Below are 54,528 nucleotides of genomic sequence, written 5' to 3' on the forward strand. Positions count from 1 at the left end.
ATGGCGATGATCGCCGGTGTTGAGCAGGCCGCTGCTATCCGTGGCGATAAAGGGATGTTTATCACCATCACCACCCCATCCAAATATCACCCGACGCGCGCCGTCGGCAAGAACAGTCCGAAGGTGCATTTTAATCACAAATGGGATGAAGAGGCGTACACACCAAAAGACGGCCAGCGCTATCTTGTGAAGCTGTTTAGCAAGATCCGCACAGCGTTTAAAGATGCGGGCCTGCAGGTCTACGGCGTGCGCGTTGTCGAACCGCACCATGATGCGACGCCGCACTGGCATATGATGCTGTTTACCTCCAAAGAGCAGCGCCAGCAGGTGATCGACATCATGCGCCGTTATGCCATGGCTGAAGATGGGGACGAGCGCGGCGCCGCCAAAAACCGGTTTGACTGCAAGCACCTGAACAAAGGCGGTGCGGCGGGCTATATCGCCAAATACATTGCAAAAAACATCGACGGCTACGCGCTGGATGGCGAACGCGATCATGAAACCGGCGAGCTGTTGACTGATACGGCGGCCGCCGTCACCGCGTGGGCGTCAACATGGCGTATCCCTCAATTCCACTTTATCGGCCTGCCGTCGCGCGGCGCATGGCGTGAGTGCCGCAAGATCCGCTCTGTCAGTCTGGCCGATGAGTTTGACGAAACCGTTGAGGCTGTGCGCGCTGCTGCTGATGCCGGTGACTTTGCCGCTTACATTCTGGCGCAGGGTGGCCCTAACGTTGCCCGCGACGATCAGACTGTGCGTGTAGCCCGCCGGGTTGCCGACGAGCGCAACGCCTATGACGAAGAAGTACAGAAAATTGCGGGGATTTTTGCCCCGCATATCGGCGCCGATCGCGTTTATGAAACCCGCACCACGCAATGGCGCATCGTCGCTAAAGCCGTTGCCGTTGAGCCTTTGACTTTGAAAAGCGCCTCCGGCGCGCCTCGGAGTCCTGTCAATAACTGTGGGTTGGTCGGCAGCGGTGGCGCCGAAAATGCGCAGGATGGGGGGCCTGTAGAGGCCGTGGCGGTGATGGAACATGCACCGGAAACCCAGATTGACTGGGATGACATGACCGTTGCACGGTCTGTTATGACGCGTTTACGGGCAAATGCCCCGCAGATAAACAGGCAGCAAAGAGGAATTGACCCATATAAGCGTATAGAGCCTGCTGCATCGGCCAGATTGACCACTGCCGAGCGCGATCGCGTATCCAAAATTTACTCAGAGCTGGCACTACACGGCATCGAGCCGACGCGCTGGGAACTTGAGGCACTGGCGCGCGGCGCTAAAGTCAAATTTGGTGATATTTCAATGCACTATCCGGCGGTTAGCGATTGGGCGGGCTTCCAATAATTTCTTGCGCAATTAAATCCGATAGGCATATACTGTATATGCATACAGTAATTAAGCATCGGAGGGAAAGGGTGCAAGCAGTGGATGAAGTGGTTGTTTTAGAAAGAATTGAACTCATCGCCCGTCTGGGGGTTTGTTATGAGAGCCAAGCGAAAGACAAAGACATTGCACTGATATGGATTTCAGAACTGGCGGGGGAGATGAAAACCAGCATTGCCCCTGAAAAAGCAGAAGTGATCAGGCAGCTTGCCGCGATCTCTTAATCCATAGGTGACGTATGAGACGAGATTTAAACTTAGCCGGGGCGTTTATGGAGGCGCTGAACTTCAACGAGAACGGCAAGGGCCGCCGCATAAAGACCGTTGATTTCATTCACGCCGCAAACCGGCTCGGCACACACCTAACGCCTGAAGAGGCGAATTACTACATCAAGCACCAGTCCGGCCACGTTTTCAGGCTGATTGACGAGGGGCGTTATCAGCACAATACATACCTTTTTCTCTGCTGATAGCCCATGCATGCATAGAGTGCATGAAATCGCATGATGATCCGGTGTTATTTTTACCCCCGCAGCACCAGCACTGGCGCGGATCGCGCCGGATCATGCAACCGCATTAAAAGCGACACATAAAGCGCGCAGGCGAGGCGGGGATAGCATTGCGCGCAAGCACCATAAAGCCCATCTGCACAAGTGAGGACAGAGAAAGATGATTAACCTATAGCTGAGATATTTAGTTAATGCTATGATAAATACAGGAATGTCAATAGGCGTTCGTGATTATGTAATTAGTCGTCAGTTTAGTCTTAGGGAAATATCATGGCCAGTGCAAATCAATTAAAATTATTAGTTAAAAATTTTATAGCACGAGATGATAGAAAGTTTTTGTCAATCGTATTACAGATTGCTGCCCATGAAGCAAAAATTGGCCATGTGAAACTTGCTGAAGAGTTAAGGTTGCTAGTCGAGAAAGCGAAAGTAACGAATTTAAATAATCAAAATGATTCATTTCCAAAAATAGTCTCATCTAGTACTGCTGTCATTAATCACTCTTCATCTGAGCTGTTTTCAATATCTCATCCGACGATATCTTTGAAAGAAATAATTCTTCCGGTTGAGGTTTATCAAAAGATAAAAAGATTCCTGGATGAAAACAAAAACTCGATTAAGATAAGGCAATACGGGTTAATACCAAGAAGACATTTGTTGCTATACGGACCACCCGGAACTGGCAAGACTTTAACTGCTAGTGTAATAGCTCATGAACTCCATTTCCCATTATTTACAGTGCGAATGGATTCGTTGATTACGAAGTTCATGGGTGAGACCTCTGCTAAGTTAAGAAGCATATTTGATTACATAGCTCAAAACAGAGGGGTTTACCTATTTGATGAGTTCGACACAATTGGTTCAAAAAGAAGTATGGAAAATGATGTTGGAGAAATCCGTAGGGTTCTCAATACGTTCCTGCAATTGCTTGATGAACATCACTCTGACAGTTTGATTATTAGTGCGACGAACCATAAAGATATCCTAGATGGGGCTCTTTATCGTCGATTTGATGATGTAATCGAATATGTTCTCCCTGAAAAGGGAAATTTAGAAAAGCTGATTAAGTCGAAGTTTGTATCATTCAAGCTTAAGATAAATGATTGGAGTGAGCTTTTAGATGTGGCAGATGGGTTGAGTTTTTCAGAGGTAGCAAAAAGCTGTGATGACACTATAAAGTATGGAATTATTAATAATAAGAATGAGTTAGATCAGAGCGTACTTCAAAATGTGTTTTTAGAGAGAAAAGCTTATAAATAATGTAAAAGGATAATTATATGAAGGCTCATATTAAATTAAAGTTACCTCAAAGCTTAATGGATTATAGAGCGATAACTAGCGCCCCTCCCAAGAAAAGGTCACCAGTAAATAGAAATGCGCATTTTGCAAAATTACGTAGCGGCCTTGATGAAGCAATTATAAAGCATGTTAAATCAGTGGATTTATCTGAGGAGATTTTTGGAGATGGTTCTGCTCCTCAAAGAATGGTATTGACTTTCAAGGATAACCCTGAAGTTAGTGATAGGCTTTCTCTTAAAAGCCTTGATTCAAATGGAATGAAATTACTATCGGTTAATACGGTAGATAGCCAAGTTGTAGCAAATGTAGCTATACCTATAGATAAGATAGAAAAATTGAAAACTATTCTATCTGAATATGCGACTAAAGAAACAGCTAAAAAGAGACCTAAGAACCAACCTCTTGTAGAGTCCATTTCTGAAATAGATTACGGAGGGGTTGAGTCATTATGGTTTAGCACTAAACCATTACCTCAAGATGTCGATAAACTTGAAAGCTACGAGGTTTGGTTAGATACATCAACTGATACTAGTGATAAGGTTTCAGCTCACCTGGATTTGGTTTGCGAGAGATTAGGGGTTGTTGTAAAACAAGGAGAAATAAACTTTAAAGAAAGGCTGGTGAAAATAATTGTAGCTTCTGTTCGTCAATTAAATGCATTGCAAAGAATTACTCAGTTTATTGCAGAGTTGAGACCCGCAAATACTGTAACGACAGACTTTCTTGAGCTCTCCACTGCTGAAAATTTTCAATGGGCTGATGGGTTGGAATATCACTTTATCGAACGCCCGGTACCTATATGTATACTTGATACTGGCATAAACTCGGCACACCCATTGCTTAAAGAGTTTGTGAAAAAGGAAGTTGTAATTTCTGCTGAGCCCCAGTGGAATGCTAGTGATATTCAAGGGCATGGCACGGGAATGGCAGGATTATCATTATATGGTGACTTAAAAACAGCGATTCAGAATAAAAAAATCACAATAAATGGTATTGTAGAGTCTGTTAAGATATTGCCTGATACTGGTGCCAATGATCCTAAGTTGTACGGGAACATTACTTCAGATGCCGTATATAATGTTGAAACTATAGCGCCATCTGAAAGAAGAGTTTTTACTATGGCTGTCTCATCTCCTTACTATTTAAAAGGCGCTCCTTCTAGTTGGTCAGCTATGATTGACTCATTGGCTAGTGGGAGCCCTGATGATCCAGCTAAGCGGTTATTTATACTTTCAGCAGGTAATATGAGACCGCAAGACTTACCAGAGTACCCGGATAAAAATATCTTGTCATCCATTGAAGATCCTGCAAATTCATACAATTCCTTAACGATCGGATATTGGGCTAGTGAAGATAATATCACTACTGAGGGATATCGTCTCTTAGCTGAACTTACAGATCTGGGGCCTAGCTCTACAACATCTATATCATGGGGAAAAAACTCTCCCTTTAAGCCTGATGTTATTTTTGAAGGTGGGAACCATGGTTTTGACGATACTCTCAGATTTGCGGCAGATTTAGAAGAGTTAAGTCTTATGACTACAAGCCACAGGGTGGCCTCAGGTAATTACTTCTCATCTTTTGCTGAAACAAGTGCAGCAACTGCAATGGCATCATTGTTCGTTTCGAAGTTGTGGGCGCAGTATCCTAATTACTGGCCGGAAACAATACGAGCATTAGTGGTTCATAGTGCCACATGGCCAGCAAAAATTATGGAGCGTAACAAGTCATTACGAACTAAAAGAGAGATTGAGGTGTTACTAAGGATGGCTGGTTATGGCTACCCAAATCTTAACAAGGCCATATCGAGTGGAAATAAGTCAGTAAATCTTATAATTGAAGATCAGATTCAGCCATATAAAATTACTGGTACGTTTAACAAAATGGTTTTATATACATTGCCTTGGCCATCTTCTGAGTTGGAAAAGCTTGGTGCAGAGGAGGTTAAGCTTAGAGTGACTTTGTCTTATTTTATAGAACCCAACCCAGGCGAAAGAGGGTGGGAGAATAAATATAAATACAGCTCATTTGGTCTCAGGTTTGACTTTAATAGTCCCGGCGAAAGTGCGGATGAGTTTGTTACTAGAATAAATAAAAAGTACAGAGATGAAAATCCAGATATTGACGTAGGGGATGGCGATTCAAGTAAGTGGTTGCTTGGGCCAACGTTAAGGAATAGAGGGTCAATTCATTGCGATGTTTGGACCGGCACTGCGATTTCCCTTGCTGATAAAAAGCATATTGCGATCTTCCCCGTAAGCGGATGGTGGAAAGACTTAAAGCGAGAGAATCGACAAGCAAGCATGGCTCGATTCAGTCTTATAGTTTCCATTGAAACTAAAGAAAACAATATTGAATTGCATAATGAAATATCTCAAATCCTTAAAGTGGAAACTGAGGTGGAAAATATAGTTCCTATTCAATGATTTTTCATGCCTCCACCTCGCTATGGGGAGGCATGCGTTTATATGTTAGCTTAAATCATAATTTTTGAATTTAATTACCTCTGCATCAAGCCATAAGTTGATTTCCTTCATTCTTTCCTGAAGTGGTGTTAACTCATTCCGCACAAAAACCTGGCTAGCCTTTTCCACATCCCCAAACCCCCCGGTATTATTTGGAATGATCCCCATCATCTGCGGCGGTACGCGGTGTGCGCTTAGCAGATCGTCGCGGCTGGCGTTCTTGATGTTGAAAAAGTCGTCTTTGGTGGCGACCTCGGACAGCGGCAAAATTTTGATGCCGTCCGGCTTGCCGTTCGGCGCGTACATGAACAGATTGCGGAAATTCCCTAAGCCCTTGGTGTCGCGCATGGCTTGGCGCATTCTGTCAACGTCGCTGGTACTCTGCGCCGCGTCGGTCATATACAGGATGTAACCGGCGTGCGCCCCGTTCTGGTAATACTTACGGCGGAACAGCGTCGCTGCTTCGTTCAGCCAAGCGGAGTTTAGCGCGCTGAGGTACTCCGGCAGCCCGTACAGCTCTTGGTTAATATCCGGCTCAATCAAATGAAACACGCTACCCGGAGTGAACTGGTGTGGCTCTTTCCAGTCATGCACAAACCAATACGTATCAGGTTCAACACCCCGGCGGGTGTATTTTGCCGGTGAACACTGCAGGCGCAGTGGTTCTCCGAGTCGATTTTTCCTGACCTCTAAAAAGGCGTTACCAAATACCAGATAATCCAGCACGTAACGGCTAAACTCCTGCTGACTTAACAGCCGGTGCGGGATGAATGTTGACGCTAAAATATTGCGCTTAACGTACATTGGCGAGCTGTGATGCACGGCGGCGCGCACACTGCGTGCCAGCCCATCGAAGCTAATCGGCGGCTCGTACCACTTGCCATTGGTCGTGCACTCGATGTAATCCAGAATTTCCCGCTTATCCAGCACAGCCGAGGGCTCGCCAAAGGTGAACGCCTCAACATGCTGCTTCTGCTCTGCAGCCGGGGCTGGTGCCGGGGTGGTAAATGCCTTGCGGCCTTTGCGTTTGCTCATCAGTAAAACTCCAAAATGTTCGGGCTGCTGTGGCCGCTGCCTGCGGTCAGCGGTTCGTTCAAGAGGGCGTGCATGATTGCCCACGCGACATCGGCGTGGCTGGCTTCTTCGCTGCGGCTGGCGGTGTAGGTGGAACGCGCGCCGCTGGCGGTCATGGTTTTGCGGATCGCCATAAAGGCGGCGGTGATGTCGGTGTGGCTGGTGTCGTATTCCAGACAGCCGCGCCCGATGGTGTCTTTTGCCTTCAGCACCATGGCGGTTTTGATTTCTGGGGTGTATTTGATCTCCCGCGCGGCCGGGAAGAACTCGCGCACCAACTGGAAAACACCTTGGCCGACGGTGGTCGCATCAATGCCGATGTACTCCACACAATATTTTTCGGTCAGGTCTTTAATCTTCTGGGCCTGAGCGGCAAAGTTCATGCCCTGCCACTGGTGGCGCTCGAGCACGCGGAACTTGCCCCCGGCCACCATTGGCGGCGCGATCACCGCACACCCGGCGCTGTCGCCGCCGTTGGCTTCGGATGGGTCGTAGCCGATCCACACCGGGCGATAGCCGAACGGCCGCACGGCGTAAGGGTTGAAGTCTTCCCACTCTTCCAGCGTATCGACCATGCAGCCTTGTAGCTCGGCGAACGGGAATACCGACGCGGTATCGTCCACAAATTCACACATCAGCAGGTTCTGATACTCTGCCGGGCTGTATTCGAGCGACAGCTGATCGAGGTCGAACAGGTTACAGCCGCCGGTCAGCGCATCCTCAACCGTGACAATCTGGCGCCATTGCCCATCGCCGCACAGCACGCCTTTTGACAGGTGGCTGTGGCTGAGGTCGAGCTGAACGTGATCGGCTTTGCTGCGGCGGCCTTTGTTGAACAGTTCCCCCGACCAGAACGGATAAGCGGAGTGCGCCAGACTCGACGGCGTGGAAAAGTAGGTAGTGCGCCACCGCTTGTGCAGCGACATCCCGCTGGCGACTTTGCGCAGCTCCTGAAACTTCGGTATCCAGAAATACTCATCCAGATATAGATTGCCGGTGTAGCTCTGCGCGGTGCGCACGTTGGTGCCGAGGAACATCAGGCGGGCGCCGTTCGGCAGTACCATCGGATCGCCTTTCAGGTCAACCTCGACCATCCGCGCAAAATCAATGATGTAATTGCGGAATACGTGCGCCTGCGCCTTACTGGCTGACAGGAAAATCTGATTGCGGCCGGTGGTCAGCGCATCGAGTAATGCTTCGCGGGCAAAGAAGAACGTGGCGCCGATCTGGCGCGATTTCAGGATGTTGCGGATACGGTGTTGCAGCCCGGCGCGATACCATCCCATCTGATACTCGAAGGTGGTTTCTGCGAAGATGCTTTGCAGCTTCTCCACGGCGGCCTCACTGAACACGTTGCGCTCGGCGGGCTTGCGCTCGCCTTTGTTGCGGTTGGCGACGTTCGGGTTTAAGTCCGCCTCGTTGCCGGTCGCCGAATAGCGATTGACCCGCGCCAGCCGTTCAATCTGACGGCCTAACAGGTCGATTTCTTTGAAGTCTTTCCCCTCCTTGACGTCTTTCATGATGAGCTGAATCAACCGCGCTTCCATGCTTTGCTCAACGCGGGAAATGGGCGCGATGTCGTCCCATTTATCGCGCAGTTTCCAGCTCTGCACGGTCGGCCCCTTGAGGTTCAGCGTTTCCGCAATTTGGCGCACAGAGAAGCCCTGCCAGTAGAGCAAGGCAGCTTGGCGGCGCGGATCGCTGATGATGGTTGTTGCCTGTGTCGTATTCATGCCGCCAAGGCTACGAAAGCGCCGGGCGACTCGCATTAAGCCCTTGTTGTGCCTCAGATCTTCCAACCGCAACGCGTTGAGACGCGGCGCCATTCCCCCGAAACTAGCCCCGAACCCAATCACCACAACCGGAGCCGTTTACATGGCAAAGAAAGTTACTAAGTTTTTCCGCATCGGCGTTGAAGGCGACACCGTTGACGGTCGCGAGATCGGCGCTGCGGATATTCAGCAGATGGCCGCGACCTACAGCCCGAAGGTGTACGGCGCCCGCATCAATATGGAGCACATCAAGGGGATTTTGCCTGACGGATATTTTCGTCGTTACGGCGGCGTGGTTGAGCTGAAGGCCGAGAAAATCGACGAGCCGGACGAACCGCTGTTGCACGGCAAGTGGGCGTTGTACGCCAGTCTGGCCCCGACCGCCGATCTGGTGTCGATGGTTGGCGCGGGCCAAAAGGTTTTCACCTCGATGGAGATCCGTCGCGATTTCGCCAAGACCGGCAAGTCGTATCTGGTCGGGTTGGCCGTCACCGATGACCCGGCGAGCCTCGGCACTGACATGCTGGAGTTCAGCCGCCGCCACGAGAACGTCGAGTTCTCCGCGCCGCTCGAAGTTTGTTTCGATTTTGAGCCGGTCGCTGACCCGGAAACCTCATTCTCTGCCCGCATCAAAGCGATGTTTAGCCGCAAGCAGGCCACCGACGATGTGCGATTTGGTGAGATGGAAGGCGCCGTGATGACCGTGGCCGAGCAGTTGCAGGACGCGGACACCCGCTTTACCGAGAAATTCGCTGCACTGAGCGAGCAGGTAGCCGACCTCAAGCAACAGGTAAAAACCGGCAGCGATGCGTTCAGCGCGCTGCAAGCCCAGCTTTCCATCTCGGAAGATTTCAGCCAGCAGGCCCGCCCGGAAGCCACCGGCGGCAACAGCGCGCAAGACGTGCTGACCGACTGCTAAGGCAGTCATACCCGATAAAACCGAATAAAAATAGGAAGAAAAATGCGCAAGCAAACTCGTTTTAAATTTAATGCTTTTTTGTCCCGCCTTGCCGAACTGAATGGCGTCGCTACCGGCGATCTAGATAAAAAATTCAGCGTTGAGCCGTCCGTTACGCAAACCATCATGACCCGCGTACAGGATTCCTCCACGTTCCTGACCCGCATCAATATCCTGCCGGTGAAGGAAATGAAGGGAGAGAAAGTTGGTTTAGGTGTGAGCGGCACCATCGCCAGCACCACCGACACCGCCGGCGGCGATGAACGCGAAACGGCCGACTTTGCCACGCTGGACACCGATGACTATTTCTGTCAGCAGGTGAACTACGATTTCCACATCCGCTACAACACTCTCGACCTGTGGGCGCGTTATCAGGATTTCCAGACCCGCTTACGCGATGCGATTGTGAAACGACAGGCGCTCGACCGCATCATGATCGGCTTTAACGGTACGCACCGCGCCAAAACCTCCAACCGCGTCAAGTTCCCGCTGCTGCAGGACATTGCGCCGGGCTGGTTGCAGAAGTACCGCGAGAACGCGCCGGGCCGCGTGATGAATAAAATCGTGGGTATGGACGGCAGCGTGGTGTCTGAAAACATCCGCGTGGGTGCCGGTGGCGATTACGCCAACCTCGACTCGCTGGTGATGGATGCCACTAATACCCTGATTGCACCGTGGTATCAGGAAGATCCGGAACTGGTAGTGATCTGCGGTCGTCAGCTGCTGGCCGACAAGTATTTTCCGCTGGTCAATCAGGAACAGCCCAACACTGAAGCGCTGGCCGCCGATCTGATTATCAGCCAGAAGCGCATCGGCAATCTGCCCGCCGTGCGTGTGCCGTACTTCCCGGCGGATGCGCTGTTGATCACCCGCATGGATAACCTGTCGATCTACTGGCAGGAAGACACACACCGCCGCCATATGGTGGAGAACGCCAAGCGCGACCGCATCGAAAACTATGAGTCCATCAACGAGGACTATGTGGTGGAGGATTACGCCTGCGGCTGTCTGGTGGAGAACATCGAGCTGTTGGCCGTCAAGCCGACCGAGCCAAACACCAAGGCCGCACTGCCGACCTCCGGCGATGACATTAAGGCGCTGGCCGGTGCCATTGTTGAAGCGGTGAAGGTTGCCACCGCTCCAGCGGAGCCAGTCGCCGAAGTGAAAGACCCGGAGGAAGCACCGGCAGACGACAAAGCGAAAGGCGGTAAATAACCATGACCAGCCCTGCCCGCCGTCACCTTATGCGCCAGTCAGCGGTCGAGGCCGCGCAGCGGGAGAATGACCCGCTGCGCCACGCCAACGGCTATGAACGGATGATGCTTAAACTCAATGAAGATAAGCGAAAGCTCAAAAAGGTGCGCTCAAACGAGCGTAAAGCCGAACTCAAGCGCCAACTGCTGCCGGACTATGCCCCCTGGGTTGCCGGTGTGCTGGCCGAAGGTCGCGGCGCGCAGGACGCCATTCTGATGACGGTCATGATCTGGCGTCTGGATGCCGGGGACATTCCCGGCGCGCTGGACATCGCCCGCTATGCGCTGCGCTACCAGTTGGCGCCGCCGGGCAATTTCGCACGCTCCACGCCATACCTCATCGCAGAAGACGTCGCCGAGTCTGCCACCCGCGCCTTTGAGGCCGGGGAGCCGGTCAACATTGACCACCTCACGCAGACGATGGAACTCACCGACGCAGAAGACATGCCCGACCAAGTGCGCGCCAAGTTGCACAAAATCACCGGGTACGTCTTGCGCGCGGCGGGCAGGGCTGAACTGGCATTGAACCACCTTAAGCGTGCGCTGCAGTTGCATAACGGCTGCGGCGTGAAAAAGGACATTGAACGGCTGGAGCGGGCGATACGCACTGCCGCCAGCCGCTGACAGAACGCGCCCCGCGCCGGGCGGCACGACGGCCGCGACAGGTTTCACCTCGTTAACGCCGTCGTCCACCGCCCCCTAACTTTCTGAGGTCATATGAGCACCGTTGTGATTAAGCGGCCACGCCCGGACGCGCCAGCACCGCGCCCGGAGGATGAGCCGATCGTTAAAAACGTCTTTTTCTGGCCGGACATTGACCCGGCGGACGTGCGCGACGTGATGCGCATTGAAGGCACCATCACCGCCCCGCGCCTGCGGCTGGCAATTAAAAGCGCGATCGCGGAGGTAAACGCCGAGCTGTTCATTTTCCGCCGCGACCAGATGGCCGACGGCTATCAGCGGCTTGAGGATGTGCCGGGTGAACAGCTCGACGGCGAAAGCGTGCGGGTGAGCGAATACCGCAATGCCGTCAGCGCGATGACCATGGCGACGCTCTCGGAGCAATACCGAAGTTTCGACACCACCGCCACCGGCGGCCGCAAGGCTGATGTGATTGAAGCCTCGATCGGCGAGCTGTGGCGCAACGCCCGCAACGCTATCAGTAACGTGGCCGAGCGTAGCCACTGCATCATCGGGCTGCTCTGATGAGAGTCTACGCCCTGCAGGGCGACACCGTTGACGCGATTTGCTGGCGCTACTACGGGCGCACGCAGGGCGTGGTTGAGCAGGTCTATTCGCTAAATGAAGGGCTGGCCGCTGCCGGGGCAATATTGCCCCACGGCCACCCGGTCGAGCTGCCGGACGTGACCGCCGCGCCGCAGCGTGAAACCGTCAATTTATGGGATTAGCAATGGAGAAAATTACGTCGTGGGTGGCCTATACCGTAGCGGCCTTTCTCGCTTGGATTGGCCGATACAGTCCTCAGGATATCGCCTTTATGGTCGGCGCCGCCGTTGGCGTTGGGACGTTCCTCGTTAACTGGTACTACCGCCGCAAAAGCTACCAGCTGTTGAACAAGTTGGGCGTCAGCCGGAGGGTTTACGATGAACTCAATCGCTAAACGCTGCAGCGTGGCCGCCGTGCTGGCGCTGGCGGTGCTGCTGCCGCAATTCAGCGCGCTGCAGATCTCTGAGACCGGGTTGCGCCTGCTTGCCGATTTTGAAGGTTGCCGCTTATCGCCTTACCAATGCCAAGCGGGTGTCTGGACAAGCGGCATTGGCCACACGGCCGGGGTAAAGCCCGGCGCGGTTATCAGCGAGCGCCAAGCTGCCGTTAACCTCGTTGCCGACGTATATCGTGTGGAGCGCGGCATAGGTCGCTGTATGCCTGTCACGATGCCGCCGCCGGTTTATGACGCGGTGGTGTCCTTTGCCTTTAACGTCGGCGTTACGGCCGCCTGCGGCTCTACGCTGGCCGGTTTCATCAAGCGGCAGGACTGGCGCAGCGCCTGCCAACAGTTGCCGCGCTGGGTGTTCGTCAACGGCGTTAAATCGCCGGGACTGGAACGGCGCCGGGCGGCGGAGCTGGCCCACTGCCTGATCGGGGCCGCGCCATGAGCCGCGTGATCGGGTGGTTTCTGGTGCTGGCGCTGGTCGTCGCCGGTTGGATGAAATGGCAGGTTGTCACGTTGGGGGAACGGCTGGAAAGCGCCCGGCAGGAGAACGGCCGGATTGCGGCGGCGCTGACCGATACCCGCGCGGCGATCGACACGTTGCAGGCGGCGGTAGGTGTGCTGGCGCAGGAAGAGGAAAAGTTAAGGGGCGACCTAAACGCCGCGCACCGGCTGGCGCTGACGCGCGAGCAGAAAATACAGAGGTTACTCAATGAAAATCAGCAATTACGGGACTGGTTTAACACTGCTTTGCCTGCTGACGTTGCCCGGCTGCACCAGCGCCCCGGCTTCACCGGCGCCGCGGATTATCTACGTTGGCTGTCCGAAAGTGAGTCTGTGCCAAATCCCGGCCAGCCGCCCGGCGACTAACGGCGATCTGAGCGCCGATATTCGCCAGCTTGAAAACGCCTTGGCGGCCTGCGCGGTGCAGGTCGAAACGATAAAACACTGTCAGGAACAACACGATGTTAAAACCGCAACAGCTCCGCGCTGAGCTGACAAGCTGCCTGCCGTGGCTACAGCGCAACCCTGAAAATCTGCAAGTGCGGGTAGAGCGCGGCAATGTGGTCGCCACGCTTGCCGCCTCGCTGTCCCATGAGTACCGCTATACGCTTAACCTGCTGTTTTTGGACTACACCGGCGATCTGGATTTAATCATGGTGCCGATTCAGGCATGGCTACGGGAGAACCAGCCGGACATCATGGCAACTGAGGAAAAGCGCCGCACCGGGATCACCTTCGCGAGTGACTTCAACAACAACGGCTCTTACGATTTCAGCGTATCGCTGCAGCTGACCGAGCGTGTAGTGGTCAGCGAACAGAACGGCGCACTACACGTTAAGCACCTGCCGGAGCCGCCGTTACCGGAGGACATCACGCGGCCGATGCAGCTCTTTGTTCACGGTGAATTAGTGAGTGAATGGCATGAGCGAGCTTAATCCCTTTGACACCCGGCTGGCCGGGCTCATTGCCAAGCTGTCGCCGCAGTCGCGTAAGTCGCTGGCCGTTGCCGTTTCAAAGCGCCTGCGCGCCGGTCAACAGCAACACATCAAACGCCAGCAGGCGCCGGACGGCACACCCTACGCGTCGCGCAAAACTCGGCTTCGAAACAAAAAGCGCCTGCGCGATCGGGCAATGTTCTCCAAGCTGCGCACGGCCCGTTACCTGAAAGCCCAGGGCAACAGCGATGCGGCCGTGGTTGAGTTTGTCGGGCGGGTTCAGCGTATGGTCAATGTGCATCATTTTGGCCTGCGCGATCGGCCGACGCCGCACAGCGAGGCGGTAAAATATGAGGCCCGTCCGTTGCTGGGATTTGGCCCGGATGACGTCAAAATCATAGAAACGGCCGTGATAGAACACCTCGCAGAATAACCCCCTGTTGTGCCTCCGATCTTCCAACCTCATCGCGTTGTCGCCGCCCGCGCCGGGCGGCATCCTTCCAGCATGAACAATCAACACGACATTTTGCGCCTGCTGCGCAACCTGATCCGCATCGGCACCGTGAGCACCGTTGACCTTGATAACGGCCTGTGCCGCGTCGAAACCGGCGGCAATCTTACCGACTGGCTCAACTGGCTAACCTGTCGCGCCGGGCGTACTCGCAGCTGGTCGGCGCCCTCGGTCGGTGAGCAGGTGCTGATCTTTGCGCTGGGTGGCGAACTCGATACCGCGTTTGTGCTGTGTGGCATTTTCTCTGACGACTTCCCGGCCCCGTCTGCGTCGGCGGATGCGCTGCATATCGCATTCCCTGATGGCGCGGTTATCGAGTACGAACCGGAAACCGGCGCGCTGAGTGTGTCAGGCATTAAAACCGCTGACGTGCAGGCGTCGGAGTCCATCACCGCCAGCACTAAGGTGGTGATCGTTACGGCTGACAAAATCACGCTCGATGCGCCAGAAGTGGTCTGCACCAACAAACTCACCACCGGCACGCTGGAAGTGCAAAAAGGCGGAGAGATGCGCGGGAACATCGAGCACAGCGGCGGCTCGTTCTCGTCGAATGGCGTCGTTGTTGATTCGCACACACACGGCGGTGTCCAGACCGGCGGCGGGAAAACGGGGAAACCAACATGAACAGCGCCAAATATATCGGCATGAACCGAGGCACCGGCCGCACGCTGACTGACATCGAGCATATTCGCCAGTCCGTGGCGGACATCTTGGTCACGCCGCAGGGTTCGCGCCCGATGCGCCGGGCTTATGGCTCGTTGCTCTCTGAGCTGCTCGACCAGCCGCAGAACGACGCGCTGCGCCTGCAGATTATGGCCGCCTGCTACAGCGCGATTTTGGCGTGGGAGCCGCGCGTCAAGCTGACCGGCATCGCTTTTAATACCACCTATGACGGCAAGATGGTGATCGACATCACCGGCACCCGCACCGATGCCCCCGGCGCGCTGTCGCTGTCTGTTCCTGTGAGCTGAAACCATGGCAACGATTGACCTTTCACAGCTGCCCGCGCCGATCGTCGTTGAGGTGCTGGATTATGAAGACATTTTGGCAGAGCGTAAGGCGACGCTGATTTCGCTTTACCCGGAGGAACAACGGGAGGCCGTCGCGCGCACGCTGGCGCTGGAGTCGGAGCCGATCGTTAAGCTGTTGCAGGAAAACGCCTACCGCGAGGTGATTCTACGCCAGCGCGTCAACGATGCCGCGAAAGCGGTGATGCTGGCGTATTCCACCGGCGAAGACCTCGACCAGCTCGGGGCCAACTTCAACACGCCGCGACTGGTGATCGCTCCGGCGGATGAGAGCACCATTCCGCCGACACTGGCAATCATGGAAGCGGATGAAGATTACCGCCTGCGCCTGCAGGATGCTTTCGAAGGGATGAGTACGGCGGGATCGGCTGGTTCCTATCGTTATCACGCCCGCTCGGCCGATGGCCGGGTAGCTGATGTGACGGCAATCAGCCCATCACCGGCTAACGTGACCGTCACCGTGTTGTCACGGGACGGCGACGGCACCGCCAGCGCTGAGCTGTTGCAGGTTGTCCGCGACGCGCTGAATGATGAGGATGTGCGCCCGGTTGCCGATCGCGTCATCGTGCAATCAGCCAAAATTGCCCCGTATGTTATCGAGGCCGTTTTATACCTGTATCCCGGCCCGGAAGTGGCGCCCATCCTCGACACCGCAAACAAACGGCTACGCGCCTATGTGCAAAATATGCGGCGCCTCGGGCGCAGTATCCGGCGCTCAAGCATGAATGCGGCATTGACCGTTGAAGGTGTCGAACATGTGGAAATCATCAAGCCTGCTGCTGACATCGTGCTGGATAAAACGCAGGCGGGTTACTGCACCGGCGTGAACATTACCCCAGGGCGAGCCGATGACTAACCGTCTATTGCCTGTCGGCTCCTCACCGCTGGAAGTTGCCGCCGCCGCCGCGTGTGCCGAGCTGGAGCGCGTGCCGGTTCCCCTGCGTGATTTGTGGAACCCGAAAACCTGCCCGGTGCATCTGCTGCCCTATCTGGCGTGGGCGTTCTCTGTCGATCGCTGGGATGAGGCGTGGCCGGAGGACGTGAAGCGGGGCGTGGTTTCGGCTGCGTTCTACATTCACCGGCACAAGGGCACCATCGGCGCTGTGCGCCGCGTGGTGGAGCCGCTCGGCTACCTGATCAACGTTATCGAGTGGTTCCATACCGACGGCGCCGATCCGCCCGGTACTTTCCGGCTGGATATTGGCGTGCTGGAAACCGGCATCACCGAGGAAATGTATCAGGAAATGGAGCGCCTGATCGCCGACGCCAAGCCGCTGAGCCGCCACCTGATCGGCCTCAACATTTTGCAGGACATCCCCGGCCGGATTTACACCGGCGCGGCTGCCATTGATGGCGATGTCATTACCGTTTACCCCGGATAAGAGAAAATCATGAGCAAATACAAAGCGATTATTACCACCGCCGGGGCGGCCAAGATTGCCGCCGCCAGCGCGGGCGGCACGCAGTTGAAAATCGTCTCTATGGCCGTCGGCGACGGGAACGGCACGCTGCCGACGCCCAATCCGGCGCAAACAAAACTCGTCAACGAGAAGTACCGCGCGGCGCTAAACGGGCTGACCATCGATAAGGCATTGAAAAATCACATTCTGGCCGAGATGATTATTCCGGCGAACGTCGGCGGGTGGTGGTTGCGTGAAATGGGCCTCTATGACGAGGCCGGGACGCTGATTGCCGTCAGCAACATGGCGGAGAGCTACAAGCCGAAGCTGGAAGAGGGCAGCGGCCGCACGCAGACGCTGCGCATGATCCTGATTGTCAGCAGCACCGAGGCGATTCAGGTGATCGCCGGTGGCGACACCGTGCTGGCGACCAAGGATTTTGTGGCCGACGCGATCGCCGCGCATGAGAAAACCCGAAACCACCCGGACGCCAGCACCACGGCGAAAGGGCTGGTACAGCTGAGCAGCGCAACGACCAGCACCGACGAAACGAAAGCCAGCACGCCCAAAGCGTTAAAAGCGGTCAACGATGCCAGCATGAAAAAGGCCGCCAATCTGTCCGACTTGCCCGACAAGGCCGCCGCGCGTGGCAATCTGGCGCTGGGTGATGCCGCGACGCGCAACGTCGGGGTAGAAGGCGGACAACTGATGGCCGTCGGCGCGTTTGGTCTGGGGGCGGGCGCGCGGGCTTTCGATAACGCTTATTGCAACACTGCGCAAATTTACCGGCTGAATGCGACCTCTGAGAACAAGCCGCCGATCGCTGGAAATATTGCCGCCGGGGTGCTGAGCCTGCCTTGCGATGCCGCACCCTCAACGGGCTATGTCAGCGTGTCGGGGCTGGGGCATGGTTTTATTGGCCGTTCTAACCGTCCTGAAAATGGGGTGGTATGGTCACGGATTTACACCACCGATTACAAACCAACGGCCGCCGATGTCGGTGCATGGAGTAAAACCGAAGCTGACGGTCGTTTTCTGATGCTGTCCGGCGGCACGGTTAAAAAACTGGCTATTAAGCCCGGTAGCGCTGAAACGGATGGGGATTCACTGAGTATTGAGGGAAACCAGCATACGCCGTTGGTCATGAGCCGCCCTTCAGCACAGAGTAATTTATCAATCGGTTTCCAAGTCGCCGGGAAGGCACTGATGCGTCTTGGTATGGGGATCGATGACGAGCTGCATTGGGGCGCTGAAGCTAATCAGGGAGCAAACCCGCGTATTTATACGACGGCGAAACCGCCTACCGCGCAAGAAACCGGTGCGCTGACGGATGCGCAGGCTATGCAGAAATATGCGCTGCGATCCATCAAGGTGAACGGCAAACCGTTGAGCGGGGATGTCAATCTGTTGGCGGGGGATGTCAACGCATGGAACAAAACCGAAGCGGATGGCCGCTATGTAAAACAGACCGGCGACACGATGAAAGGGGCGTTAACTCTGCCGCGTATCGTATTCCCGAACGAAAATACCGCCAATGCTGACGATGACTTAAATCGCGAAAATGGCTTTACCGTTGAGTCATTGGTTGCCACTACCAATAAGGGCTATCCCGTGCCGGGCGGCATGGGGGTGTTGTTTACCGGCAAAGTGAACGAATTCCGCAATGTGCAATTTGCCGTAGGCTCCGGCGATATGGCGTTTTATTTGCGCTCGATGCGAAAAGACAATTCGGCTTCGCTCCGCTGGGCGCGAGTTTATACGACGGACTACAAACCGACGGCGGCTGACGTTGGCGCGCTGACCGACGCGCAGGCCGCGCAGAAATACGCGCTGCGCTCTATCAAAGTGAACGGTAAGCCGCTGTCCGCCGATGTCAATTTGTTGGCCGCTGACGTTAACGCGTGGAATAAAACCGAAGCAGATGGCCGCTATTTGGCGAAGACTGGCGGGCAGCTAACCGGGACGCTAAAGACCAGCGCGGAGATCCAATCTACCCATATTGATAATTATCGCATGGTCGGCGGCGGGTTCGGTTCCTTCTGGCGCAATGACGGCAACCGGCTTTATCTGCTGCTGACAAACGAAAATGACCAATACGGCACATTCAACGCCCTGCGTCCGTTTTCTGTGGATGTCAGAACCGGCGCCGCCGCTTTTGAGTCGGGTATTCATATCGGCGGTAAATGGCCTGCGATCACCACCTCCAGCGGGACGACGTGGCACCCAGACGGCAACGTTCAAGGCAGTTGCTGGGGCGGCTACCTCAGCAACTGGCTTAATCAAAATATCTCGGCTGCGCAGAACAATGCGCAGAGCTGGGCCTATCAGAATCTGGTTCAGGGTGTGCGCATGGCCGGGCGCACGGTTATTGCGGATACCGGCGGGCGCATCGATTTACCGTCGGGCTGTGTTTATACGGGTATGTCCGGCTCAAACTACAACCCCTCAATCTGGGGCGCTTACTCAGCGGTTCAGGTACTGATTAACGGCACATGGGCAACAATTGGAACGGTGTAAAATGCAACACATTAAGAATTTGAAGAGATACACGCCGGAAGAATTATTCCTCGGTGAGAACGTGATTTATCTTCAGGATGATAACGGTATTGACTGGTACGCCGCGCAAAAAATGTTTTCGCCGGACACCGTAAAACTGGCTTATGACGAAAGCGGCATTATCTGCGCGATTAACAGTGATGTGTCGATGCTGTGGCCGATTGGCTTATCGGTTATTGAGCTGAACCCGACGAAACTGCCAAAGTGCTGTCTGGCTAATGGTGAGTGGGTGTTTGACGGTAAGAAGGTGAGCCAGCGCATCTATTCCGCCGAAGAAATGATGGCGAGGGCTGAAGCCAGAAAAAATGAATTGCTGGCGAGCGCGGGTAAGGCTGTTGAGCCGCTGCAGGATGCGGTCGATTTAGGGATGGCGATGGAGGAGGAAATCGTGCAGCTCAAGCTCTGGAAAACTTACCGGGTGCAGCTGAGCCGCATCAATCCGCAGAATGCGCCGGATATCGATTGGCCGGTTGCGCCCAGCGTCTAATAAAAAGCCCGCAGCGATGCGGGGCTTTTATTTTGGAAGTTAACGGAAAATGGTCATGGCACCATAGTTGTTACAAAATTCGGCGCACCAATTAGGATGACGAACAGTAGTATGCTTCCTATGGTAATTGCTGTTGCGAGTTCATTCTTCATAGTGGCATTTCCCCGGTTATTTTGAAAGCGTGCCTACAAACTCCAATGTGTCGCGGTATAACTGGAATTCATCGTTATCAGATGCTTTTTCCATTTCTGCGACTATTTGAGAAAGAATATTATCGGTGTTGACTATTTTTTTGCGAACAAGAAGATCAATGACACATCTGCCCAGAACCGTGCCTACCTTTTCCAAGTTCTGCGTTTCACTATCGGTAAGGTAATGAATACTCATAAGGCCTCCAATCAATGATTTTTCGGATTTGGCCGTTAATCCAGATGTCGTCTTTAGAGCAGGCATTCCCATCCTTAGTTTGGTTGAAAGAGCCCACCGAGGCGGGCAAAAATTTGTCTCTGGTGTATCAAGCGTTACAAAGGGTGTTATAAGGGATTGCGAACCCTGAATAACTCTTTTAGGTTAGGAATGTTCTGAATTCATGGCAAGTGGTTACGAACAGTAAGTAACGAATTTAGGACAAATATTTAAAAAAATGCCCCACGGCGGGGCGAAATTTGGTGATGATAGCTACATGAACTACTGCATGTGACGATGAGAGGCATGTGTCGTCTATTGGCGACACTAAAGCAGTTTGGCCGGTTGAACAAGCAAAAAATGCTGAAGTGAGAAATCTTAGGAAAAGTGCCATTCGAAAGTCTGCGCTTTCGAAAAGATGTCGTTACCCCCATGAAAAAGCCCGCAGTGATGCGGGCTTTGTGTTTGCGGCTTCCCTGATGTTGCCGCGCTTGACCTCCAGACCTTACCCCGCCCGGCTCTCAGACGTCCAATTGATTACGTAGATCAATACAACGTAATTGATCGGCGCGAGCGATCGTTATTCCCTCCAAAATCCCCCAATCCGGCCCGGCCTGTTGTCTGGTCGGCCTTCCAGCACCCACCGCGTGCGGCCCGGCGCGCCGGGCGTCATCATGCCTGCACCTACTCACCACCCGGAGCAAATTAATGGGCGATTATCATCACGGCGTGCGCGTCGTCGAAATCAACGACGGCACCCGCGTTATTTCCACCGTATCGACGGCAATCGTCGGCATGGTCTGCACGGCGGAGGATGCCGACGCGTCGGTTTTCCCGCTCGATACCCCGGTACTTATCACTGACGTGCTGGCCGCTTCCGGCAAGGCCGGTAAAAAAGGCACGCTGGCGGCGTCGCTGCGGGCGATCGCCGAACAGGCGAAGCCGGTCACGGTGGTTGTTCGCGTTGCCACCGGCAAAGACGCGGCGGAAACCACCTCCAACATCATCGGCGGCGCGAACGCGGAAGGCCGCTATACCGGCATGAAAGCGCTGTTATCTGCACAGGCTGAGCTGGGCGTTAAGCCGCGTATCCTCGGTGTGCCGGGGCTGGATAATCAGGAGGTCGCGACGGCGCTGGCCGGAATTTGCCAGCAGTTGCGCGCGTTCGGCTATATCAGCGCCTACGGCTGCAAAACCGTGCAGGAGGCTACCAAGTACCGCGACAATTTCAGCCAGCGCGAGCTGATGCTGATCTGGCCGGATTTTGTCAGCTGGAACACCACCGCCAACCAGAGCGACATCGCCTACGCCACCGCGCGCGCGCTTGGCCTGCGTGCCAAAATCGACACGGAAACCGGCTGGCATAAGACGCTTTCAAACGTCGGCGTTAACGGCGTGACCGGCATCACCGCCAGCGTGTTCTGGGATTTGCAGGCGCCCGGCACCGATGCGGACCTGTTAAACCAAGCCTGCGTCACCACGTTGATCCGCAAAGACGGTTTCAAGTTTTGGGGTTCCCGCACCTGTTCCGATGATCCGTTGTTCCTGTTCGAGAACTACACCCGCACCGCGCAGGTGCTGGCCGACACCATGGCTGAGGCGCACCTATGGGCCGTTGACCGCCCGGTGACGCCTACGCTGGTGCGCGACATGATTGACGGCATCAACGCGAAATTCCGCGAGCTGAAATCCGCCGGGCTGATTATTGACGGTAATTGCTGGTACGACGAAAGCGCCAACACCAAGGAAACCCTGAAGGCGGGCAAGCTGTTTATCGATTACGACTACACGCCGGTGCCGCCGCTGGAAGATTTAACCCTGCGCCAGCGTATCACCGATCGCTATCTGGCGACGTTTGCGGCATCCGTGAACCGCTAAAGGAGACGTTAGAACATGGCACTGCCGAAAAAACTGAAATACCTGAACCTGTTTAACGACGGCTACAGCTATATGGGCGTTGTGTCCTCGCTGACGCTGCCGAAGCTCACCCGCAAGCTGGAGAAATACCGGGGCGGCGGCATGAACGGCGCGGCCTCCATCGATATGGGGCTGGACGATGACGCGCTGGCCGTTGAGTGGTCGATGGGCGGCATTGATGAGCTGGTGCTGAAGCAGTGGGGCGCCGTCGATGCCGTGCCGCTGCGCTTTGCCGGTTCCTTCCAGCGTGACGACACCGGCGAGGTGTCCGCTGTGGAAGTGGTGATGCGTGGCCGCCACAAAGAAATCGATTTTGGCGAGTACAAGCAGGGCGAGGATACCGAAACTAAGGTTTCCACCGAGTGTACTTACTTCAAGTTGACCGTGGACGGCAAAGAGCTGATCGAAGTCGATACGGTGAACATGGTCGAAAAGGTCAACGGCGTTGACCGGCTGGCCGAGCATCGCAAGGCGATCGGCCTGTAATTTTTGCGCCAGCCCGCCGGGCTGGCCCTTTTCCCCTGATTTGAGAGAACACCATGAAAGACGCAAAAGAAAATACCGTTACCCTCGACACCCCGATCCAGCGCGGTGAAACCACCATCACCGAGGTGCAGGTGATTAAACCGAACGCGGGCGCGCTGCGCGGCGTCGGGCTGGCGGCGATCGCCAACGCCGATGTTGACGCGCTGCTGGTTGTGCTGCCGCGTGTGACCGTGCCGAACCTGACCAAAGAAGAATGCGCGCGCCTTGAGCTGCCGGATTTGGTGGCGCTGGCCGGGAAAGTGGTCGGTTTTTTGTCGCCGAACTCGGCGGCGTAATCCCCGACGCCCGGCTGGGCGTTGATGACCTGATGGCGGACATCGCGGTGATCTTCCACTGGCCGCCGTCTGAAATGGCCGGAATGACGCTCACGGAGCTGTTGAACTGGCGCCATTTGGCACTGCAACGCAGCGGAGTTAATCACGATGAGTAAAAGCCTGCAGCTACAGGTGCTGCTTAAGGCCGTAGACCAAGCCACCCGCCCGCTAAAGAGTATCCAACAGGCCAGTAAATCACTGGCCGCTGACATCAAAACCACGCAGCAAACCCTCAAGGCTCTGGACGCGCAAAGCGCCCGGATTGAGGGGTTTCGCAAGGCGCAGGGGCAGCTTGCCGTTACCGGCAAGGCACTGAAGAAAGCCAAGGAAGAGGCGGCCGCGCTGGCCGTCCAGTTCAAGGCGACGGAAAAGCCCACGGCGCAGCAAGCGCGCTTGCTGGAGGCATCAAAGCGCGCCGCCGCCGAGCTGCAGACGAAATACAACGGCCTGCGCCAGTCGGTGCAGCGCCAGCGTGACGCGCTCAACGCTGACGGCATCGCTACCCGGAACCTGAGCGCCGAACAGCGCCGGTTGAAGGCCAGCGCCAGCGAAGCCACGACAGCGCTGGGCCGCCAGCGCGGCGAGCTGGAGCGCCTGAGCAAGAAACAAGAGCAGGTTAACCGCGTCGGCGCGCGTTACCGTGCCGGGCAATCGGCAACCGCGGCTGTCCGTAATACCAGCGCGGCCGGGCTGGGTATCGCTACCGCCGGGCTGGTCGCTGAAGGGGCGTTTATTGCGCCGGGGGTGCAGTTCGACAGGCAGATGTCAGACACGCAAGCCACGTTAGGGCTGGCGAAAAATGACCAGCAATTGGCCGCCATTCGCCAGCAGGCGCGGGATATTGGCGCCACGACCGCGTTTTCGCCGACGGACGTCGCCCGCACGCAATCGGTGCTCGCCAAGTCCGGCTTTAACGGCGATGCCATTCTGAAATCGACCGAGTCAACGGTAAATCTGGCGCTGGCCTCCGATCTGGACATCGCCGACGCGGCCGACATCATCACTAACATGCAATCGGCGTTTAACATGCCGATAGACGAGATCCAGCGCGTCGCGGACGTGATGACCAAAGGTTTCACCAGCTCGAACAGCAACCTGATGGATTTTGGCGAGGCGATGAAGTACGTCGCGCCGATCGCCGAGGCGGCCGGGGCCAGTATCGAGGACACCACCGCCTTGCTGGGCGTGTTGGCAGATAACGGCATCAAGGGGTCTATGGCCGGTACGGCGGCCAGTGCGATGTTTACGCGGTTACAGGCGCCCGTCGGGCAGGCGGCTGATGCGTTGTCAGAATTGGGCGTAAAAACAAAGGACGGCAAAGGGAACATGCTGCCGATCGCGAACATCCTCAAGAAAATTAACGGCTCGTTTAAAACCAACAAGCTCGGCACCGCGCAGCAGGCCGAATACCTGAAAGTCATTTTCGGCGAAGAGGCGATGAAAGGCGCTATCAAGCTGATTGACGCCGCCGGTAACGGCAAGCTGAGCGAAAAACACAGCACCGTCACACAGTCAAAAGGGGCTACGGCCCAGATTGCCCGAGTGAAGGTGGACAACCTCGACGGCGACCTGAAAAACCTGTTTTCGGCGTGGGAAGATGTTCGCATTGAGGTGTTCGACGGCCAGAACTCAGCGCTGCGCGCGCTCACGGTTTCCGCCACTGAATGGCTGACCAAGGCCGGAGCATGGGTGAAGGCCAATCCTGAGCTGGTCGGCACACTGGTGAAAGTCACGGCGGGCGTTACGGCCTTGATCGGCGGCCTCGCCGCGCTGGGCCTTATTGCATGGCCGGTGATGGCCGGGGTCAATATGTTGATCGCCGGGGCCGGGCTGCTGGGAACGGTCTTTACCACCGTTGGCGCCGGGATTGCGGCCGCATTCAGTGTGATCACCTTGCCGGTGGTCGCGGCGGCGGCGGTGATTGCCGGTGTGGCGTTGACTATCCGTAAATATTGGGAGCCTATCAGCGCCTTTTTAACTGGTATCGGCGAAGGCTTCAGCGCCGCTTTCGCGCCGATGCGCGCCGCGCTCGTCCCGCTGGCTGGCGCATTTACGCCGCTGCTGAACATGGTGCGCAACGTCTGGCAGTGGTTCGGCAAGCTGATCGAGCCGGTGAAATCTTCACAGGCCGAACTCCAGACCGCCGCGCGCTATGGGCGCATGTTCGGTGAATGGATCGCGGCCGGATTGAGCCTGCCGCTGCAGCTGTTGGGCGGATTGCCCGGTCTGCTGACCGGCATCTGGGGCGTTGCGAGCGGCATTGCAGAGCGTGCCGCCGCCGTCTGGGACACCATCGGCGAGCGTGTTAACGCGGCATGGCTGGCGCTGAGCGCCGCCACGGTTCAGGCATGGGATCGGCTGACCGGCTGGCTTAATGGTAAATGGGAGGGGCTGGTAAACGGGGCTAAAGCGCTGCCGGGGCAGTTCAAAGAAGCCGGGATGAACATGATTAACGGGGTCATTGACGGCATTAGCGAGCGCTGGCAGGCGCTGAAAGACAAGTTTTCCGGCCTCACGGATATGCTGCCTGACTGGATGAAGTTTGGCGACGATGAGGCGGAGGTTAACCCGGCGATTTCATACAATCGCCCGGCGCCTGAGCTGATGCCGGGGCCGGGCTATGCGGGGGCATTCGACAAGGGCGGCATCATCCCGAGCGGCCAGTTTGGCATCGTCGGCGAGCGTGGCCCGGAGATCGTCAACGGCCCGGCCAACGTCACCGGGCGCCGGAAAACGGCGGCGCTGTCGGCGGCGATGTTATCGCTGTCAACGCCGATGATGGCGTCGGCCCCGGCTGCTGCACCTGCCATGGCGCCAGCCCCGATCACGATTCAGGTGTACGGCGCCCCCGGTCAAGATGCGGCCTCCATTGCGCGCGAAGTCTCGCGCCAGCTTGAGGTCGAACGACGCAAACACGCGGCCGCCTCGCGCAGCCGCATGACTTACGGAGATTAACGCATGATGTTAACGCTGGGGTTGTTTGTCTTTATGTTACAGACACTGCCTTATCAGTCCATGAATCGCAACGCGGAATATCGCTGGCCGAGCAACGCCCGCGTTGGCCTGCGCCCGGCGGCGCAATTTCTGGGGATGGATGAGGAAAAAATCACGCTGTCCGGGGTACTGCTGCCGGAGATCACCGGCGGCCGCTGGTCATTGCTGACGCTGCAACTGATGGCCGAGCAGGGCCGGGCGTGGCCGCTGATTGAAGGCACCGGCACGATTTACGGCATGTTTGTGATCGAGTCGATTTCTGAAACGCATTCCGAGTTTTTCGTCGACGGCAGCCCGCGCCGCACAGAGTTCACGCTCAACCTGAAGCGGGTCGATGAATCCCTGTCGGCGATGTTTGGCGATCTGCGCCAGCAGGCCGGGGAGCTGTACGATAAAGCCGGAGAGATGGCCGCCGGTGCTATGGGAGGGTTATTATCATGAAAAGCGGTGTAAGCCTGCCAGCGGGGGCGCGAGTTGCCCCGGATTTTTCGCTGTTGCTGCAGGATAACGACATCACGCAGAACATCCGCAAGCGGCTGATTTCGCTGTCGCTGACGGATAACCGGGGCTTTGAGGCAGACCAGCTCGACATCGAGCTGGACGACAGCGACGGACTGATGGCGATGCCTCAGCGCAATGCGGTGCTGTCGCTGGCGCTCGGCTGGCAAGGCTCGCCATTGACGCCAAAGGGCCAGTTTACGGTCGATGAGGTCGAACACCGGGGCGCGCCGGACACGCTGACTATTCGCGCGCGTAGCGCCGATTTTCGCGGCTCGCTGAACACCCGGCGCGACGAGTCCTACCACGACACCACCCTGGGCGACATTGTGCAGAAGGTGGCTGCGCGCAATAAGCTGAAAGCCTCGCTGGCCGCCGGTCTGGGCACCATCAAAATCAGCCATATTGACCAGACGCAGGAGACGGACGCGGCATTTATTACCCGACTTGCAACGCTCAACGGCGCGGTGGCGGCGGTGAAAAATGGCGCTCTGCTGTTGTTGCGACCGGGGAACGGCGCCACGGTAGGCGGAAAGGCGTTGCCGGTGTATACCATCACCCGGCAGGATGGCGATCAGCACAGTTTCAGCATTGCCGATCGGGATGCCTACACCGGCGTAACGGCGAGCTGGCTCAATACAAAACAGCCGAAGCCGAAGAAAGTGAAGCTGCAGCGCAAGCCAAAAGAGCAGCATTTGCGCGCGCTGCAACACCCGAAGGCGAAACCGGGCAGCAGTAAAAAACCGGGGAAACCGGTAGAGGCGGCGAAAGGTGACTATCTGGTGGGGGCAGACGATAACGTGTTTGCGATCACCAAAATTTACGCTACCAAGGCCGCCGCGATGCGGGCAGCACAGGCGAAGTGGGAAAAGCTTCAGCGCGGTGTGGCTGAGTTCTCACTGTCGCTCGCCATGGGGCGGGCTAACATCACGCCGGAAACGCCGGTACGCGTCAGCGGGTTTAAAGCGGCGATCGATGCGCAAGACTGGATAGTGAGCAAAGTCACGCACAATCTCAGCAATAGCGGCTTTACGACGGCGCTGGAGTTTGAGGTTTTGCTGTCGGATGTGATTTATGAAGTCTCGTAATGTGAATTTGTGTTTTGTAAATTCACTTAAAGGTAGTTTTGTTCTCGATCGGGCGGAGTATTATCGCGACAAATGAGAGATTGAGAAGGGAATATCAACATGATGCATTGCCCGCTTTGCCGAACTGCCGCCCATGCCCGCACAAGCCGCTATCTAAGTGAGAACACTAAAGAGCGTTATCATCAATGCCAAAACATAAATTGCAGTTGTACTTTTGTGACGTTGGAATCTATTCAGCGGCAGATCGTATCACCGGGCAAAGTTGATATCGCTCCGCCACACCCAACCCGAAGCAATCAGGGAACACTTTGGATTTAACAAGAAGCCTGCGAAAGCAGGTTTTTTTATGTCCGTGAAATGGCTGTCGCCACTTTGTCGCCACAGGGTAGTTATGTGTTTTGCGAGGTATTGTTTTATAAGGATAATTTTTCAAAGCAACAAAAAACCCGATAATCTTGAACCTAAAAGGCGGGATTATCGGGCTCCACAAAATGGGGACATCAAAGAAAAGCAGTGGCACTAATTCAGACTGCGGCCCCCAACGAAAGTTCTGGCCGGCGACAAAAAAATCAAAATATTTTTATCGCCGATCCATCTCTCCCGCTAATCGATCAGCCGAGAATGCCCGGCCATAGCACCACGATGAGTGAACCCGCCAGCGTTAACAGCACGTTAGCGATGGCGTAGGTGCCGGCGTAACCCAGCGCCGGGATGTTGCTGCGCGCGGTATCGCTGATGATCTCCATCGCCGGCGCGCAGGTGCGGGCGCCCATGATGGCGCCGAACAGCAGGGCGCGGTTCATGCGCAGCACATAGGCGCCGAACAGGAAGCAGATAATCACCGGCACCAGGCTGACGATCAGCCCGGCGATCAGCATCTGGCCGCCGACCGCACCCAGGCTGTGGCCGATGCCGGCGCCGGCGCTCAGGCCTACGCCCGCCATAAACACCATCAGGCCGAATTCTTTCACCATGTTCAGCGCGCCCTGCGGAATGTAGCCGAAGGTCGGGTGGTTGGCGCGCAGGAAGCCGAGCATGATGCCGGACATCAGCAGGCCGGCGGCGTTGCCGATGCCGAACGAGAAGTTGCTGAACTGTATGGTGATCTGGCCGATCAAAAGGCCGATGATGAAGAAGGCGCAGAACGCCAGCAGATCGGTCACCTGGCTGTGAATCGAGATAAAGCCAATTTTCTCCGCCACGCTCTTCACCCGGCGCGCGTCGCCGCTCACCTGCAACACGTCGCCTTTGTTGAGCACGATGCTGTCGTCGATCGGCATTTCGATCTGGCTGCGGATCACGCGGTTGAGGAAGCAGCCGTGGTCGGTCAGCTTTAGCTGGCTCAGGCGTTTGTTCACCGCGTTGCTGTTCTTCACCACGATCTCTTCGGTGACGATGCGCATGTCGAGCAGATCGCGATCGAACACTTCCTTGCCGTTGCGGAAGCTCGGGTCCAGCCGCGCGTGGGCGTCCGGGTAGCCGACCAGCGAGATCTCGTCGCCCACCTGCAGCACCGCGTCACCGTCCGGGTTGGCCAAAATGCCGTTGCGGCGGATGCGTTCGATGTAACAGCCGGTCTGGCGGTAGATGCCCAGTTCACGCAGGTTCTTGCCGTCGGCCCAGGCCACCAGCTCGGGGCCGACGCGGTAGGCGCGGATCACCGGCAGGTAGACCTTGCGCTGGCTGTCGGTGTCCAGGCCGCGTTCGCGGGCGATCTGCTGGGCAGAGGTGGACAGGTCCTGGTGTTGCAGCTTCGGCAGGTAGCGCGCGCCGAAGATCAGGCTGACCAGACCGATCAGGTAGGTGAGGGCGTAGCCGAGGCTCAGATGATCCTGCGCCGCCAGCAGCGCCGGGCCGTTGACGATGGTGTTGCGTAGCGTGTCGCCGGCGCCCACCAGCACCGGCGTGGAGGTCATCGAGCCGGCCAGCATGCCGGCGGTCAGGCCGATGTCCCAGTGGAACAGCTTGCCGAGACCGACGGCGAGCACCATCGCCGAGCCGACCATCACCAACGCCAGCATCAGGTAGTTTTTGCCGTCGCGGAAGAAAATCGAGAAAAAGTTGGGCCCGGCTTCTACGCCGACGCAGAAAATAAACAGCATGAAGCCGAGATTCAGCGCCTCGGTGTTAATGGCGAAGTGTTGCTGGCCGAGCAGCAGGGAAACCACCAAAACGCCAATGGAATTACCGAGTTGGACGGAGCCCAGACGGAGTTTACCGAGGCACAGCCCCAGTGCGAGTACCACGAACAGTAACAGAATGTAGTTACCGTTTAACAAACTAGCGACGTTTATGTTCACGGAGGATAACTTATTGTTTACCAGTAAGTGCTTGATATAGATAACTATAAGAGATAAATTCAGCCTTAAAACGACGTCATAAATCACCACCAGCAGAAAGCGAAGCGAACCATCGTTCGGCGGCGTTCATTCTAGACGCTATGACCGATGACAGCCAGCACAGAAAGCTGATTTCCTGCGCCGCCGTGCGCATTTAACTCTCTTTTGACCAAGGAAAAAATTCGGTTTAGCGTCACCTCACGGGTGGCCGGACCGATTTCTATTGATGCGGTAATTGGGCGGGGGAGAATTCGCATGACGAGTTATCGATATTGGCTGGGCATTCTCAGCTGTTTTCTGTTGTTCAGCCTGGTGTTTCTCGGCCAGCAAACCGGCCTGTTCGGCAGCACGGATCATGAGCACCACGGGGAAACCGGCCTGCTGCTGTTCGTTGTCCCCGGTGCGATCGCCAGCTATCTGTCGAGCCGCAAGCGGCTGCTTTGCCCGTTGCTTGGCGCGCTGTATGCGCTGCCGCTGTGCCTGCTGATCCGCCACTTCTGGCTGACGCCGTCCTATTCGTTCTGGCAGGAGTTGGCTTATGCCACCAGCGCGGTGTTCTGGTGCGTGTTCGGCGCGATGCTGATGCTGTTCGCCCTCGGCCTGTTGCAGACGCTGCAGCAGCTGCACCGGCGGCAGCGGCAATAAAAAAAGGCGCGTTAAGCGCCTTTTTTGTCGTTCAAAAACTTACTGGAACAGGTTCAGGTGTTCTTTGGCGTAAGCTTCGAAATCGGTGCAACCGCCGATGTGCTTCTCATCCAGGAAGATCTGCGGCACGGTTTCAACCGGTTTACCGACGGTTTTTTCCAGATCGGCCTTGGTGATGCCTTCCGCGTGGATGTCAACGTAACGGAAGTTGAAATCGTCGCGTTCTTCAGTCAGTTTTTCCGCCAGTTCTTTAGCGCGGACACAATAAGGACAGCCAGGACGCCCGAAGATTACTGCAAACATGCAACGCTCCTTAATTGGATTTTCAATAAATGGTTCGCTATTGCAACGACATCCCGTCACCGAAAAAGTCATTACCTGCGTCAGATGGCGCCTACTATGCCCGTTGAGGCCATGAAAAAAAAGCAGGAATTACCTGTTAATCTGATTCATGTAACCAATTAGTCAGCCGGGGCTGTCGCCGTTGGCGGGAATTCACTACACTGGGGGCAGACCTTCTGGAGAAGAAAAATATGCGTTCATTCGGTGACTTACCGCGCCCGGTGCTGGTGTTGGAAGGGCTGGGTATCGTGATGTTGGTGCTGGCCTACCTCAGCATTCACGGCCACCTGCAGCTGCCTGGCTGGCTGGCATCGCAGCAGGCGGCGGTCGGCATGATTTTCCTCGGCGTGGCGTTGATGGTGCCGGCGGCGGCATTTCTGGTGTGGCGCGTGGTGCAGGGCTTTGGCCCGCTGATGCGCGGCGGGTTGCCGCCGGAAAACGATCGCCGCAAACCGCGAGATGCGGATGCATCGAAAGATAATCAGGACCGCGATCCGCGCGCCTGAGTGCCGCGGCCGCTAACCCGCCTGCCGGGCAGGCGTTGGCTTTTGGGGTGACGAGTGAAAATTGCCATTCTTTCTCGCGACGGAACGCTCTATTCGTGCAAGCGGCTGCGTGAAGCGGCGGAAGATCGCGGGCACAGCATCGATATCATCGATCCGCTTTCCTGTTATATGAACATCAACCCGGCGGCGCCGACCATTCACTATCGCGGCCGCCAGTTGGAGCGTTATGACGCGGTGATCCCGCGCATCGGCTCCGCCATCACCTTTTACGGCACCGCGGTGCTGCGCCAGTTCGAGCTGCTTGGCAGCTACCCGCTCAACGAATCCGTGGCCATTACCCGCGCTCGCGATAAGCTGCGTTCGCTGCAACTGCTGGCGCGGCAGGGCATCGATCTGCCGATCACCGGCTTTGCCCATTCGCCGGACGACACTGGCGACCTGATCGAGCTGGTCGGCGGCGCGCCGCTGGTGGTCAAGCTGGTGGAAGGCACGCAGGGTATCGGGGTGGTGCTGGCGGAAACCCGCCAGGCGGCGGAAAGCGTGATCGACGCCTTTCGCGGGTTGAATGCCCATATCCTGGTGCAGGAATACGTGCGCGAGGCGCAGGGGCGCGACGTGCGCTGCCTGGTGGTGGGCGGCCGGGTGGTGGCCGCCATCGAGCGGCAGGCGAAGCCCGGCGAGTTTCGCTCCAACCTGCATCGCGGCGGCACCGCCCGCAAAGTGACCATCACCGCCAGGGAGCGGGCGATTGCGGTCAAAGCGGCGAACACGCTGGGGCTGGACGTCGCCGGGGTGGATATCCTGCGCGCCGAGCGCGGCCCGCTGGTGATGGAGGTCAACGCGTCGCCGGGGCTGGAAGGGGTGGAGACCACCACCGGGTTGGACATTGCCGGCATGATGATCGAATACATCGAGCAGCGCGGCCGGCCGGGCTTCCGCCTGAAATCCGGTGGTTGACGGGGCGGTCGGCGCGCTTTTCCCGCCGAGCAATATCTTAATTAGTGAATTAAGCCGCATTGATCGTGGCGTATCGGGTGAATATTCCGTAAGCTATGCGCCTTTTCGCGTTTTGAATATTGTGAGGCTGGTTATTATGGATTCACTCATTGTCCCCGATTTGGCGCTGTTGCGGCGCTGGCTGGATCAGTCGGGCATTTCTTTCTTTGAGTGCGATTCCTGCCAGGCGCTGCACCTGCCGCACATGCAGAACTTCGACGGCGTGTTCGACGCCAAGATAGATCTGGTGGACAACGTCATCCTGTTCTCCGCGCTGGCCGAGGTGAAGCCGACCGCGCTGATCCCGCTGGTGGCGGACCTGAGCCAGATCAACGCCAGTTCGCTGACCATCAAGGCCTTTGTCGACATTCAGGACGACAACCTGCCGAAGCTGATCGTCTGCCAGTCGTTGAGCGTGGCGGTGGGCATCACCTACGAGCAGTTCACTCATTTCATGCAGCAGGGCGAAGAGCAGGTCTCGATGGTGATCCTCGAGGCGCGGGCGAACGATCTGCTGTTTATGGGTGACGAAGAAGAGATCCCCGCTGGCGCCGTGCGTCAGCCGATGCTGCACTGATCCTCGCCGTACCTTAAGCATGCCGTCGCTCCGGCGGCATGCTGCCGTTATTCCCTTCCGCAATAAAATATTCTGCACTTTGGCCTTTGCCGCCCGATCTTTCTCGTCTTTTGTGCCGTTAATGGCGTATCACATAGAGAAAAACTGCATAAAAAATCGATAAATGGCGTTTTTTACCCTGGGGGCTGGCGGGTTGCGATGGCAGCGGCTATGCTGCTGATTCTGCAAAGGGCTTGCGATTTCCCTTGTAACCACGCGAGCAGGGCAGTGCAAAAAGGCGCATGCAATCATATGCATAGCCATTCATTTCGCGGTTGCAACGATTGCGCTCAATCAGGAAAGGTTTTGTATCGCTGCAGATACAAGTTCAATTCTATGATTTACCCTGTTTTGGAGGAAGTTACGGATGGTCACCCAACGTAAAAAGTGGTTATCGGGTGTGGTTGCCGGTCTGTTGATGGCCGCGTCCGTCACGGCGTCAGCCGAAGAGAAAACGCTGCACGTGTATAACTGGTCCGACTATATCGCGCCGGATACCCTGGCCAAATTCCAGAAAGAAACCGGCATCAAAGTGGTGTACGACGTCTTTGACTCCAACGAAGTGTTGGAAGGCAAACTGATGGCGGGCAGCACCGGTTATGATCTGGTGGTTCCTTCATCCAACTTCCTCGAGCGCCAGTCGCAGGCCGGCATCTTCGAGCCGCTCGACAAGAGCAAAATGCCCAACTACAAGAATCTCGATCCCGAGATGCTGAAGCTGGTTGCACATAATGACAAAGACAACAAATACGGCATCCCATACCTGATGGTGACCACCGGCATCGGCTACAATGTCGACAAGGTGAAGGCGGCATTAGGCAAAGACGCGCCGGTCGACAGCTGGGATCTGATCCTCAAGCCGGAAAACCTCGAGAAGCTGAAAAGCTGCGGCGTCTCCTTCCTCGATGCGCCGAGTGAGGTTTACGCCACCGTGCTGCACTACCTGGGCAAGGATCCCAACAGCACCAATGCGGCGGACTATACCGGCGCGGCCAACGATCTGCTGCTGAAGCTGCGGCCGAGCATTCGTTACTTCCACTCTTCACAGTACATCAACGATTTGGCTAACGGCGATATCTGCGTGGCGATCGGCTGGTCCGGCGACGTGATGCAGGCGGCCAACCGCGCCAAAGAGGCGAAGAACGGCGTGAACGTGGCCTATGCGATCCCGAAAGAAGGGGCGCTGACCTACTTCGACATGTTCGCCATGCCGGCGGACGCCAAGAACAAAGACGCCGCGTACCAGTTCCTGAACTTCCTGATGAAACCTGACGTGATGGCGGGCATCAGCAACTATGTCTATTACGCCAATGCGGTGAAAGATTCCACGCCGCTGGTGAAGGCCGAGGTGCGCGAGAACCCGAACGTCTATCCGCCGGCCGATCTGCGCGCCAAGCTGTTCACGCTCAACGTGCAGTCGCCGAAGCTGGATCGTGTCATTACCCGCGCATGGACTAAAGTTAAAAGCGGGAAGTGATGATGGGGGGATACCCCCGATCGTCGGTAAACCGGCAGGCGGGCGCTCCCCGCCTGCACTGCTGTTTTGGGCCACGGCACTCGCCGTGGTTTTGTGCCGCTTTACGCCGGAGAGCACCCCGATTGAACGACGCCATCCCTCGTCCTCAAGCCAAGTCGCAGAAGGTCTTCACCCCTCTGCTGGAAATCCGTAACCTCACCAAAACCTTCGACGGGCAGAATGCGGTCGAAGACGTCAGCCTCACCATCTACAAGGGCGAGATCTTTGCGCTGCTTGGGCCGTCTGGCTGCGGCAAGTCAACCTTACTGCGCATGTTGGCCGGCTTTGAACAGCCGACGGAAGGGCAGATCGTGCTCGACGGGCAGGATATGTCGCACGTGCCGCCGTACCAGCGGCCGATCAACATGATGTTTCAGTCTTACGCGCTGTTCCCGCACATGACGGTAGAGCAGAACATCGCCTTCGGCCTGAAGCAGGACAAAATGCCGCGGGCAGAAATCGCCGAGCGGGTGGCGGAAATGCTGGCGCTGGTGCACATGCAGGAGTACGCCAAACGCAAACCGCACCAGCTTTCCGGCGGCCAGCGGCAGCGGGTGGCGCTGGCGCGCAGCCTGGCCAAGCGGCCCAAGCTGCTGCTGCTGGATGAGCCAATGGGCGCGCTGGACAAGAAGCTGCGCGATCGCATGCAGTTGGAAGTGACCGATATTCTCGAGCGCGTCGGCGTCACCTGCGTGATGGTGACGCACGATCAGGAAGAGGCGATGACCATGGCGGGGCGCATCGCCATCATGAACCGTGGCAAGTTCGTGCAGATCGGCGATCCGGAAGAGATCTACGAGCATCCGAATAGCCGCTTCAGCGCCGAATTTATCGGTTCGGTCAACGTCTTCGACTGCGTATTGCAGGAGCGCCACGACGATGCGCTGATCCTGCAAAGCCCCGGATTGCGCCATGCGATCAAAGTAGATCCGGACGCCTCGGTGGTGGACGGCGTGCCGATCCAGGTCGCGCTGCGGCCGGAAAAGATCCTGCTGTGCGAACAGGTGCCGGAAGACGGCTGCAACTTCGCGGTAGGGGAAGTGGCGCACATTGCCTACCTGGGCGATCTGTCCATTTATCACGTGAAGCTGCACAGCGGGCAGATTATCAGCGCCCAGCTGCAAAACGGCCACCGTTTCCGCAAGGGGATGCCCACCTGGGGCGATGAAGTGCGTCTGTGCTGGGAAACCGACAGCTGTGTCGTGTTGACGGTGTAGCGGAGCCGCTGAGGAGTAACCCATATGACCCTGCTTTCTGAACGCACGCCGGAGCCGCCGGCCAAAACGCCCGGCACCCTCAAGGCGCTGTTCCACCGCCTGCTGATGACTCACGGCCGCAAGCTGGTGATCGCATTGCCGTATTTATGGCTGACGCTGCTGTTCATGCTGCCGTTCCTGATCGTGTTCAAGATCAGCCTGGCGGAGCTGGCGTTGGCGGTGCCGCCTTACACCGAGTTGATGAGCTGGGTGGACGGCAAGCTGAACATCGCGCTCAACTTCGCCAACTACCTGCAACTGACCGACGATCCGCTGTATATCGACGCCTATCTGCAGTCGCTGCGCGTGGCGGCGGTCTCGACGCTGTGCTGCCTGATCATCGGCTATCCGCTGGCCTGGGCGGTGGCCCACAGCAAGGCGTCGACTCGCAACATTCTGCTGCTGCTGGTGATCCTGCCTTCCTGGACCTCGTTCCTGATCCGCGTCTATGCCTGGATGGGGATCCTGAAAAACAACGGCATTCTGAATAACTTTCTGATGTGGCTAGGGGTGATCGACCAACCGTTGGTGATCCTGCACACCAACCTGGCGGTGTATATCGGCATCGTTTATTCCTACCTGCCGTTTATGGTGCTGCCGATCTACACGGCACTGATCCGGCTGGATTACTCGCTGGTGGAGGCGTCGCTGGATCTGGGCGCCCGGCCGCTGAAAACCTTCTTCAGCGTCATCGTGCCGCTGACGCGCGGCGGCATCATCGCCGGTTCGATGCTGGTATTCATTCCGGCGGTAGGGGAGTTCGTGATCCCGGAGCTGCTCGGTGGGCCAGACAGCATCATGATCGGCCGCGTGCTGTGGCAGGAGTTCTTCAATAACCGCGACTGGCCGGTGGCTTCGGCGGTCGCCACCATCATGCTGCTGTTGCTGATCGTGCCAATTTTGTGGTTTCACAAACACCAGAACAAGGAAATGGGGGGGCAGGAATGAACAACTTGCCGGTAGTGCGTTCACCGTGGCGCATCGCCATCCTGACGGTCGGCTTTACCTTCCTGTATGCGCCGATGCTGATGTTGGTGATCTACTCCTTTAATAGTTCCAAGCTGGTGACGGTGTGGGCCGGCTGGTCCACGCGCTGGTATACCGAACTGTTTCACGACTCGGCGATGATCAGCGCGGTGGGGCTCAGCCTGACCATCGCCGCCGCCTCCGCCACCGCCGCGGTGGTGCTGGGCGCCATCGCCGCCGTGGTGATGGTGCGGTTCGGCCGCTTTCGCGGTTCGACCGGCTTTGCGTTTATGCTGACTGCGCCGCTGGTGATGCCGGATGTGATCACCGGCCTGTCGCTGCTGCTGCTGTTCGTGGCGATGGGGCACGCTTTCGGCTGGCCGTCGGAGCGCGGCATGTTCACCATCTGGCTGGCGCATGTCACCTTCTGTACCGCTTATGTGGCGGTGGTGATCAGCTCGCGTCTGCGCGAGGTGGATCGCTCGATTGAAGAGGCGGCAATGGATCTGGGGGCGCCGCCGCTGAAGGTGTTCTTCGTCATCACCTTGCCGATGATTGCGCCGGCGCTGATCTCTGGCTGGATGCTGGCGTTTACCCTGTCGCTGGATGATCTGGTGATTGCCAGCTTCGTCTCCGGCCCGGGCGCCACTACGCTGCCGATGCTGGTGTTCTCCAGCGTGCGTATGGGGGTGAATCCGGAAATTAACGCGCTGGCCAGCCTGATCCTGCTGGTGGTGGGCATTCTCGGCCTGATCGCCTGGTGGTTTATGGCGCGCTCGGAAAAACAGCGATCGCGTGAATTGCAGCGGGCGGCCCGTAGCTGAATCGTAACAAACCTGCTATTTTTGCAATCAATAAGTATTGCAACTAACTACCTGACTTTACATGCGCCATCTGTATTGGTGGCGCGTCGTAGCGGAACACGGATATGTCAGACATGCTGAAAAGCGGGCAGGGAATGAGATCGACTTCGGATGCGCCAGTGCCGGTGATGGTGGCGGGCACCGCCATGGTGGCGATCAAGTGTATCAGCGTGGTGTTGTTGTTGGGCGAACTGGGCGTCGACGGCGCACAGGAGTTCGTTAACACCAGCGCGCAGGCGTGGGATTCTACCTTTATCTTTCTGGCCGGCCTGATGCTGCTGTGCCTGCAAATCAGCTGTGGCTTTGCGGTGATGCGCGGCCGCAACTGGGGACGCTGGGGCTATGTGGTCTGCCAGTGCATCGTGGTGCTTTACCTGCTGTTGGCCACCATTGGCAGCGTCTTCCCCGAGGTGTTCACCGTGGAGGGGGAAACCAGCGGCCAAATCCTGCACGTTCTGATCCTGCAAAAGATCCCCGACGCGGTGATCCTGGCGTTGCTGTTCGTTCCTGCCGCCAGCCGCCGCTTCTTCACCGTGCGCAAGTGAGATTTTAGGCGTGCGGAGTGGTAAACTCTGCGCCCTTAATTCGTCATCCTGAACTTCACGGTAATCTTCATGCATTGCGCTTTGTATACGGCGGGTACCTGCCGTTCCTGTCAGTGGCTGGAAAAGCCCTATCCGCAGCAACTGGCTGACAAACAGCATCACCTGCACTCGCTGCTGGCCGGGCGCGACGTCGCGCAGTGGCTGCAGCCGATGGCGGGGGAGCTGAGCGCATTTCGCAATAAAGCCAAGATGGTGGTCAGCGGCAGCGTGGAGCGCCCGCTGCTCGGCATGCTGCACCGCGACGGCACGCCGGTCGATCTGAGCGACTGCCCGCTGTATCCCGCCGGCTTTGCGCCGATGTTTGCGGTGCTGAAAAGCTTCATCGCCCGCGCCGGCCTGACGCCGTATAACGTGGCGCGCAAACGCGGCGAGTTGAAATACCTGCTGCTGACCGAAAGCACGCTCGACGGCGGCGTGATGCTGCGTTTCGTGCTGCGCTCGGAAACCAAGCTGGCGCAGCTGCGCGCTGCGCTGCCGTGGCTGCAGCAGCAGCTGCCGCAGCTCAAGGTGATCTCCGCCAATATTCAGCCGGTGCACATGGCGATCATGGAAGGGGAGCGCGAGATCGCGCTGACCGAACAGCAGGCGCTCGAGGAACAGTTCAATCAGGTGCCGTTGTTCATCCGCCCGCAAAGCTTCTTCCAAACCAACCCGCAGGTGGCCGCCGATCTGTACGCCACCGCCCGCGACTGGGTGCGCGCGCTGGGTATCGACAGCATGTGGGATCTGTTCTGCGGCGTCGGCGGTTTCGGCCTGCACTGCGCGCAGCCGCAAACGCGGCTGACCGGCATCGAAATCAGCGCGGAAGCGATCGCCTGCGCGCGCCAGTCGGCGCAGCGGTTAGGGTTGTTGCACGTAGATTTTCAGGCGCTCGACTCCACCCGCTTCGCCACCGCCGAAGGCCAGGTGCCACAGCTGGTGCTGGTTAACCCGCCGCGGCGCGGCATTGGCCAGGCGCTGTGCGACTACCTGAGCCGGATGGCGCCGGACTATATTCTCTATTCCAGCTGCAACGCCGAGAGCATGGCGAAAGATATCGAGACGTTGCCGGGGTACCGCATCGAACGGGTGCAGCTGTTCGACATGTTCCCGCATACCGCGCACTACGAAGTGCTGACGCTGTTGGTGCGGCGTTTATAAAACATAAGGCCCGGTTATCCGGGCCTTATTGCTTATTGCGGGAACCACTTGTCGTTGATGGCTTTGTAGGTGCCGTCGGCCTTGATGGCGTCCAGCGCGGCGTTCAGCTTGTCCAGCAGCGCCTGGTTGTCGGGGCGCACCGCGATGCCGAGGCCGGTGCCGAAGTATTGTGCATCGGTGATGTGCTCGCCGACCGGCGCCAGCTGCGGGTTGGTTTTCAGCCACTCGTTCACCACGGCGGTGTCGCCGAACACGCCGTCGATACGGCCGTTTTTCAGCTCCAGAATGGCGTTCTGGTAGCTGTCGTAAGAGACGGTGTTAATCTCCGGGTGCTTGTCCTGCATGTATTTCTGGTGGGTGGTGCCGTTTTCCATGCCGAGCTTTTTGCCTTTCAGATCCGCCAGCGAGCTGAACTTGCCTTTTTGCGCGATCACGATCGCCGAGTTGGCGTAGTAAGGCTGGGTGAAAGCGACCTGTTTGCTGCGTTCCGGCGTGATGTCCATACCGGAAATCACCGCATCGTATTTCTTGAATTTCAGCGCGGCGATCAGGCTGTCGAACGCCTGGTTGGTGAAGGTGCACTGCGCCTGCATCTGTTTGCACAGCGCGTTGGCCAGATCGATATCGAAGCCGACGATCTGGTTGTTGGCGTCCAGCGATTCGAACGGCGGGTAGGTGGCGGAGGCGGCGAAGCGGATGGTCTCGGCCGCGGTGGCGTTAAAGGTCATCCCGGCCAACATCGTCGCGGCAAGCAGCAGTTTTTTCATGCGTAGAGCTCCTGTCTGGATCCTGAAAGTGATTATTCGCTATCGTTTGTTTTTACTGGTGAACGCCAGAGTTTTTTGCGTGTGCGCCTGCTGATAACCCTGCCATTGAGTGAATTAAAATGCAATATAAATGATTAAATATTGCCGCAGAGATAAAAAAAGCCCCGCACGATGGCGGGGCTCATGGGGAGAGGCGGTCTCAGTTGCGGCGCTCAAACGCCAGCGCGCGGCGCTCCACCAGCCGCATCAGCAGCGTCAGCAGGCCGTTGACGCACAGGTACACCAGGCCCGCGGCGCCGAACACCATGACGTCGTAGGTGCGGCCATACATCAGCTGGCTGTAGCCCATCACTTCCATCAGCGTGATGGTGTAGGCCAGCGAGGTGCTTTTGAACACCAGCACCACTTCGTTGGAATAAGACGATAGCGCGCGTTTGAAGGCGAACGGCAACAGGATGCGCAGCGTTTGCCGGCGCGACATGCCCAGCGCTTCGCACGACTGCCACTGCCCGGCGGGAATGGCGCGCACCGCACCGTAGAACAGCTGCGTGGTGTAGGCCGCGCTGTTCAGCGCCAGCGCAATCATCGCGCACAGCCAGGGCTGCGACAGCAGGTTCCACAGCCACGGGTAGTCGCGGATCGCCGGGAACTGGCCGGGGCCATAGTAGATCAGGAAGATCTGCACCAGCAGCGGCGTGCCGGTGAACAGCGTCACGTAGATCTTGACCAGCGGCGTCAGGATCGGCGTTTTCAGCGTCAGGATCACCGTCAGCAGCAGCGACAGCAGCAGCGCGACGATCAGCGCGGCGACGGTCAGCGTCAGGCTGGTATGCAGCCCTTTGAGGATTTCCGGTAAATACTCAATCATCAGGCCGGCCCCCGCTCAAAGCGCGTGGCGCGCAGCTCAATGCGTTTGATGACGTATTGGCTGAACAGCGTCACCAGCAGGTAGATGGCCGCCGCGATCACATACCAGGTAAAAGGCTCCTGGGTGCGGGTGGCGATGCTCTTGGTTTGCAGCATCAGATCGTTCACGCTGATCAGCGACACCAGCGCGGTGTCTTTCAGCAACACCAGCCACTGGTTGCCGAGGCCGGGCAGGGCGTGGCGCCACATCTGTGGCATGATCAGGCGAAAGAAGATCGCCGCCTTGCCCAGTCCCAGCGCCTGGCCGGATTCCCACTGCCCCTGCGGCACCGCTTTGAGCGCGCCGCGCAGCGTCTGCGAAGCGTAGGCGGAATAGAGCAGGGCCAGAGCGATCACCCCGCACAGGAACGGACTGACTTCGAAATTGTCGATCGCCAACTGAATCGGCAACTGGAACAGACCGAGGTTGAGGGTAAAGCCGTCGGAGAGCATCAGCAGCAACTGCGACGAGCCGAAATAGATAAACAGCACCACCAGGATTTCCGGCAGGCCGCGCAGCACGGTCACCCAGGCGGTGCCGAGCCAGCTGACCGCTTTCCAGCGGGACGATTCCCATACGGCGAACAGCATCGCCAGAATCAGCCCGAGGATCAGGGCGCAAACGGCAAGGCCGACGGTCATGCCGGCGGCGCTTGCTAAAGGTTGTAATTCATTCATCGGGGCGTATTACTGCTGGAACCATTTTTTGTAGATGGTTTCATAGGTCCCATCCTGCTTAATCTTGTCCAGAGCGGCATTGAACTTGCCCTGCAGATCGGTATTCTTCTGGCGCACCGCGATGCCGAGGCCGGTGCCGAAGTAGTCTTTATCCGTCACTTTGGCGCCCACTGCCGCCAGCGCGTCATTCTGCTTCAGCCACTCGTTGACCACCGCGGTATCGCCGAACACCGCATCAACGCGGCCATTCTTCAGATCCAAAATGGCGTTCTGGTAGCTGTCGTAAGGCACGGTGGTGATTTCCGGGTGCTTGTCGGTCAGGTATTTCTGGTGGGTGGTGCCGTTTTGCACGCCCACCTTCTTGCCTTTCAGCGCCGCCACGTCGGCGATTTTGCCTTTCTGCGCGATGAACAGCGCCGAGTTATCGTAGTACGGCTTAGTGAACAGCACCTGCTTTTCACGTTCCGGCGTAATGTCCATGCCGGCCATGACCGCATCGAAACGCTTGAACTTCAGGCTAGGGATCAGGCTGTCGAACGCCTGGTTGGTGAAGGTGCACTCGGCCTGCATCTCTTTGCACAGTGCGTTGGCCAGATCGACATCAAAACCCTGAATCTTGTTGCTGGCGTCAATAAATTCAAATGGAGGATAGGAGGCTTCGGTAGCGAAACGGATGGTTTCGGCTGCGGAGGCGGAAACGCTGATGCCGGCCAGAACGGCGGCGATTATTAGTTTTTTCATCGCAAAATCCCCAAATTACAGCAAGTTAATTGTTAGTGTGATAAGTAGTTGGCAAACTCGGTGGTCCGTGGCTGCGCAAAGTGGCTGCTGTCGCCTTGCTCCACAACGTGGCCGTTTTCCATGTACACCACGCGGCTGGCGGTCTTGCGCGCCACTTCCACTTCGTGGGTGACGATCACCTGCGTGATGCCGGTGCCGGCCAGTTCGCGAATGATGCTAACGATCTGAGCGGTGATTTCCGGATCCAGCGCCGCAGTCGGTTCATCGAACAGCAGCACCTGCGGTTCCATCATCAGGGCGCGGGCGATCGCCACGCGCTGCTGCTGGCCGCCGGAAAGGTGCAGCGGGAAGCGATCGGCGAAGTCGGTCAGGCGCAGACGCTTGAGCAGCTTGTCGGCGCGCTCCATCGCCTGAGCCTTGGTCAGACCCAGTACGCGGCAAGGCGCCTCGATCAGGTTCTGGACCACGGTGAGGTGAGGCCACAGGTTGTATTGCTGGAAAACCATGCCGACGTTTTGACGCAGTTCGCGAATGGCTTTCTCGCCCGGCGCCTGTTTGAAGTCGAATTGGTTGCCGGCGATCTGCAGTTGGCCCGAACGCGGCATTTCCAGCAGATTTAGCACCCGCAGCAATGAGCTTTTCCCGGCGCCGCTTGGGCCAAGCAGCACCAGGGTTTCCCCAGCTGGACAATCCAGCGTGATGTCAAACAGCGCCTGGTGAGCGCCGTAATAGCAATTGATACCGTTAAGTTGAATACTCATGCGCCAGAATTGAATAGACATTGATGCCGCAAATGTTAACTTCCACAGAATACTTATGCAATCTTTGTGCGTTAAAATTTATGAGTGTGCGGCGGGAAAGTAAAAGATTAGCACAAGATACCGCGACTCAGGCCGAGGGAGGGGATTTGTGGCGCAGGCTGTGATATCGGTAGCGAAATTTTTTCTATTAGACGAAATTTGAGCTACTGGCTGACGGCGGGGATGACCGACGCGGCAAGCCCGCGTCGGCCGGGGTATCGCGGGTTACTGGTTTTCCAGCACCTGGCGCACGCTGCCGTTGGTGGCGTGTGCTGGAACATTCAGGTAGCGAATATCATCAACCACCCAGCAGGTACCTTCGCGCACCATCAGCACTTCGTCCTGCCAGTTCACGGTGCTGTTGGCGTCTTTTTGATAGCTTAAGTCGACGCGCAGCGGAATGTTTTTCGCATCGGTGTTAGGAATGGTCGAGGCGCTGGCGACGGAGGCGCTGCTTGGCCCTTGCGCATTGCCGGAGAACAGATCGCCGGTTATCCGGTGCTTGCCCGGGTTCTGGCCGGCGCTGACCAGATCCTGATACAGCACTTTGCTCAGATAGGGCTGCAGCTGCGCCAGGCGGTTACTGTCCGGCAGGCCGGCGCCCTGCTGGATGTGCAGGTCATAGAACTTTTGCGCGACTGTATCCGGGCCGCCTTCCACACAGCTGCCGCTGCGAGTGCCGATATCCTTGTATGCCGGTTCCACCGTGGTACAGGCACTCAGCAACAGCGCTAAGGGTAAAACAGCCGCAATCGTTTTTGTTTTCATCTTATTACCTTATGTGAAAGTCTCTACCATGAAGACCGATAGCTTACAGTATAAATGCGTTTTTTGGCCTTGCATTCGTACTGCGTGCCATTGATTAAGCGAACATAACGCCAATCTTCTGGTCATAGATACGTTGAATTAATCAAACAAGGAGTTCTGATGCAGCTTTCAACTACCCCGACCCTGGAAGGGTTCACCATCACCGAATACTGCGGCGTTGTCACCGGCGAAGCGATCCTCGGCGCCAACATTTTTCGTGATTTCTTCGCCGGCGTGCGCGATATCGTCGGTGGTCGCTCGGGCGCTTATGAGAAAGAGCTGCGCAAGGCGCGCTTGATTGCGTTCGAAGAGCTGGAAGATCAGGCAAAAGAGCTGGGCGCCAACGCGGTGGTCGGCATTGATATCGATTATGAAACCGTTGGCAAAGACGGCAGCATGCTGATGGTGACCGTCAGCGGCACCGCGGTGAAAGTTAGCCGCTAACGCCATTCTCCGCGCCCCGGCCGTTCCGCCGGGGCGACATCCTGTAGGTTCATCCCACCTTGTGCTGCTCGACGATCGGGCGGTGTTCCTGCGGTTTCACCGGCGCTGGCGCTTGGCGATGCGGCATCGGCTGAACGGGCGGCTGATGGATCTGCGGCGCCGGGGCTGGATGCGGCATGATGCGCGCTTGCGGCACTGCCAACGGGCGTTCTATCGTCGGATGCCGCGTTGCGGCCGGTTCGCGCGTCCCCGGCTGAACGACGTGCGGCGCGACCTGAACCAGTGGCCGCACGGCGGATGGATGCACCGGCGCGACGGCCTGCATCGGATGCGTCTGTACCGGAGCCGCATGCACGGCCATCGGTTGCTGCGTGTGAGGCGCTGCCGGCGCGGCATGCGTGAACGTTGGCATGCTCATCGGCTGCTGTACATGGGGCGCGTTGACCGATTGTTGCACGTGCGGCGCGGCCGCTACCGGCTGGGTGTGCGCAAAGGTCGGCAGGGTCATCGGCGCATGGGCCGCAGGCGCGACGTGCGGCTGCGCGTTAGGCGTCGGCGGGTTGAAATGCGGCGTCGGTGCGGCGGTCGTATTGTTGTAGTTATTCACTGTATGGGTGCTGCGATTCACATTGTTCACGTTGTTATATTGGTTGATGTTGGTGACGCGATTCACCACGGTGGTGGAATGCGATACGTAGGGCGCATCGCGGTAGACCACCGGTTGGCGTCGATCGTCCCAGCGCATATCCCAGTTGTGCCAGCCGCTGTTGTGCTGATTGAACAATGAGGCGACCGCAATGCCGACACCGAAACTGATCACGCCGGCCGCCAACATGTCGCCGCCGCTGTAGCCCGAAGGTTGATACCGATAGCTCGGATAGGCTGGGATCGGCGTGCCGTAGGCCACCCAGGGATCGTAATGCGGGACGTAAACCGTATCCGGCTGGCTGGGTTCGATGACGATGGTTTCGCCCGGCGCCGCTACCACGCGCTGGCGATAGGGCTGCTGCTCAACGTAACGGGTGGTGGGGGCCACGACGATGCGCTGCTGCGGGGTGTTTTTCAGCGTGCCTTGGCTGGCCGCCCGTTGACGCATCACCTGAATGGCGTTCATCACGTCGGTGGGATCGTTCAGGTAGGCGCTGCCCAGGGCGGTGGTCCAGGGGATGTTTTTCGCCATTTGATCGAGCACGTCGGGGAATTGCACCAGGCCGCGCACGCTGGGATCCCAGGGCTGAGCGTCGGCCGCCGAGCTGAGCGCCGCCGGTTGCAACCCGCGGTTTTGCGCCAGCCAGGCATCCGCGGCGTTGATTTGGTCAGGATAACCCGCGCCGGCCAACACCTGCGCCAGCAGCTTGTCGGGGAACAGCGCCACCGGGCTGACCAACTGGTACAGCTGGTCGGCAGTCAGCGGCGTATAGGCCGGCGTACTGGCACTCGCGATGGGCGCGGCCGGGGACGGTGCGCTTGCCCCCATCGCGTCAGCGACTTTTTGCCGATCGCAGCCGCTGAGCGGCAGCATGGCGGCACAGATCAACCAGGACAGATAGCGTGGCGTCAACATGTTCGACTCCGCTCTTTCGGCGCAGATGATACTTTGAGACTATCATGGGCGGGAAAGGCCGCCAGTCGGGAGCAACACTCGCTTGCACATCGGCGTTGTCTGTCATCATTTCTCGACGAACGTGATGATTGGATACAGGTCAATCGCGTCGCGTTACATCTCACGGACGTCAATCAGGAGGATAAGTGAAAATTTGGCCAGGGATCATCGCCGCCGCGCTGTTGGCGGGATGCCAAAATCCGCAGCAGGACACGCTCGTCGATCGTGGCGCTTACCAGCTCGAAACCTTGCATCAGGCGCAGGGCGCCGATCGGCGCATTCGGTTTCTGGTGATGCACTATACGGCGGAAGACTTTCATTCATCGCTGAAAACGCTGACCGATGAACACGTCAGCGCACACTACCTGTTGCCGGCGCACCCGCAGCGCGAACACGGCAAACCGACGGTGTACCGGCTGGTGCCGGAAGCGATGCGCGCCTGGCATGCCGGCGCCAGCGCCTGGCGCGGCCGCAGCAACCTCAATGACACCTCGATCGGCATCGAAATCGTCAACAAGGGATTCACCCGCAGCATGCTGTTCACCCATTGGCAGCCTTATACGGCGGAGCAGATCGCCGTGCTGATCCCGCTGAGCCGCGATATCATCCAACGCTATGGCATTCAGCCGCAGGACGTGGTGGGGCACAGCGACATAGCGCCGCAGCGCAAACAGGATCCCGGCCCGCTGTTCCCCTGGCGGCAGCTGGCGCAGGCCGGCATCGGCGCCTGGCCGGATGAACGGGACGTGCAGCGGTTGCTGGCGGGGCGCGATCGCCATGCGCCGGTACCGATGGCGCCGCTGCTCGAAAAGCTGGCGCGTTACGGCTACGCGATCGACCCGTCGTGGGATGCGCGGCAGCAGCGCAATGTGCTGGCGGCATTTCAGATGCATTTCCGGCCCGACGATGTTCGCGGTAAGCCGGATGCAGAGAGTGAGGCGATTATCGATGCGCTGCTGGTGAAGTACGGCGCGGCGCGTTGATTACAGGCCGTGCAGTTTGCCGTGATCTTTCAGCCAGCGGGCGGTGCGCGCGATGCCTTCTTCCAGCGAGACGATCGGCTGATAGCCCAGCTCTTGCTGCGCGCGGGTGGTATCGAGCGTGAGGTCGAAGTTGAGTTTGGCGACGCCGTAATGGGTCAGCACCGGCTCCTTTTCGCTTTTGCTGCCCAGGCGCTCCATGCCGCGCGCCATCATGTCTAGCATCGGGTAGGGGACGGAGCGGATGCGGCACTTCATGCCCAAATCGTCGATCAACTGCTGCACCACGGTGCGAAGCGGACGCGGCTGCTGGTTGGTGATGTTGTAGGCGCGGCCGGACGGCGTATCTTCTTTTAGCGTCGCCAGCCACATGGCGTGCACCGCGTTCTCCAGATAGGTCATGTCCACCATCGCCGCGCCGCCGCGCGGCAGCAGCAGGTTGCCGTAGCGTTTGATCATCTGCAGCAACCGCGGCAGCATCACCTTGTCGTGCGGCCCGAACAGGCCCTGCGGGCGCAAAATGGTGAAATGGGTCTGCGGATTGGACAGCGCCAATTGCTGGATCACCTGCTCGCCGGCGGCCTTGCTGCGCGCGAACTCGTTGGCGTAACGCTGCGGGCGAAAGTCTTCGGTTACGTTGCGGTGATGGTGGTAGTCGAAATAGATCGCCGGGGAAGAGATGTGAATGAACTGCGCCACGCCATAGGCCGCCGCCCATTCGCCGAGGCGGCGGGTAGCGCGGACGTTGGCCAGTTCGAAGGCTTCTTCGGTGCCCCAGGGCGAGGTAAAGCTGGAGCAGTGCCACAGCACATCGACGTCCGCCAGCATCGCTTTGGCCTGCGAAGAGATCAGGTTGGTGAGATCGGCATGAATGAACTCCGCGCCCATTTTTTCCAGCAGGCCGCCCATCGCCTGGTTGCGGCCAGTGGCGCGCACTTTGATGCCCTGGCGGCGCAGATATTCAACGGCGTTACGGCCTAACCCACTGGTGGCACCGGTGACCAATACCTTCATAACGGACTCTATTCTCACCCAAAATCGGAATACCGGCGGGCGCTTGCGACGCTCCCAGCAAATAAGATGCCATTCTTCCGTGATTTCGTGCGCTATGCAATCGGAAAGCCCCGAAGCACAGCGGCAAACTGTGCGGTTGATCGACAAATGAACGGCATTCAGCGCTGTTGGCGGTCCAGGTTCTCGGCCAACATCGCGATGCGCTTCGCCATGCCGCGAAAAATGACCAGGTGTGCGGGCATCATGGCGAACCAATACAGCAGCCCGCTGAAGCCGGCCGGATGCCACCAGGCGCGCACGTCCAGCGTGCGGCGATCGCCGCGATCGGTAATGGTGAAGCTCAGCCGCCCCAGCCCCGGCGCCTTCATGCCGAACAACAGCGCCAGTTGCCGCAGCGGTTTCAGCGTGATGACTTTCCAACCGTCAATCTCGTCACCCAGCGCCAGGGTCGCGCGCGCCGGGCGGCCATAGACCACGCCGTTGCCGATCATGTCGTCCATGCGGGCGCGGATCCGCCACAGGATATTGGCGTAGAAATAGCCTTCCTCGCCCCCCAACTGCTGCACCGTTTGCCACAGCGCCTGGCTGGAAGCGGCGGTGTCGAGCGAACACCCCGCCTGTTTCGGGTAATAGCCGTAGCCGGGGCGCCAGCGGGCCCGCGCCGCCGGATCGTAGCCCCAGTCGGCGGAATCGACCACCTCCAGTTCGCGCTGCAGCGTGGCGGTGACCGCCTGATCGAAGGTGTGCAGACGTTGCGGGAGCAGGGCCTGCAACGGTTTGCCGTCGGCGGGCAGATCGTGCTTCAGGCCCTGGATCAGCGCGCGCGCGATCGGCGTCGGCACCGAGGTGATCAGGCTGATGAACCACACTGAAATCAGTCGCGTCGGCAAGGGGATCGGGATCAGCCAGCGCCGCTTGCCGCTGATGGCGATAAAGCGTTTGAACATATCCTGATAGCTGAGGTATTCAGGCCCGGCGACGTCGAAGATGCGGTGTTCCTCCGCCGGGTGCGCCAGCAGATCGGCCAGGTAAACCAGCAGGTTCTCCAGCGCCACCGGCGAGGACTTCGAGCGCACCCAGCGCGGCGGCGTCAGCACCGGCAGGTTATAGACCATGTCGCGCATCACTTCGAACGCCGCCGAACCGGGGCCGACGATGATGCCGGCGCGCAGCTCGGTCACCGGCACACCGCTCTGGCGCAGGATCTCGCCGGTCAGGCGGCGGGCCGCCAGGTGCGGCGAACTGTCGTCGTTCGGCTGCAGCGCGCCGAGAAAGATCACCTGTTTGACGCAGGCATTGCGTAGCGCGTCGCGCAGGTTTTCCGCCGCCTGGCGTTCCTTCTCGATAAAGTCGTCGCCGTCGCCCATCGCGTGCACCAGATAGTAAAGCGTATCGATTTCCCACAGCGCCGCGCTCAGAGTTTCCGGGCGGTACAGATCGACATACAGGCAGTTGACCTGCGGCCAGTTCTGCTCCTGCAGCCACTCGATGCGCCGCGCGGCGGCGGTAATCTGGTGCCCCTGTTCGATCAGGTGCGGGATCAGGTTCTGGCCTATATAGCCGCTGGCTCCAAGAACCAGTACGCGTTGGGGTGTCATCGGGCCGCCTTGTGCGGTAGAGGATTGGCAGAACGACAGGATGCCAAATTCAGGGTTTAAATGCACATTTTGTATGGGTATAAGTCGGTTGCATCCATCCTGGCGCAGGTTCACACTACGCGCCCCTTATCGCACGAAAAACCGGATGCCATGAAGCTCAATGTGATTTGTTACGCCCTGCTGGGCCTGGCGCTGATCGCCAGTGTGTTCTCGCCGCATCCGGTGTGGATGTGGTTGTTGCTGGCCAACCTGCTGACGTTTCTGATCTACGGCGGCGATAAGCTGGCGGCGCGCAAAGGGTGGCGACGGGTGCCGGAGGCGACGCTGTTGCTGTTCGGCGCGCTGGGCGGCTGGTTGGGCGCACTGGCGGCACAGCAGCTGTTTCGCCACAAAACCCAGAAGCAGCCGTTTAAAACCTGGTTCATCCTCAGCGTGGCGCTCAATCTGGCGGCGGTGCTGGGGCTGTGGTACTGGGTTTACGGCCGCTGGATCTTCTGACTACAGCAGCAGCGGCAGAGTCGCGCTGGCGGTGGCCTGCATCGCCTGAGCGTAGGCGGGATCGCGCTGAGTCAGTTCGGCGATCATCAACTCCACCAGCAGCATGGCGCCGACCTTGGCCGGCAGGGCGCCAGCGGTCAGCGGCCCTTCCGGTTTAGCCGCCACCAGCAGCGTATCCGCCATCTTGGCCAGCGGGCTGCGTTGGGTATTGCTGACGGCGATCACGCGTGCGCCGCGCCCTTTGGCCAACGTCACCGCATGCAGCACGTCCTTGGTTGAGCCGGAGCTGGAGATGACGATCAGCAGATCCCGCTCACTCAGCGAGGCTGCATTCATCGCTGCCCGGTGCATGTCGCTGAACAGCTGCGCCGGTTTGCCGAGGCGCAACAGCTTGTAGTGCAGGAAGTCGCCGATGATGGCGCTGGCGGCGACGCCGTAAATCTGCACCGAAGCACAACGTTGCAGGCTATCCGCCGCCTGTTGCAGCGCCTGCGGATCCAACAGCGCGCCGGTATCCCGCAGCGCCTGTACGCTCTCTTCCACCAAATTTTCCGCCGCGCTTTGGCGCGTCGCCGCTTCCGGCTGGCTTTGTTGCAAGCTGAGGGCCAGCGCCATTTTAAATTCGGTATAGCCTTTGCAGCCGAGATGGCGGCACAGCCGTGTGACGCTGGCTTCGCTGGTGGCGCTTTCACGCGCCAGTTCGGTGATGGTCAGGTAAACGGCGCGGGAAGGCTCCGCAAGAAGATAGTTGCCGAGCTTTTGCAGCGTGGGGCTGTACCCCGCCAAATCCTGCCGCAGCCGCAATAACAAGTTGCCTGTATTCATCACGTTACCTTTCTGAGTATTCCCGTTTCTATTGTGGCGGAAAGACGCCGCGGCTCGCCAGTGAAATCGACGGATTGTGAAGCCGATCATCGTTATGAATAAAATTTTCATTAAATTAATTTTAATGTGGTAAAAATTTTCATCATAAAAATGATGTCGGGGGAAAATTTATGTCAACACCAGAATTGCCGCGCTCCGGCGGTTGGTTCGAAAAAGCCCAGCTGTTCGGCAAGTCGTTCATGCTGCCGATCGCCGTGCTGCCGGCGGCCGGCCTGCTGTTGGGGATCGGCGGTGCGCTGTCCAATCCCAATACCGTCGAGGCGTATCCCTTCCTCGATGTCGGCTGGTTGCAAAGTATATTTACCGTGATGGCCAGTGCCGGTGCTATCGTGTTCGCCAACCTGGCGGTCTTGTTCGCGGTCGGCGTGGCGGTGGGGCTGGCCAAAAGCGACAAGGGCACGGCGGGGCTGGCTTCGCTGATCGCCTATCTGGTAATGAACGCCACCATCAATGCGCTGTTGAAAATCAACGGTACGCTGGCCACGCAGAACGCGGGCGCGGTGGGGCAGGGAACGATTCTCGGGATCCAGACGTTGGAGACCGGGGTGTTCGGCGGAGTGGTCATCGGTTTGGTGACCTGGTATCTGCACGGCCGCTATAACAAGATAGCGCTGCCACCGTTCCTGGGTTTTTTTGGTGGCTCGCGCTTTGTGCCGATCGTCAGCTCGCTGGCGGCGATGGCGGTCGGTGCCCTGATGACGGTGGTGTGGCCGCATTTCCAACAGTTGATCTTCGGCATGGGCGGTCTGGTAGACGCCAGCGGCTATCTCGGGACCTTTATCTACGGCTTCGTATTGCGCATGCTCGGGCCGTTCGGCCTGCATCACATCTTCTATCTACCGTTTTGGACCACCGCGCTTGGCGGCAGCGAAGTGATCAACGGACAGCTGGTGGAAGGCACACAACGCATTTTCTTCGCCCAGTTGGCCGACCCGAATACTCAGCAGTTCTACATTGGCACGGCGCGTTTCATGTCCGGCCGTTTTATCACCATGATGTTCGGCCTGGTCGGTGCCTGCCTGGCGATGTACCAGAGTGCGCGTCCCGAGAACCGCAAACGCGTCGGCGGACTGTTGCTGTCGGCGGCGCTGACCTCGTTTCTGACCGGCATCACCGAACCTATCGAATTCTCTTTCCTGTTTGTCGCGCCGGCGCTGTACGTGGTGCACGCGCTGTTCGACGGCCTGGCGTTCATGATCGCTCACATCCTGCATATCACCATCGGCCAGACGTTCTCCGGCGGCTTTATCGATTTCATGCTGTTCGGCGTGCTGCAGGGTGAAGCGAAAACCCACTGGATGTACGTCCCGCTGGTCGGTGTGCCTTGGTTCTTCCTGTACTACTTCACGTTCCGTTTCCTGATCCTGCGCTTCAACTTTAAAACGCCGGGGCGCGAGGCGGAAACTGCGCCGGAAGCGGTGATGACGGGCACCGAACGCTCGCAGCAGGTGCTGGCGGCGCTGGGCGGCAAAGAGAATATCGTCGAACTGGATTGTTGCGCCACGCGGTTGCGCGTGACGGTGAAGCAGAGCCGGTTGCTGGACGAAAGCGGGCTGAAGGCCAGCGGCGCACGGGCGGTTATCGTTCGCGGCAACGGTGTTCAGGTGATCTACGGCCCGCACGTCACCATCATTAAAAACGAAGTCGAGGAGTTGTTGGATTTATGACGCTTTCCATTTTGCAGCAGATTGAGGGGCGCCTGGTGGTGTCTTGCCAGGCGCTGGACGACGAGCCGCTGCACAGCGATTTTATCATGTCGCGCATGGCGCTGGCGGCCGAGCAAGGCGGCGCGGCGGCGATCCGCGCCAACGGCGTCGAAGACGTCAACGCTATCATGCGCACGGTGGCGCTGCCGGTCATCGGCATCATAAAGCGCGATTATGCGGGCAGCGACGTCTATATCACGCCGACCCTGCGTGAAATCGATGAGTTGATGGCGGCGGCGCCGCAGATGATCGCGCTGGACGCCACCGGCCACCCGCGGCCGGGGGAGTTGCAGCTGGCGGCGTTGGTCGCCGCGATCCGCGCCAGGTATCCCCGGCTGTTGTTGATGGCGGACATCGCCACTCTGGAGGAGGCGCAAGGGGCCGCCAGATTGGGCTTCGACTGCGTGGGCACCACGCTGTACGGCTATACCGCCGAAAGCCGGGGCGCCCGACTGGCGGATAACGATTTCGGCTTTCTGCGTGCGGTGCTGGCGGCGGTATCGGTGCCGGTCATCGCCGAAGGCAATGTCGAAACGCCGGCGATGGCCGCGCGCTGCCTGTCGCTGGGGGCGCATGCGGTGGTGGTAGGGGGCGCCATTACCCGCCCGCAACAGATCACCCGCCGCTTTGTCGACGCCATCGGCGGGCGATAAGAGGCTCCCCGGCGCACCGGGGAGGGAAATCAGGCGTGCTGCTGAAGAAACTCCCGCCACAGTTCGACCACCCGCTGCAGATCCTGACGGCTGACGTCGAGGTGGGTCAGAATGCGTGTCAGCGGGCCGCTGCTGATCAGCACGCCGCGTTCGCGCATCCACGGACCGAGTTTGGCCGCCAGCGCCGGCGTTTGGCGCAGGTACAGCACGTTGGTCTGCGCGCCGGGTTCGGCGATCTCTACGCCGATCTGCCGCAGCTGTTGCTCCAGCCAGACCGCGTTGTCATGGTCTTCGCGCAGCCGCGCGACGTTATGCTCCAAAGCGTAAAGACCGGCCGCCGCCAGGATGCCGGCCTGGCGCAGCCCGCCGCCGGTCATCTTGCGCCAGCGCAGCGCGCGTTGGATGAAAGCCTCGCTGCCGCACAGCAGCGATCCGACCGGCGCACCCAGTCCTTTCGACAAGCAAATGGTGAAGGTGTCGCAGTATTGCACGATCTCTTTTAGCGGCAGGTTCAGCGCCACGGCGGCGTTGAAGATGCGCGCGCCGTCGATATGCAGCGCCAACTGCCGCTCGCGGGTAAATTGCCACGCCTGCTGCAGGTAGGTCTGCGGCAAGACTCTGCCGCTGATGGTGTTTTCCAGGCTCAGTAGCCGAGTGCGGGCGAAGTGGATATCGTCGGGTTTGATGGCGGCGGCGAGCTTGTCCAGCGGCAGCGTGCCGTCCGCGTCAGCCTCGATCGGCTGTGGCTGAATGCTGCCCAGCACCGCTGCGCCGCCGGCCTCGTATTTATAGTTGTGCGCCTGTTGGCCGACCAGATACTCGTCGCCGCGCTGGCAGTGGCTCAGCAGCGCCACCAGGTTGGCCTGGGTGCCGCTGGGCAAAAACAGCGCCGCCTCTTTGCCCGATAGGCGCACCGCCTCGGCCTCCAGCGCGTTGACCGTCGGGTCATCGCCGTAGACGTCGTCGCCGACCTCTGCCTGAGCCATCGCCTGGCGCATGGCGGCGCTGGGGCGGGTGACGGTGTCGCTGCGTAGATCGATAAGCATAGGGTTCCTGGAATATAAGGGAGAGGAAAAGGGTAC

At 58.1% G+C, this 54,528-nt stretch carries 61 protein-coding genes (1 of these 61 cut by a window edge); 45 read left to right on the forward strand and 16 right to left on the reverse strand.

From position 1 onward, the window contains the following. The 5 genes from ACJ8J4_RS13235 to ACJ8J4_RS13255 form a co-directional block, all read left to right on the forward strand. Window positions 1-1,353, forward strand: the 3' portion of a protein-coding gene (locus ACJ8J4_RS13235) for a replication endonuclease (RefSeq protein ID WP_188240337.1). It extends 864 nt beyond the left edge of the window; 1,353 of the gene's 2,217 nt are visible here — the last part of the coding sequence; its start codon lies off the left edge, out of view; the stop codon is at window positions 1,351-1,353. 80 nt (window positions 1,354-1,433) lie between these two features. Continuing rightward, entirely contained in the window at window positions 1,434-1,616 is a 183-nt protein-coding gene (locus tag ACJ8J4_RS13240) for a hypothetical protein (RefSeq protein ID WP_102780101.1), read from the forward strand. Between the two features lie 47 nt (window positions 1,617-1,663). Beyond that, window positions 1,664-1,861 (forward strand): hypothetical protein, encoded by a 198-nt coding sequence (locus ACJ8J4_RS13245; protein ID WP_126186641.1) that lies wholly within the window; start codon window positions 1,664-1,666, stop codon window positions 1,859-1,861. Between the two features lie 309 nt (window positions 1,862-2,170). Further along, window positions 2,171-3,160 carry an AAA family ATPase gene (locus tag ACJ8J4_RS13250; RefSeq protein ID WP_188240338.1) on the forward strand — a complete coding sequence of 330 codons (990 nt, stop codon included), beginning with the start codon at window positions 2,171-2,173 and terminating at the stop codon, window positions 3,158-3,160. 17 nt (window positions 3,161-3,177) lie between these two features. Next, the gene (locus ACJ8J4_RS13255) at window positions 3,178-5,625 is read left to right on the forward strand and encodes a S8 family peptidase (RefSeq protein ID WP_188240339.1); all 2,448 of its coding nucleotides are present in this window, start codon (window positions 3,178-3,180) and stop codon (window positions 5,623-5,625) included. Between the two features lie 45 nt (window positions 5,626-5,670). On the opposite strand, the gene ACJ8J4_RS13260 is transcribed toward ACJ8J4_RS13255, so the two are convergent. Together ACJ8J4_RS13260 and ACJ8J4_RS13265 are read right to left on the reverse strand one after the other, a co-directional pair. Beyond that, a complete protein-coding gene (locus tag ACJ8J4_RS13260) occupies window positions 5,671-6,699 on the reverse strand; it encodes a phage portal protein (RefSeq protein ID WP_188240340.1) in 1,029 nt (342 codons plus the stop codon). Beyond that, on the reverse strand, window positions 6,699-8,471 hold the full coding sequence (locus ACJ8J4_RS13265; RefSeq protein WP_188240341.1) for a terminase ATPase subunit family protein: 1,773 nt from the start codon (window positions 8,469-8,471) through the stop codon (window positions 6,699-6,701). The genes ACJ8J4_RS13260 and ACJ8J4_RS13265 overlap by 1 nt, the downstream gene beginning before the upstream one ends. A 142-nt stretch (window positions 8,472-8,613) precedes the next feature. Between ACJ8J4_RS13265 and ACJ8J4_RS13270 the strand changes: the two genes are divergently transcribed. The 17 genes from ACJ8J4_RS13270 to ACJ8J4_RS13350 all read left to right on the forward strand — a co-directional run bounded on the left by ACJ8J4_RS13270 (window position 8,614) and on the right by ACJ8J4_RS13350 (window position 19,814). Beyond that, a complete protein-coding gene (locus ACJ8J4_RS13270) occupies window positions 8,614-9,429 on the forward strand; it encodes a GPO family capsid scaffolding protein (RefSeq protein WP_188240342.1) in 816 nt (271 codons plus the stop codon). A 42-nt stretch (window positions 9,430-9,471) separates the two neighbouring features. Continuing rightward, the gene (locus ACJ8J4_RS13275; RefSeq protein WP_169539807.1) at window positions 9,472-10,683 is read left to right on the forward strand and encodes a phage major capsid protein, P2 family; all 1,212 of its coding nucleotides are present in this window, start codon (window positions 9,472-9,474) and stop codon (window positions 10,681-10,683) included. 2 nt (window positions 10,684-10,685) lie between these two features. Beyond that, complete coding sequence (locus tag ACJ8J4_RS13280; RefSeq protein WP_188240343.1) at window positions 10,686-11,345, forward strand: terminase endonuclease subunit; 660 nt, start codon at window positions 10,686-10,688, stop codon at window positions 11,343-11,345. Window positions 11,346-11,438: 93 nt separating this feature from the next. After that, entirely contained in the window at window positions 11,439-11,927 is a 489-nt protein-coding gene (locus ACJ8J4_RS13285; protein ID WP_188240344.1) for a head completion/stabilization protein, read from the forward strand. Further along, on the forward strand, window positions 11,927-12,130 hold the full coding sequence (locus ACJ8J4_RS13290; protein WP_015379118.1) for a tail protein X: 204 nt from the start codon (window positions 11,927-11,929) through the stop codon (window positions 12,128-12,130). Before ACJ8J4_RS13285 ends, ACJ8J4_RS13290 begins: the two co-directional genes overlap by 1 nt. A gap of 2 nt (window positions 12,131-12,132) precedes the next feature. Then, entirely contained in the window at window positions 12,133-12,342 is a 210-nt protein-coding gene (locus ACJ8J4_RS13295; RefSeq protein ID WP_015379117.1) for an HP1 family phage holin, read from the forward strand. Next, window positions 12,326-12,838 (forward strand): lysozyme, encoded by a 513-nt coding sequence (locus tag ACJ8J4_RS13300; RefSeq protein WP_142002200.1) that lies wholly within the window; start codon window positions 12,326-12,328, stop codon window positions 12,836-12,838. The genes ACJ8J4_RS13295 and ACJ8J4_RS13300 overlap by 17 nt, the downstream gene beginning before the upstream one ends. Further along, window positions 12,835-13,263, forward strand: a complete 429-nt coding sequence (lysB, locus tag ACJ8J4_RS13305; protein ID WP_188240345.1) for an Rz-like lysis system protein LysB — start codon at window positions 12,835-12,837, stop codon at window positions 13,261-13,263. Before ACJ8J4_RS13300 ends, lysB begins: the two co-directional genes overlap by 4 nt. After that, a complete protein-coding gene (gene lysC / locus ACJ8J4_RS13310; protein ID WP_230199994.1) occupies window positions 13,157-13,387 on the forward strand; it encodes an Rz1-like lysis system protein LysC in 231 nt (76 codons plus the stop codon). Before lysB ends, lysC begins: the two co-directional genes overlap by 107 nt. After that, window positions 13,359-13,832, forward strand: coding sequence for a phage tail protein (locus ACJ8J4_RS13315; RefSeq protein ID WP_188240346.1), 474 nt, complete (start codon window positions 13,359-13,361; stop codon window positions 13,830-13,832). The genes lysC and ACJ8J4_RS13315 overlap by 29 nt, the downstream gene beginning before the upstream one ends. Continuing rightward, window positions 13,819-14,265, forward strand: a complete 447-nt coding sequence (locus ACJ8J4_RS13320) for a phage virion morphogenesis protein (protein ID WP_188240348.1) — start codon at window positions 13,819-13,821, stop codon at window positions 14,263-14,265. The genes ACJ8J4_RS13315 and ACJ8J4_RS13320 overlap by 14 nt, the downstream gene beginning before the upstream one ends. A gap of 72 nt (window positions 14,266-14,337) precedes the next feature. Next, on the forward strand, window positions 14,338-14,967 hold the full coding sequence (locus ACJ8J4_RS13325) for a phage baseplate assembly protein V (RefSeq protein ID WP_049278480.1): 630 nt from the start codon (window positions 14,338-14,340) through the stop codon (window positions 14,965-14,967). Next, entirely contained in the window at window positions 14,964-15,314 is a 351-nt protein-coding gene (locus ACJ8J4_RS13330; RefSeq protein WP_049278481.1) for a GPW/gp25 family protein, read from the forward strand. Before ACJ8J4_RS13325 ends, ACJ8J4_RS13330 begins: the two co-directional genes overlap by 4 nt. Before the next feature lie 4 nt (window positions 15,315-15,318). Further along, complete coding sequence (locus ACJ8J4_RS13335; RefSeq protein WP_049278482.1) at window positions 15,319-16,227, forward strand: baseplate assembly protein; 909 nt, start codon at window positions 15,319-15,321, stop codon at window positions 16,225-16,227. Further along, the gene (locus tag ACJ8J4_RS13340; RefSeq protein ID WP_015379109.1) at window positions 16,220-16,753 is read left to right on the forward strand and encodes a phage tail protein I; all 534 of its coding nucleotides are present in this window, start codon (window positions 16,220-16,222) and stop codon (window positions 16,751-16,753) included. The genes ACJ8J4_RS13335 and ACJ8J4_RS13340 overlap by 8 nt, the downstream gene beginning before the upstream one ends. Before the next feature lie 9 nt (window positions 16,754-16,762). Then, window positions 16,763-19,288, forward strand: a complete 2,526-nt coding sequence (locus ACJ8J4_RS13345; RefSeq protein ID WP_223182198.1) for a phage tail protein — start codon at window positions 16,763-16,765, stop codon at window positions 19,286-19,288. A gap of 1 nt (window position 19,289) precedes the next feature. Further along, complete coding sequence (locus ACJ8J4_RS13350) at window positions 19,290-19,814, forward strand: tail fiber assembly protein (RefSeq protein WP_188240393.1); 525 nt, start codon at window positions 19,290-19,292, stop codon at window positions 19,812-19,814. A 168-nt stretch (window positions 19,815-19,982) separates the two neighbouring features. Here the strand turns inward: ACJ8J4_RS13350 and ACJ8J4_RS13355 are convergent, their stop codons facing one another. Then, window positions 19,983-20,267, reverse strand: coding sequence for a biofilm development regulator YmgB/AriR family protein (locus tag ACJ8J4_RS13355; RefSeq protein ID WP_049278484.1), 285 nt, complete (start codon window positions 20,265-20,267; stop codon window positions 19,983-19,985). A gap of 660 nt (window positions 20,268-20,927) precedes the next feature. On the opposite strand from ACJ8J4_RS13355, the gene ACJ8J4_RS13360 reads away from it, so the two are divergent. From ACJ8J4_RS13360 to ACJ8J4_RS13395, 8 genes are all read left to right on the forward strand, one after another. After that, window positions 20,928-22,097: a phage tail sheath protein gene (locus ACJ8J4_RS13360; protein WP_049278485.1), complete on the forward strand. Its 1,170-nt coding sequence runs from the start codon at window positions 20,928-20,930 to the stop codon at window positions 22,095-22,097. 15 nt (window positions 22,098-22,112) lie between these two features. Beyond that, on the forward strand, window positions 22,113-22,622 hold the full coding sequence (locus ACJ8J4_RS13365; RefSeq protein ID WP_023447563.1) for a phage major tail tube protein: 510 nt from the start codon (window positions 22,113-22,115) through the stop codon (window positions 22,620-22,622). Window positions 22,623-22,675: 53 nt separating this feature from the next. After that, on the forward strand, window positions 22,676-22,957 hold the full coding sequence (locus ACJ8J4_RS13370; protein ID WP_060418393.1) for a phage tail assembly protein: 282 nt from the start codon (window positions 22,676-22,678) through the stop codon (window positions 22,955-22,957). Window positions 22,958-22,989: 32 nt separating this feature from the next. Next, complete coding sequence (locus tag ACJ8J4_RS13375) at window positions 22,990-23,112, forward strand: GpE family phage tail protein (RefSeq protein WP_023456045.1); 123 nt, start codon at window positions 22,990-22,992, stop codon at window positions 23,110-23,112. Beyond that, the gene (locus ACJ8J4_RS13380; RefSeq protein WP_188240392.1) at window positions 23,105-25,951 is read left to right on the forward strand and encodes a phage tail tape measure protein; all 2,847 of its coding nucleotides are present in this window, start codon (window positions 23,105-23,107) and stop codon (window positions 25,949-25,951) included. Before ACJ8J4_RS13375 ends, ACJ8J4_RS13380 begins: the two co-directional genes overlap by 8 nt. Window positions 25,952-25,954: 3 nt before the next feature. Continuing rightward, window positions 25,955-26,431 carry a phage tail protein gene (locus tag ACJ8J4_RS13385; RefSeq protein ID WP_188240391.1) on the forward strand — a complete coding sequence of 159 codons (477 nt, stop codon included), beginning with the start codon at window positions 25,955-25,957 and terminating at the stop codon, window positions 26,429-26,431. Next, window positions 26,428-27,576, forward strand: coding sequence for a phage late control D family protein (locus tag ACJ8J4_RS13390; protein ID WP_188240390.1), 1,149 nt, complete (start codon window positions 26,428-26,430; stop codon window positions 27,574-27,576). The genes ACJ8J4_RS13385 and ACJ8J4_RS13390 overlap by 4 nt, the downstream gene beginning before the upstream one ends. A 99-nt stretch (window positions 27,577-27,675) precedes the next feature. Further along, window positions 27,676-27,894: a DNA-binding transcriptional regulator gene (locus ACJ8J4_RS13395; protein WP_072265518.1), complete on the forward strand. Its 219-nt coding sequence runs from the start codon at window positions 27,676-27,678 to the stop codon at window positions 27,892-27,894. 293 nt (window positions 27,895-28,187) lie between these two features. Here ACJ8J4_RS13395 and ACJ8J4_RS13400 read toward each other — a convergent pair whose 3' ends face one another. Continuing rightward, window positions 28,188-29,876 (reverse strand): aspartate:alanine antiporter, encoded by a 1,689-nt coding sequence (locus tag ACJ8J4_RS13400; RefSeq protein WP_049205954.1) that lies wholly within the window; start codon window positions 29,874-29,876, stop codon window positions 28,188-28,190. A gap of 294 nt (window positions 29,877-30,170) precedes the next feature. Between ACJ8J4_RS13400 and ACJ8J4_RS13405 the strand changes: the two genes are divergently transcribed. Further along, on the forward strand, window positions 30,171-30,560 hold the full coding sequence (locus ACJ8J4_RS13405; RefSeq protein ID WP_025302232.1) for an inner membrane protein YbjM: 390 nt from the start codon (window positions 30,171-30,173) through the stop codon (window positions 30,558-30,560). Window positions 30,561-30,599: 39 nt separating this feature from the next. On the opposite strand, the gene ACJ8J4_RS13410 is transcribed toward ACJ8J4_RS13405, so the two are convergent. Next, complete coding sequence (locus ACJ8J4_RS13410; RefSeq protein WP_004938676.1) at window positions 30,600-30,863, reverse strand: GrxA family glutaredoxin; 264 nt, start codon at window positions 30,861-30,863, stop codon at window positions 30,600-30,602. 230 nt (window positions 30,864-31,093) lie between these two features. Between ACJ8J4_RS13410 and ACJ8J4_RS13415 the strand changes: the two genes are divergently transcribed. The 9 genes from ACJ8J4_RS13415 to rlmC all read left to right on the forward strand — a co-directional run bounded on the left by ACJ8J4_RS13415 (window position 31,094) and on the right by rlmC (window position 39,366). After that, on the forward strand, window positions 31,094-31,408 hold the full coding sequence (locus ACJ8J4_RS13415; RefSeq protein ID WP_025302233.1) for a YbjC family protein: 315 nt from the start codon (window positions 31,094-31,096) through the stop codon (window positions 31,406-31,408). Window positions 31,409-31,462: 54 nt separating this feature from the next. Further along, window positions 31,463-32,365, forward strand: a complete 903-nt coding sequence (gene rimK / locus ACJ8J4_RS13420; protein ID WP_025302234.1) for a 30S ribosomal protein S6--L-glutamate ligase — start codon at window positions 31,463-31,465, stop codon at window positions 32,363-32,365. Between the two features lie 136 nt (window positions 32,366-32,501). Beyond that, window positions 32,502-32,981, forward strand: coding sequence for a YbjN domain-containing protein (locus ACJ8J4_RS13425; protein ID WP_004938666.1), 480 nt, complete (start codon window positions 32,502-32,504; stop codon window positions 32,979-32,981). 406 nt (window positions 32,982-33,387) lie between these two features. Beyond that, a complete protein-coding gene (gene potF / locus ACJ8J4_RS13430; protein ID WP_043137777.1) occupies window positions 33,388-34,497 on the forward strand; it encodes a spermidine/putrescine ABC transporter substrate-binding protein PotF in 1,110 nt (369 codons plus the stop codon). A 122-nt stretch (window positions 34,498-34,619) separates the two neighbouring features. Further along, window positions 34,620-35,753, forward strand: coding sequence for a putrescine ABC transporter ATP-binding subunit PotG (gene potG, locus ACJ8J4_RS13435; RefSeq protein ID WP_264383898.1), 1,134 nt, complete (start codon window positions 34,620-34,622; stop codon window positions 35,751-35,753). A gap of 24 nt (window positions 35,754-35,777) precedes the next feature. Continuing rightward, window positions 35,778-36,740 (forward strand): putrescine ABC transporter permease PotH, encoded by a 963-nt coding sequence (gene potH / locus ACJ8J4_RS13440; RefSeq protein WP_049295324.1) that lies wholly within the window; start codon window positions 35,778-35,780, stop codon window positions 36,738-36,740. Next, window positions 36,737-37,582, forward strand: a complete 846-nt coding sequence (gene potI, locus ACJ8J4_RS13445; protein ID WP_025302238.1) for a putrescine ABC transporter permease PotI — start codon at window positions 36,737-36,739, stop codon at window positions 37,580-37,582. Before potH ends, potI begins: the two co-directional genes overlap by 4 nt. Window positions 37,583-37,686: 104 nt before the next feature. Continuing rightward, window positions 37,687-38,166, forward strand: a complete 480-nt coding sequence (locus tag ACJ8J4_RS13450; protein WP_049205956.1) for a YbjO family protein — start codon at window positions 37,687-37,689, stop codon at window positions 38,164-38,166. 69 nt (window positions 38,167-38,235) lie between these two features. Beyond that, window positions 38,236-39,366, forward strand: a complete 1,131-nt coding sequence (gene rlmC, locus ACJ8J4_RS13455) for a 23S rRNA (uracil(747)-C(5))-methyltransferase RlmC (protein WP_049207976.1) — start codon at window positions 38,236-38,238, stop codon at window positions 39,364-39,366. 32 nt (window positions 39,367-39,398) lie between these two features. On the opposite strand, the gene artJ (ACJ8J4_RS13460) is transcribed toward rlmC, so the two are convergent. From artJ (ACJ8J4_RS13460) to ACJ8J4_RS13485, 6 genes are all read right to left on the reverse strand, one after another. Continuing rightward, window positions 39,399-40,133 carry an arginine ABC transporter substrate-binding protein gene (gene artJ, locus ACJ8J4_RS13460; protein ID WP_264383899.1) on the reverse strand — a complete coding sequence of 245 codons (735 nt, stop codon included), beginning with the start codon at window positions 40,131-40,133 and terminating at the stop codon, window positions 39,399-39,401. A 199-nt stretch (window positions 40,134-40,332) separates the two neighbouring features. Beyond that, window positions 40,333-41,001: an arginine ABC transporter permease ArtM gene (gene artM, locus ACJ8J4_RS13465; RefSeq protein ID WP_025302241.1), complete on the reverse strand. Its 669-nt coding sequence runs from the start codon at window positions 40,999-41,001 to the stop codon at window positions 40,333-40,335. After that, window positions 41,001-41,717, reverse strand: a complete 717-nt coding sequence (gene artQ, locus ACJ8J4_RS13470; RefSeq protein ID WP_015377299.1) for an arginine ABC transporter permease ArtQ — start codon at window positions 41,715-41,717, stop codon at window positions 41,001-41,003. Before artQ ends, artM begins: the two co-directional genes overlap by 1 nt. A 9-nt stretch (window positions 41,718-41,726) precedes the next feature. Further along, window positions 41,727-42,458, reverse strand: coding sequence for an arginine ABC transporter substrate-binding protein (artJ, locus tag ACJ8J4_RS13475; RefSeq protein ID WP_025302242.1), 732 nt, complete (start codon window positions 42,456-42,458; stop codon window positions 41,727-41,729). A 32-nt stretch (window positions 42,459-42,490) separates the two neighbouring features. Next, the gene (gene artP / locus ACJ8J4_RS13480; protein ID WP_016928352.1) at window positions 42,491-43,219 is read right to left on the reverse strand and encodes an arginine ABC transporter ATP-binding protein ArtP; all 729 of its coding nucleotides are present in this window, start codon (window positions 43,217-43,219) and stop codon (window positions 42,491-42,493) included. 264 nt (window positions 43,220-43,483) lie between these two features. After that, on the reverse strand, window positions 43,484-44,026 hold the full coding sequence (locus ACJ8J4_RS13485) for a lipoprotein (RefSeq protein ID WP_043137760.1): 543 nt from the start codon (window positions 44,024-44,026) through the stop codon (window positions 43,484-43,486). Window positions 44,027-44,185: 159 nt separating this feature from the next. Between ACJ8J4_RS13485 and ACJ8J4_RS13490 the strand changes: the two genes are divergently transcribed. After that, window positions 44,186-44,509: a heavy metal-binding domain-containing protein gene (locus ACJ8J4_RS13490; protein ID WP_004928400.1), complete on the forward strand. Its 324-nt coding sequence runs from the start codon at window positions 44,186-44,188 to the stop codon at window positions 44,507-44,509. Window positions 44,510-44,558: 49 nt separating this feature from the next. Here ACJ8J4_RS13490 and ACJ8J4_RS13495 read toward each other — a convergent pair whose 3' ends face one another. Further along, complete coding sequence (locus ACJ8J4_RS13495) at window positions 44,559-46,073, reverse strand: DUF3300 domain-containing protein (protein WP_442516075.1); 1,515 nt, start codon at window positions 46,071-46,073, stop codon at window positions 44,559-44,561. A 185-nt stretch (window positions 46,074-46,258) separates the two neighbouring features. On the opposite strand from ACJ8J4_RS13495, the gene ACJ8J4_RS13500 reads away from it, so the two are divergent. Next, complete coding sequence (locus tag ACJ8J4_RS13500; protein WP_141997685.1) at window positions 46,259-47,095, forward strand: N-acetylmuramoyl-L-alanine amidase; 837 nt, start codon at window positions 46,259-46,261, stop codon at window positions 47,093-47,095. On the opposite strand, the gene ACJ8J4_RS13505 is transcribed toward ACJ8J4_RS13500, so the two are convergent. Next, window positions 47,096-48,106, reverse strand: a complete 1,011-nt coding sequence (locus ACJ8J4_RS13505) for an NAD-dependent epimerase/dehydratase family protein (RefSeq protein ID WP_004928393.1) — start codon at window positions 48,104-48,106, stop codon at window positions 47,096-47,098. 158 nt (window positions 48,107-48,264) lie between these two features. After that, window positions 48,265-49,704 (reverse strand): SDR family oxidoreductase, encoded by a 1,440-nt coding sequence (locus tag ACJ8J4_RS13510; RefSeq protein ID WP_264383901.1) that lies wholly within the window; start codon window positions 49,702-49,704, stop codon window positions 48,265-48,267. Window positions 49,705-49,854: 150 nt separating this feature from the next. Here ACJ8J4_RS13510 and ACJ8J4_RS13515 point away from each other — a divergent pair, with 150 nt between their 5' ends. Next, on the forward strand, window positions 49,855-50,202 hold the full coding sequence (locus tag ACJ8J4_RS13515; protein WP_197769927.1) for a DUF1294 domain-containing protein: 348 nt from the start codon (window positions 49,855-49,857) through the stop codon (window positions 50,200-50,202). Here ACJ8J4_RS13515 and ACJ8J4_RS13520 read toward each other — a convergent pair whose 3' ends face one another. Next, window positions 50,203-51,030 (reverse strand): MurR/RpiR family transcriptional regulator, encoded by an 828-nt coding sequence (locus tag ACJ8J4_RS13520; RefSeq protein WP_025302249.1) that lies wholly within the window; start codon window positions 51,028-51,030, stop codon window positions 50,203-50,205. A 167-nt stretch (window positions 51,031-51,197) separates the two neighbouring features. On the opposite strand from ACJ8J4_RS13520, the gene ACJ8J4_RS13525 reads away from it, so the two are divergent. Together ACJ8J4_RS13525 and ACJ8J4_RS13530 are read left to right on the forward strand one after the other, a co-directional pair. Continuing rightward, a complete protein-coding gene (locus ACJ8J4_RS13525; protein WP_043137742.1) occupies window positions 51,198-52,754 on the forward strand; it encodes a PTS transporter subunit EIIC in 1,557 nt (518 codons plus the stop codon). Beyond that, on the forward strand, window positions 52,751-53,446 hold the full coding sequence (locus ACJ8J4_RS13530) for an N-acetylmannosamine-6-phosphate 2-epimerase (protein ID WP_049205972.1): 696 nt from the start codon (window positions 52,751-52,753) through the stop codon (window positions 53,444-53,446). The genes ACJ8J4_RS13525 and ACJ8J4_RS13530 overlap by 4 nt, the downstream gene beginning before the upstream one ends. A gap of 29 nt (window positions 53,447-53,475) precedes the next feature. Here ACJ8J4_RS13530 and ltaE read toward each other — a convergent pair whose 3' ends face one another. Then, on the reverse strand, window positions 53,476-54,492 hold the full coding sequence (gene ltaE / locus ACJ8J4_RS13535) for a low-specificity L-threonine aldolase (protein WP_049205974.1): 1,017 nt from the start codon (window positions 54,490-54,492) through the stop codon (window positions 53,476-53,478). Between the last annotated feature and the right edge of the window lie 36 nt (window positions 54,493-54,528).

The sequence above is a fragment of the Serratia sp. CY47280 genome (assembly GCF_052168655.1).
GTDB lineage: Bacteria > Pseudomonadota > Gammaproteobacteria > Enterobacterales > Enterobacteriaceae > Serratia > Serratia bockelmannii.

What these genes read in the sequence shown, in the direction of transcription:
- ACJ8J4_RS13245 (WP_126186641.1), top strand. Translation starts at nt 1,664, where the DNA reads ATGGAGGCGCTGAACTTCAACGAGAACGGCAAGGGCCGCCGCATAAAG.
- ACJ8J4_RS13250 (WP_188240338.1), top strand. Translation starts at nt 2,171, where the DNA reads ATGGCCAGTGCAAATCAATTAAAATTATTAGTTAAAAATTTTATAGCA.
- ACJ8J4_RS13255 (WP_188240339.1), top strand. Translation starts at nt 3,178, where the DNA reads ATGAAGGCTCATATTAAATTAAAGTTACCTCAAAGCTTAATGGATTAT.
- ACJ8J4_RS13260 (WP_188240340.1), bottom strand. Translation starts at nt 6,699, where the DNA reads ATGAGCAAACGCAAAGGCCGCAAGGCATTTACCACCCCGGCACCAGCC.
- ACJ8J4_RS13265 (WP_188240341.1), bottom strand. Translation starts at nt 8,471, where the DNA reads ATGAATACGACACAGGCAACAACCATCATCAGCGATCCGCGCCGCCAA.
- ACJ8J4_RS13270 (WP_188240342.1), top strand. Translation starts at nt 8,614, where the DNA reads ATGGCAAAGAAAGTTACTAAGTTTTTCCGCATCGGCGTTGAAGGCGAC.
- ACJ8J4_RS13275 (WP_169539807.1), top strand. Translation starts at nt 9,472, where the DNA reads ATGCGCAAGCAAACTCGTTTTAAATTTAATGCTTTTTTGTCCCGCCTT.
- ACJ8J4_RS13280 (WP_188240343.1), top strand. Translation starts at nt 10,686, where the DNA reads ATGACCAGCCCTGCCCGCCGTCACCTTATGCGCCAGTCAGCGGTCGAG.
- ACJ8J4_RS13285 (WP_188240344.1), top strand. Translation starts at nt 11,439, where the DNA reads ATGAGCACCGTTGTGATTAAGCGGCCACGCCCGGACGCGCCAGCACCG.
- ACJ8J4_RS13290 (WP_015379118.1), top strand. Translation starts at nt 11,927, where the DNA reads ATGAGAGTCTACGCCCTGCAGGGCGACACCGTTGACGCGATTTGCTGG.
- ACJ8J4_RS13295 (WP_015379117.1), top strand. Translation starts at nt 12,133, where the DNA reads ATGGAGAAAATTACGTCGTGGGTGGCCTATACCGTAGCGGCCTTTCTC.
- ACJ8J4_RS13300 (WP_142002200.1), top strand. Translation starts at nt 12,326, where the DNA reads ATGAACTCAATCGCTAAACGCTGCAGCGTGGCCGCCGTGCTGGCGCTG.
- lysB (WP_188240345.1), top strand. Translation starts at nt 12,835, where the DNA reads ATGAGCCGCGTGATCGGGTGGTTTCTGGTGCTGGCGCTGGTCGTCGCC.
- ACJ8J4_RS13315 (WP_188240346.1), top strand. Translation starts at nt 13,359, where the DNA reads ATGTTAAAACCGCAACAGCTCCGCGCTGAGCTGACAAGCTGCCTGCCG.
- ACJ8J4_RS13320 (WP_188240348.1), top strand. Translation starts at nt 13,819, where the DNA reads ATGAGCGAGCTTAATCCCTTTGACACCCGGCTGGCCGGGCTCATTGCC.
- ACJ8J4_RS13325 (WP_049278480.1), top strand. Translation starts at nt 14,338, where the DNA reads ATGAACAATCAACACGACATTTTGCGCCTGCTGCGCAACCTGATCCGC.
- ACJ8J4_RS13330 (WP_049278481.1), top strand. Translation starts at nt 14,964, where the DNA reads ATGAACAGCGCCAAATATATCGGCATGAACCGAGGCACCGGCCGCACG.
- ACJ8J4_RS13335 (WP_049278482.1), top strand. Translation starts at nt 15,319, where the DNA reads ATGGCAACGATTGACCTTTCACAGCTGCCCGCGCCGATCGTCGTTGAG.
- ACJ8J4_RS13340 (WP_015379109.1), top strand. Translation starts at nt 16,220, where the DNA reads ATGACTAACCGTCTATTGCCTGTCGGCTCCTCACCGCTGGAAGTTGCC.
- ACJ8J4_RS13345 (WP_223182198.1), top strand. Translation starts at nt 16,763, where the DNA reads ATGAGCAAATACAAAGCGATTATTACCACCGCCGGGGCGGCCAAGATT.
- ACJ8J4_RS13350 (WP_188240393.1), top strand. Translation starts at nt 19,290, where the DNA reads ATGCAACACATTAAGAATTTGAAGAGATACACGCCGGAAGAATTATTC.
- ACJ8J4_RS13355 (WP_049278484.1), bottom strand. Translation starts at nt 20,267, where the DNA reads ATGCCTGCTCTAAAGACGACATCTGGATTAACGGCCAAATCCGAAAAA.
- ACJ8J4_RS13360 (WP_049278485.1), top strand. Translation starts at nt 20,928, where the DNA reads ATGGGCGATTATCATCACGGCGTGCGCGTCGTCGAAATCAACGACGGC.
- ACJ8J4_RS13365 (WP_023447563.1), top strand. Translation starts at nt 22,113, where the DNA reads ATGGCACTGCCGAAAAAACTGAAATACCTGAACCTGTTTAACGACGGC.
- ACJ8J4_RS13370 (WP_060418393.1), top strand. Translation starts at nt 22,676, where the DNA reads ATGAAAGACGCAAAAGAAAATACCGTTACCCTCGACACCCCGATCCAG.
- ACJ8J4_RS13375 (WP_023456045.1), top strand. Translation starts at nt 22,990, where the DNA reads ATGGCGGACATCGCGGTGATCTTCCACTGGCCGCCGTCTGAAATGGCC.
- ACJ8J4_RS13380 (WP_188240392.1), top strand. Translation starts at nt 23,105, where the DNA reads ATGAGTAAAAGCCTGCAGCTACAGGTGCTGCTTAAGGCCGTAGACCAA.
- ACJ8J4_RS13385 (WP_188240391.1), top strand. Translation starts at nt 25,955, where the DNA reads ATGATGTTAACGCTGGGGTTGTTTGTCTTTATGTTACAGACACTGCCT.
- ACJ8J4_RS13390 (WP_188240390.1), top strand. Translation starts at nt 26,428, where the DNA reads ATGAAAAGCGGTGTAAGCCTGCCAGCGGGGGCGCGAGTTGCCCCGGAT.
- ACJ8J4_RS13395 (WP_072265518.1), top strand. Translation starts at nt 27,676, where the DNA reads ATGATGCATTGCCCGCTTTGCCGAACTGCCGCCCATGCCCGCACAAGC.
- ACJ8J4_RS13405 (WP_025302232.1), top strand. Translation starts at nt 30,171, where the DNA reads ATGACGAGTTATCGATATTGGCTGGGCATTCTCAGCTGTTTTCTGTTG.
- ACJ8J4_RS13410 (WP_004938676.1), bottom strand. Translation starts at nt 30,863, where the DNA reads ATGTTTGCAGTAATCTTCGGGCGTCCTGGCTGTCCTTATTGTGTCCGC.
- ACJ8J4_RS13415 (WP_025302233.1), top strand. Translation starts at nt 31,094, where the DNA reads ATGCGTTCATTCGGTGACTTACCGCGCCCGGTGCTGGTGTTGGAAGGG.
- ACJ8J4_RS13425 (WP_004938666.1), top strand. Translation starts at nt 32,502, where the DNA reads ATGGATTCACTCATTGTCCCCGATTTGGCGCTGTTGCGGCGCTGGCTG.
- potF (WP_043137777.1), top strand. Translation starts at nt 33,388, where the DNA reads ATGGTCACCCAACGTAAAAAGTGGTTATCGGGTGTGGTTGCCGGTCTG.
- potH (WP_049295324.1), top strand. Translation starts at nt 35,778, where the DNA reads ATGACCCTGCTTTCTGAACGCACGCCGGAGCCGCCGGCCAAAACGCCC.
- potI (WP_025302238.1), top strand. Translation starts at nt 36,737, where the DNA reads ATGAACAACTTGCCGGTAGTGCGTTCACCGTGGCGCATCGCCATCCTG.
- ACJ8J4_RS13450 (WP_049205956.1), top strand. Translation starts at nt 37,687, where the DNA reads ATGTCAGACATGCTGAAAAGCGGGCAGGGAATGAGATCGACTTCGGAT.
- rlmC (WP_049207976.1), top strand. Translation starts at nt 38,236, where the DNA reads ATGCATTGCGCTTTGTATACGGCGGGTACCTGCCGTTCCTGTCAGTGG.
- artJ (WP_264383899.1), bottom strand. Translation starts at nt 40,133, where the DNA reads ATGAAAAAACTGCTGCTTGCCGCGACGATGTTGGCCGGGATGACCTTT.
- artM (WP_025302241.1), bottom strand. Translation starts at nt 41,001, where the DNA reads ATGATTGAGTATTTACCGGAAATCCTCAAAGGGCTGCATACCAGCCTG.
- artQ (WP_015377299.1), bottom strand. Translation starts at nt 41,717, where the DNA reads ATGAATGAATTACAACCTTTAGCAAGCGCCGCCGGCATGACCGTCGGC.
- artJ (WP_025302242.1), bottom strand. Translation starts at nt 42,458, where the DNA reads ATGAAAAAACTAATAATCGCCGCCGTTCTGGCCGGCATCAGCGTTTCC.
- artP (WP_016928352.1), bottom strand. Translation starts at nt 43,219, where the DNA reads ATGAGTATTCAACTTAACGGTATCAATTGCTATTACGGCGCTCACCAG.
- ACJ8J4_RS13485 (WP_043137760.1), bottom strand. Translation starts at nt 44,026, where the DNA reads ATGAAAACAAAAACGATTGCGGCTGTTTTACCCTTAGCGCTGTTGCTG.
- ACJ8J4_RS13490 (WP_004928400.1), top strand. Translation starts at nt 44,186, where the DNA reads ATGCAGCTTTCAACTACCCCGACCCTGGAAGGGTTCACCATCACCGAA.
- ACJ8J4_RS13495 (WP_442516075.1), bottom strand. Translation starts at nt 46,073, where the DNA reads ATGTTGACGCCACGCTATCTGTCCTGGTTGATCTGTGCCGCCATGCTG.
- ACJ8J4_RS13505 (WP_004928393.1), bottom strand. Translation starts at nt 48,106, where the DNA reads ATGAAGGTATTGGTCACCGGTGCCACCAGTGGGTTAGGCCGTAACGCC.
- ACJ8J4_RS13510 (WP_264383901.1), bottom strand. Translation starts at nt 49,704, where the DNA reads ATGACACCCCAACGCGTACTGGTTCTTGGAGCCAGCGGCTATATAGGC.
- ACJ8J4_RS13515 (WP_197769927.1), top strand. Translation starts at nt 49,855, where the DNA reads ATGAAGCTCAATGTGATTTGTTACGCCCTGCTGGGCCTGGCGCTGATC.
- ACJ8J4_RS13525 (WP_043137742.1), top strand. Translation starts at nt 51,198, where the DNA reads ATGTCAACACCAGAATTGCCGCGCTCCGGCGGTTGGTTCGAAAAAGCC.
- ACJ8J4_RS13530 (WP_049205972.1), top strand. Translation starts at nt 52,751, where the DNA reads ATGACGCTTTCCATTTTGCAGCAGATTGAGGGGCGCCTGGTGGTGTCT.
- ltaE (WP_049205974.1), bottom strand. Translation starts at nt 54,492, where the DNA reads ATGCTTATCGATCTACGCAGCGACACCGTCACCCGCCCCAGCGCCGCC.